The organism is Thiothrix fructosivorans (assembly GCF_017349355.1).
GTDB classification, from domain to species: Bacteria; Pseudomonadota; Gammaproteobacteria; order Thiotrichales; family Thiotrichaceae; genus Thiothrix; species Thiothrix fructosivorans.
Window position 1 is genome coordinate 1713621 of record NZ_JAFMPM010000006.1, and the last position, 57671, is coordinate 1771291.

Annotated in this window: 53 protein-coding genes, 2 tRNA genes and 1 pseudogene (2 of these 56 cut by a window edge); 44 read left to right on the top strand and 12 right to left on the bottom strand. The window is 51.7% G+C overall.

Features of this window, described 5'->3' with window-relative positions; translation table 11 throughout:
• The 6 genes in view from dsrK to J1836_RS11765 are tightly spaced (at most 38 nt apart) and all read left to right on the top strand, a layout consistent with a single transcriptional unit that may run on beyond the window.
• On the top strand, positions 1-996 hold the 3' portion of the coding sequence (gene dsrK / locus J1836_RS11740) for a sulfate reduction electron transfer complex DsrMKJOP subunit DsrK (RefSeq protein WP_207251257.1). It extends 561 nt beyond the left edge of the window; the window shows 996 of its 1557 coding nt (coding positions 562-1557); the start codon falls outside the window, past its left edge; it ends in the stop codon at positions 994-996.
• Between the two features lie 26 nt (positions 997-1022).
• On the top strand, positions 1023-2984 hold the full coding sequence (locus J1836_RS11745; protein ID WP_207251258.1) for an NAD(P)-binding protein: 1962 nt from the start codon (positions 1023-1025) through the stop codon (positions 2982-2984).
• Positions 2985-3022: 38 nt separating this feature from the next.
• Entirely contained in the window at positions 3023-3541 is a 519-nt protein-coding gene (locus J1836_RS11750) for a hypothetical protein (RefSeq protein ID WP_207251259.1), read from the top strand.
• Entirely contained in the window at positions 3538-4290 is a 753-nt protein-coding gene (gene dsrO, locus J1836_RS11755; protein WP_207251260.1) for a sulfate reduction electron transfer complex DsrMKJOP subunit DsrO, read from the top strand. Before J1836_RS11750 ends, dsrO begins: the two co-directional genes overlap by 4 nt.
• A 20-nt stretch (positions 4291-4310) precedes the next feature.
• Positions 4311-5519 (top strand): NrfD/PsrC family molybdoenzyme membrane anchor subunit, encoded by a 1209-nt coding sequence (nrfD, locus tag J1836_RS11760; RefSeq protein ID WP_207251261.1) that lies wholly within the window; start codon positions 4311-4313, stop codon positions 5517-5519.
• Between the two features lie 11 nt (positions 5520-5530).
• Positions 5531-6301, top strand: coding sequence for a L,D-transpeptidase family protein (locus J1836_RS11765; RefSeq protein WP_207251262.1), 771 nt, complete (start codon positions 5531-5533; stop codon positions 6299-6301).
• Here the strand turns inward: J1836_RS11765 and J1836_RS11770 are convergent.
• Both J1836_RS11770 and yhbY read right to left on the bottom strand, forming a co-directional pair.
• Complete coding sequence (locus J1836_RS11770) at positions 6278-6970, bottom strand: hypothetical protein (RefSeq protein WP_207251263.1); 693 nt, start codon at positions 6968-6970, stop codon at positions 6278-6280. The two genes, J1836_RS11765 and J1836_RS11770, sit on opposite strands and share 24 nt — an antisense overlap.
• Positions 6971-7273, bottom strand: a complete 303-nt coding sequence (yhbY, locus tag J1836_RS11775; protein WP_207251264.1) for a ribosome assembly RNA-binding protein YhbY — start codon at positions 7271-7273, stop codon at positions 6971-6973.
• Between the two features lie 45 nt (positions 7274-7318).
• Here yhbY and rlmE point away from each other — a divergent pair, with 45 nt between their 5' ends.
• From rlmE to truB, 28 genes and pseudogenes are all read left to right on the top strand, one after another.
• Complete coding sequence (rlmE, locus tag J1836_RS11780) at positions 7319-7939, top strand: 23S rRNA (uridine(2552)-2'-O)-methyltransferase RlmE (RefSeq protein ID WP_207251265.1); 621 nt, start codon at positions 7319-7321, stop codon at positions 7937-7939.
• 54 nt (positions 7940-7993) lie between these two features.
• The gene (gene ftsH / locus J1836_RS11785; protein WP_207251266.1) at positions 7994-9934 is read left to right on the top strand and encodes an ATP-dependent zinc metalloprotease FtsH; all 1941 of its coding nucleotides are present in this window, start codon (positions 7994-7996) and stop codon (positions 9932-9934) included.
• Between the two features lie 69 nt (positions 9935-10003).
• Complete coding sequence (folP, locus tag J1836_RS11790) at positions 10004-10819, top strand: dihydropteroate synthase (protein ID WP_242632804.1); 816 nt, start codon at positions 10004-10006, stop codon at positions 10817-10819.
• A 22-nt stretch (positions 10820-10841) separates the two neighbouring features.
• The gene (gene glmM, locus J1836_RS11795) at positions 10842-12176 is read left to right on the top strand and encodes a phosphoglucosamine mutase (RefSeq protein ID WP_207251267.1); all 1335 of its coding nucleotides are present in this window, start codon (positions 10842-10844) and stop codon (positions 12174-12176) included.
• 76 nt (positions 12177-12252) lie between these two features.
• A complete protein-coding gene (tpiA, locus tag J1836_RS11800; RefSeq protein WP_207251268.1) occupies positions 12253-13005 on the top strand; it encodes a triose-phosphate isomerase in 753 nt (250 codons plus the stop codon).
• A gap of 16 nt (positions 13006-13021) precedes the next feature.
• Positions 13022-13483, top strand: coding sequence for a preprotein translocase subunit SecG (gene secG / locus J1836_RS11805; RefSeq protein ID WP_207251269.1), 462 nt, complete (start codon positions 13022-13024; stop codon positions 13481-13483).
• 24 nt (positions 13484-13507) lie between these two features.
• A tRNA-Leu gene (locus J1836_RS11810) sits at positions 13508-13592 on the top strand.
• Positions 13593-13817: 225 nt separating this feature from the next.
• Positions 13818-14174: an NADH-quinone oxidoreductase subunit A gene (locus J1836_RS11815; RefSeq protein WP_207251270.1), complete on the top strand. Its 357-nt coding sequence runs from the start codon at positions 13818-13820 to the stop codon at positions 14172-14174.
• Positions 14165-14641 (top strand): NuoB/complex I 20 kDa subunit family protein, encoded by a 477-nt coding sequence (locus tag J1836_RS11820; protein ID WP_202717941.1) that lies wholly within the window; start codon positions 14165-14167, stop codon positions 14639-14641. Before J1836_RS11815 ends, J1836_RS11820 begins: the two co-directional genes overlap by 10 nt.
• Before the next feature lie 3 nt (positions 14642-14644).
• Positions 14645-15358: an NADH-quinone oxidoreductase subunit C gene (locus J1836_RS11825; RefSeq protein WP_207251271.1), complete on the top strand. Its 714-nt coding sequence runs from the start codon at positions 14645-14647 to the stop codon at positions 15356-15358.
• Positions 15358-16611 (top strand): NADH-quinone oxidoreductase subunit D, encoded by a 1254-nt coding sequence (locus tag J1836_RS11830; RefSeq protein ID WP_207251272.1) that lies wholly within the window; start codon positions 15358-15360, stop codon positions 16609-16611. Before J1836_RS11825 ends, J1836_RS11830 begins: the two co-directional genes overlap by 1 nt.
• Positions 16611-17132 carry an NADH-quinone oxidoreductase subunit NuoE family protein gene (locus J1836_RS11835; RefSeq protein ID WP_207251273.1) on the top strand — a complete coding sequence of 174 codons (522 nt, stop codon included), beginning with the start codon at positions 16611-16613 and terminating at the stop codon, positions 17130-17132. The genes J1836_RS11830 and J1836_RS11835 overlap by 1 nt, the downstream gene beginning before the upstream one ends.
• A gap of 4 nt (positions 17133-17136) precedes the next feature.
• Positions 17137-18417, top strand: a complete 1281-nt coding sequence (gene nuoF, locus J1836_RS11840) for an NADH-quinone oxidoreductase subunit NuoF (RefSeq protein WP_207251274.1) — start codon at positions 17137-17139, stop codon at positions 18415-18417.
• A gap of 3 nt (positions 18418-18420) precedes the next feature.
• Entirely contained in the window at positions 18421-20718 is a 2298-nt protein-coding gene (nuoG, locus tag J1836_RS11845) for an NADH-quinone oxidoreductase subunit NuoG (protein ID WP_207251275.1), read from the top strand.
• A 4-nt stretch (positions 20719-20722) separates the two neighbouring features.
• A complete protein-coding gene (gene nuoH, locus J1836_RS11850) occupies positions 20723-21793 on the top strand; it encodes an NADH-quinone oxidoreductase subunit NuoH (protein WP_207251276.1) in 1071 nt (356 codons plus the stop codon).
• A 10-nt stretch (positions 21794-21803) separates the two neighbouring features.
• Positions 21804-22295, top strand: coding sequence for an NADH-quinone oxidoreductase subunit NuoI (nuoI, locus tag J1836_RS11855; protein ID WP_207251277.1), 492 nt, complete (start codon positions 21804-21806; stop codon positions 22293-22295).
• 21 nt (positions 22296-22316) lie between these two features.
• Entirely contained in the window at positions 22317-22916 is a 600-nt protein-coding gene (locus J1836_RS11860) for an NADH-quinone oxidoreductase subunit J (protein ID WP_207251278.1), read from the top strand.
• Entirely contained in the window at positions 22913-23218 is a 306-nt protein-coding gene (gene nuoK / locus J1836_RS11865; protein WP_207251279.1) for an NADH-quinone oxidoreductase subunit NuoK, read from the top strand. Before J1836_RS11860 ends, nuoK begins: the two co-directional genes overlap by 4 nt.
• A 3-nt stretch (positions 23219-23221) precedes the next feature.
• A complete protein-coding gene (gene nuoL / locus J1836_RS11870; RefSeq protein WP_207251280.1) occupies positions 23222-25249 on the top strand; it encodes an NADH-quinone oxidoreductase subunit L in 2028 nt (675 codons plus the stop codon).
• 27 nt (positions 25250-25276) lie between these two features.
• Positions 25277-26818, top strand: a pseudogene (locus J1836_RS11875) (NADH-quinone oxidoreductase subunit M).
• Entirely contained in the window at positions 26818-28254 is a 1437-nt protein-coding gene (gene nuoN / locus J1836_RS11880) for an NADH-quinone oxidoreductase subunit NuoN (protein ID WP_207251281.1), read from the top strand. The pseudogene J1836_RS11875 and the gene nuoN overlap by 1 nt, the downstream one beginning before the upstream one ends.
• Positions 28251-28541 (top strand): DUF2818 family protein, encoded by a 291-nt coding sequence (locus J1836_RS11885; RefSeq protein ID WP_207251282.1) that lies wholly within the window; start codon positions 28251-28253, stop codon positions 28539-28541. The genes nuoN and J1836_RS11885 overlap by 4 nt, the downstream gene beginning before the upstream one ends.
• A 65-nt stretch (positions 28542-28606) precedes the next feature.
• Positions 28607-28683: transfer RNA gene (locus J1836_RS11890), tRNA-Met, on the top strand.
• A 65-nt stretch (positions 28684-28748) separates the two neighbouring features.
• Positions 28749-29225 carry a ribosome maturation factor RimP gene (gene rimP / locus J1836_RS11895; RefSeq protein ID WP_207251283.1) on the top strand — a complete coding sequence of 159 codons (477 nt, stop codon included), beginning with the start codon at positions 28749-28751 and terminating at the stop codon, positions 29223-29225.
• Positions 29222-30718 (top strand): transcription termination factor NusA, encoded by a 1497-nt coding sequence (nusA, locus tag J1836_RS11900; protein ID WP_207251284.1) that lies wholly within the window; start codon positions 29222-29224, stop codon positions 30716-30718. Before rimP ends, nusA begins: the two co-directional genes overlap by 4 nt.
• Before the next feature lie 21 nt (positions 30719-30739).
• Positions 30740-33673 (top strand): translation initiation factor IF-2, encoded by a 2934-nt coding sequence (gene infB / locus J1836_RS11905; RefSeq protein ID WP_207251285.1) that lies wholly within the window; start codon positions 30740-30742, stop codon positions 33671-33673.
• Between the two features lie 3 nt (positions 33674-33676).
• Positions 33677-34123 (top strand): 30S ribosome-binding factor RbfA, encoded by a 447-nt coding sequence (gene rbfA / locus J1836_RS11910; RefSeq protein WP_207251286.1) that lies wholly within the window; start codon positions 33677-33679, stop codon positions 34121-34123.
• The gene (truB, locus tag J1836_RS11915) at positions 34120-35037 is read left to right on the top strand and encodes a tRNA pseudouridine(55) synthase TruB (RefSeq protein ID WP_242632805.1); all 918 of its coding nucleotides are present in this window, start codon (positions 34120-34122) and stop codon (positions 35035-35037) included. Before rbfA ends, truB begins: the two co-directional genes overlap by 4 nt.
• Before the next feature lie 14 nt (positions 35038-35051).
• Here the strand turns inward: truB and J1836_RS11920 are convergent, their stop codons facing one another.
• Together J1836_RS11920 and J1836_RS11925 are read right to left on the bottom strand one after the other, a co-directional pair.
• Positions 35052-36500 carry an NAD-dependent succinate-semialdehyde dehydrogenase gene (locus J1836_RS11920; protein ID WP_207251529.1) on the bottom strand — a complete coding sequence of 483 codons (1449 nt, stop codon included), beginning with the start codon at positions 36498-36500 and terminating at the stop codon, positions 35052-35054.
• Positions 36500-38599 (bottom strand): DNA topoisomerase III, encoded by a 2100-nt coding sequence (locus J1836_RS11925; protein ID WP_207251287.1) that lies wholly within the window; start codon positions 38597-38599, stop codon positions 36500-36502. Before J1836_RS11925 ends, J1836_RS11920 begins: the two co-directional genes overlap by 1 nt.
• Before the next feature lie 244 nt (positions 38600-38843).
• On the opposite strand from J1836_RS11925, the gene J1836_RS11930 reads away from it, so the two are divergent.
• The 5 genes from J1836_RS11930 to J1836_RS11950 all read left to right on the top strand — a co-directional run bounded on the left by J1836_RS11930 (position 38844) and on the right by J1836_RS11950 (position 45754).
• On the top strand, positions 38844-39284 hold the full coding sequence (locus J1836_RS11930) for a hypothetical protein (RefSeq protein WP_207251288.1): 441 nt from the start codon (positions 38844-38846) through the stop codon (positions 39282-39284).
• 159 nt (positions 39285-39443) lie between these two features.
• A complete protein-coding gene (locus J1836_RS11935) occupies positions 39444-40679 on the top strand; it encodes an OmpA family protein (RefSeq protein ID WP_207251289.1) in 1236 nt (411 codons plus the stop codon).
• 113 nt (positions 40680-40792) lie between these two features.
• Positions 40793-42415 carry a hypothetical protein gene (locus J1836_RS11940; RefSeq protein WP_207251290.1) on the top strand — a complete coding sequence of 541 codons (1623 nt, stop codon included), beginning with the start codon at positions 40793-40795 and terminating at the stop codon, positions 42413-42415.
• Positions 42416-42605: 190 nt separating this feature from the next.
• Positions 42606-44432: a S8 family serine peptidase gene (locus J1836_RS11945; protein WP_207251291.1), complete on the top strand. Its 1827-nt coding sequence runs from the start codon at positions 42606-42608 to the stop codon at positions 44430-44432.
• Between the two features lie 32 nt (positions 44433-44464).
• Positions 44465-45754 carry a glycoside hydrolase family 26 protein gene (locus tag J1836_RS11950; RefSeq protein WP_207251292.1) on the top strand — a complete coding sequence of 430 codons (1290 nt, stop codon included), beginning with the start codon at positions 44465-44467 and terminating at the stop codon, positions 45752-45754.
• Here the strand turns inward: J1836_RS11950 and J1836_RS11955 are convergent.
• The 3 genes from J1836_RS11955 to J1836_RS11965 all read right to left on the bottom strand — a co-directional run bounded on the left by J1836_RS11955 (position 45734) and on the right by J1836_RS11965 (position 48143).
• A complete protein-coding gene (locus tag J1836_RS11955; protein ID WP_207251293.1) occupies positions 45734-47104 on the bottom strand; it encodes an ATP-binding protein in 1371 nt (456 codons plus the stop codon). The genes J1836_RS11950 and J1836_RS11955 overlap by 21 nt on opposite strands.
• Before the next feature lie 2 nt (positions 47105-47106).
• The gene (locus J1836_RS11960) at positions 47107-47790 is read right to left on the bottom strand and encodes a response regulator transcription factor (protein ID WP_207251294.1); all 684 of its coding nucleotides are present in this window, start codon (positions 47788-47790) and stop codon (positions 47107-47109) included.
• A 65-nt stretch (positions 47791-47855) separates the two neighbouring features.
• Positions 47856-48143: a DUF2934 domain-containing protein gene (locus tag J1836_RS11965; protein WP_207251295.1), complete on the bottom strand. Its 288-nt coding sequence runs from the start codon at positions 48141-48143 to the stop codon at positions 47856-47858.
• 74 nt (positions 48144-48217) lie between these two features.
• Between J1836_RS11965 and J1836_RS11970 the strand changes: the two genes are divergently transcribed.
• Positions 48218-48685 (top strand): hypothetical protein, encoded by a 468-nt coding sequence (locus J1836_RS11970; protein ID WP_207251296.1) that lies wholly within the window; start codon positions 48218-48220, stop codon positions 48683-48685.
• Position 48686: 1 nt separating this feature from the next.
• On the opposite strand, the gene J1836_RS11975 is transcribed toward J1836_RS11970, so the two are convergent.
• Positions 48687-49187 carry a DUF4405 domain-containing protein gene (locus J1836_RS11975; protein WP_207251297.1) on the bottom strand — a complete coding sequence of 167 codons (501 nt, stop codon included), beginning with the start codon at positions 49185-49187 and terminating at the stop codon, positions 48687-48689.
• Between the two features lie 164 nt (positions 49188-49351).
• Between J1836_RS11975 and J1836_RS11980 the strand changes: the two genes are divergently transcribed.
• From J1836_RS11980 to J1836_RS11995, 4 genes are read left to right on the top strand one after another with little or no spacing between them, the layout of a single operon-like run.
• Entirely contained in the window at positions 49352-50713 is a 1362-nt protein-coding gene (locus J1836_RS11980; RefSeq protein ID WP_207251298.1) for an efflux transporter outer membrane subunit, read from the top strand.
• A 9-nt stretch (positions 50714-50722) separates the two neighbouring features.
• On the top strand, positions 50723-52060 hold the full coding sequence (locus J1836_RS11985; RefSeq protein WP_207251299.1) for an efflux RND transporter periplasmic adaptor subunit: 1338 nt from the start codon (positions 50723-50725) through the stop codon (positions 52058-52060).
• On the top strand, positions 52057-52755 hold the full coding sequence (locus tag J1836_RS11990) for an ABC transporter ATP-binding protein (RefSeq protein WP_207251300.1): 699 nt from the start codon (positions 52057-52059) through the stop codon (positions 52753-52755). The genes J1836_RS11985 and J1836_RS11990 overlap by 4 nt, the downstream gene beginning before the upstream one ends.
• On the top strand, positions 52755-53972 hold the full coding sequence (locus tag J1836_RS11995; protein WP_207251301.1) for an ABC transporter permease: 1218 nt from the start codon (positions 52755-52757) through the stop codon (positions 53970-53972). Before J1836_RS11990 ends, J1836_RS11995 begins: the two co-directional genes overlap by 1 nt.
• On the opposite strand, the gene J1836_RS12000 is transcribed toward J1836_RS11995, so the two are convergent.
• The 4 genes in view from J1836_RS12000 to J1836_RS12015 are tightly spaced (at most 32 nt apart) and all read right to left on the bottom strand, a layout consistent with a single transcriptional unit that may run on beyond the window.
• Entirely contained in the window at positions 53958-55007 is a 1050-nt protein-coding gene (locus J1836_RS12000; protein WP_207251302.1) for an ABC transporter ATP-binding protein, read from the bottom strand. The genes J1836_RS11995 and J1836_RS12000 overlap by 15 nt on opposite strands.
• Entirely contained in the window at positions 55007-56602 is a 1596-nt protein-coding gene (locus J1836_RS12005; RefSeq protein ID WP_207251530.1) for an ABC transporter permease, read from the bottom strand. Before J1836_RS12005 ends, J1836_RS12000 begins: the two co-directional genes overlap by 1 nt.
• Before the next feature lie 32 nt (positions 56603-56634).
• On the bottom strand, positions 56635-57645 hold the full coding sequence (locus J1836_RS12010; protein ID WP_242632807.1) for a Fe(3+) ABC transporter substrate-binding protein: 1011 nt from the start codon (positions 57643-57645) through the stop codon (positions 56635-56637).
• Between the two features lie 23 nt (positions 57646-57668).
• Positions 57669-57671 carry the 3' portion of an LbtU family siderophore porin gene (locus J1836_RS12015; RefSeq protein WP_207251304.1) on the bottom strand. It continues 1026 nt past the right edge of the window, so only the last 3 of its 1029 coding nucleotides appear in the window; its start codon lies off the right edge, out of view; its stop codon occupies positions 57669-57671.

Sequence of the window (57671 nt, forward strand, 5' to 3'; positions counted from 1 at the left end):
TGTAACGAGATTATCGGCAAGGTCTTTAAGATCGGTAATAACCTCGGTTTGCCAGGCCCGGCACTGTTCGATACGGTGGAAGGTTTGGAAGAAGACGTTGAGATGGATACCGGCATTAAAGTCCGTTTCCCGCTCGATGAAGACGGCGCGGAAGTGTTGTTGGTAACGCCATCAGCAGACTTCTTTGCTGAACCGCATATCGACGGCTTAATTGGTTACGCGAAAGTGTTCCACGAAACCGGCGTGACGTGGACGATGAGTACCATCGCGTCAGAAGCGGGTAACTTCGGCATGTTCATCGGTTCTTATGAAACCATGCGCCGGGTTTCTTTGCGGGTTCGTGAAGCCGCGATCAAGCATAAGGTTAAGCGTATTGTGTTCGGGGAATGCGGTCACGCATGGCGCGTGGCGTACAGCTTCCTGAATACCTTGGCTGGGCCGTTTGATTTCTTGGATCAGCGTTACCCGATTCCACAGCACATTCTGGAATTTACGTGGAGTCATATCCAAGCCGGTAACTTGCAAATCGACAAGACCGAAAATGACGACAAAGTGTTGACCTTCCACGACTCGTGCAACGTGGCGCGTGGTAGCCGGATGGGTGATTACCCCGGTGGTCAGTTCGACATTCCACGTAACGTCATTCGTGCGGTGTGTAACAACTTTGTGGATATGCCAGCCGATACCATCCATGACGCGACCTTCTGTTGCGGTGGCGGTGGCGGTTTGTTGACCGATGACTTGATGGAAATTCGCGTGAAAGGCATTCAGCCGCGTGCGGAAGCCCTTAAGCACGTCACTACGCACAATGGTGTGACGCACATGGCAGCGATTTGCGCGATTTGCAAATCACAGTTTACGAAAGTGTTGCCGTACTACGGTTTCACGATGGATCAAATTGTTAGTGTTCACCAGTTGGTGAGTAACGCGCTTGTCCTGCAACGGCAAGTGTCCGTGCAGGCACGTCCCGACGACGAAGACGGCGACGAAGACTAATTACGACATTTATTGAGGAGATAGGCATGGCAACCGCAGCTCACGACAGCAAGCTTTCAGGTCAAGGTCACACGTACCGTCGTTTTAAAGACGGTGATCACGAGTGGGGTAATATGCACGACAGTATTTTCGTGCAGGATACTAGCCACAAGTGCCCTACCTATATTCACAAAACGCCACCTTGCCAAGGTAGCTGCCCATCGGGTGAAGACATCCGTGGTTGGTTGCAAATCGTGCGTGGCATTGAGAAGCCACCTGTTGGTATGACCATGCAGGAATATGCTTTCCGCCGTTCCACCAACGCTAACCCGTTCCCATCCATGATGGGTCGTGTTTGCCCAGCACCTTGCCAAACAGGCTGTAACCGTAACGATGTTGACGATTTCGTCGGCATTAACTCGGTTGAACAGTACATCGGTGACAGCGCGATTGCGGCTGGTTTCAAATTTGAAGCACCGGCTGAATTGAGTGGCAAGAAAGTCGCTATCGTCGGTGGTGGTCCTGCGGGTATGGCGGCTGCGTACCAGTTGCGTCGCATGGGTCATGCTTCTACCGTGTATGAACAACACCCTGAATTGGGCGGCATGATGCGCTACGGTATTCCGGGCTATCGCGTACCGCGTGACAAGCTGGGTGCAGAAATGCAACGTATCATCGACATGGGTGACATCACCATCAAGTGCAACACCACTGTCGGCAAAGATGTAACCATTGAAACACTGGAAAGCGATTTCGACGCAATCCTGTGGACGGTTGGTTGCTGGAATGGTCGTGGCTTGTTCGTTGACAAATTTGCTGAAACGCCAAACTGCGTGTCTGCGGTTGACTTCCTCGAAGCCTATAACAAGGGCACGATGAAATACACTGCGCCTCGCGTGGTGTGCGTGGGTGGTGGTGATACCTCCATCGACGTGGTTTCCGTATCACGCCGTATCGGTACACTGGCGAACTACGCTGAAAATGCGGAAGATGCTGCGACTGGCAAATTGGTTCACGGTGAAGTCGGTGAGAAAGCTGCTCCTGCCGTTACCCTGACCACCTTGTTCCCGCTGGATCAAATGACCGCTGCGGAACACGAAGTACAGGACGCACTGAAAGAAGGCGTTACCATCCTGACAGAAGTGATGCCAACTGAAATCGTTTTCGGTGCGGATGGTCGTGCGATTGGTCTGAAAGTGGTTGAGTGCGTGATGAAAGGCAATATGCCTGTCGCGAAAGAAGGCGGCAAAGAAACCATCATCGAAGCCGACATCATTGTTTCTGCGATCGGTCAGTTCGGTAAACTGGACGGTATCGAAGCCCTGAACAACGGTCGTAACCAAATCAATGCCGACGCGTTGTATCAAGTACCGGGTAAGCCTGGTCACTTCGCCGCTGGTGACGCGGTACGTCCGCATTTGCTGACGACTGCGATTGGTCAAGCATCGATTGCGTCTGAAACCATCAATCAGTACTTGCGTGCGGAAGAGCTGAAAAAGCGTCCTAAAGTCGATAAGCACCACTTCGACCTGATGGAAAAACTGCATGAAGCCGGTTTAGACCCAGCAGGTTATGAAGACAGCCGTGCGGAAGACATGCGTGGTACAGACGGTGCGAAATACGCTGTCCACAACTACGATGACCGTTCTAAAAACGTGATTGTGCCTTCCAAAGATTTGTTCTTGGGGCACTTCAATACCGTAGCACGTAACCTGCGTACTGAAGACGTGCCAACGGCTGAAGAAGTACTGGGTCACTTTGCAGAGCGCATGAACCCACTGGCAGAAGCCGATGCGGTTAACGAAGCCAAGCGTTGCATGAGCTGCGGTATGTGCTTCGAATGCGACAACTGCGTTATTTACTGCCCGCAAACTGCCGTTTACCGCGTGCCTAAGAAACAGGCGACACTGGGTCGTTATGTTGCAACCGATTACTCCAAATGTATCGGCTGCCATATCTGCGCAGACGTTTGCCCAACTGGGTACATCGAAATGGGTCTGGGCGAATAAGCGTCCTTTCCATGAGTGCAGGCTCGACAGGAATCAGCATGACTAGCAAGTTTTCAAGCGTATTTCTGGCAGCAACGTTGGCTTTTGCCACGCTGTTGGCAGGTTGTAGCAAAGCCCCTACGGAGGCTGACCTCAACCTTGCCACAGCAAAAGCAAAGGCTGATCAGTGTGTTGAACCAGAAAGTGTTATCCGTACCAAACACATGGATCTGCTCATGCATCAGCGTGACGCGACCATGATTGAAGGTATCCGTACCAAACAGCACAGTCTGAAAGAGTGCATTAATTGCCACGTTTCCACGACTAAGCAAGACGGTACGCCTTTGCATTACGGTGACAAGGAACATTTTTGTACCACCTGCCATGCGGCGGTGGGGCAGAAAATTGACTGCTTCCAATGTCATGCTGACCGTCCGCAAACGGACGACCCTAATTATCAGCACACAGTTGGTAGCACCGCAGGTCATCACTTTACGCAGGGTGTAACGGCGGCAGCAGCACCGACAGCGGCTGAAGTTCAAATGGTGACGCAACCACAACAAGGAGCTGCGAAATGAATCAGAACCGTGTTGATGAATACCGTCGCAATTTTATGACAACCTTGGGTGGTGTTGCGGCAGTTGCTGCGGTTGTCCCCAGTTTTGTCTTGCAAACCGCACACGCCGCTGGCGAAGTTGCCGCAAAACCCGTTGATCAAGCTGTTACTAATGCCAAGCGTTGGGGCATGTTGATTGACGTGACCAAACTCACCGATGGTGGTGCAGGCATGGTTGCTGCGTGCAAAAAAGAACACGGTTGGGGCGATGAAGCCCATTCCGCCGACACCCAAAAAGCGCATTGGGCGCGAGTGGTGAAAGTCACGGATAAATTGACCCAAAACAGTTTCAGCTTGCCGGTCATGTGCCAGCATTGCGAAAACCCGCCGTGCGTCGATGTTTGCCCGACAGGTGCATCCATGAAACGGGCGGATGGGATTGTGCAAGTCAACAAGCACATCTGTATCGGTTGCCGTTATTGCATGATGGCTTGCCCGTACAAAGCGCGTAGCTTTGTGCATGAAGCCTTGCAAGATCAAAAGCCTCATTCCCCACGGGGCATGGGTACGGTGGAATCCTGCAATATGTGTGTTCACCGCATTGACGCAGGCAAGTTGCCTGCGTGTGTGGAAGCCGCACCGGATGCTGTGATTTTCGGCGATTTGAATGACCCGAACAGCGCAGTCAGCCAAGCGATGAAAACCATCGGTGGCAAGCAAATCCGTGCCGATCTCGGTTTGAACACTGGCGTGCGTTACCACGGCATCTAACGGAAAGGACGTAAACAGCAATGGCTAGTCAAGCAATCATTTTCCGCGAAACCAAAGACAGCAAGGGTTTTTATATCCTGCTGGCGGTTTTGGGTGCATTCCTCGCGCTGGGTGCGCTGGCGTTTTTCCACGCTGAACATCATGGGCATCATGTTACTGGCATGACTAACCAAGTTGTTTGGGGGCTGCCACACGTTTTTGCGATTGGTTTGATCGTCGCAGCATCGGGTGCATTGAACGTTGGTTCAATCGGTACGGTATTCGGCAAGAAAATCTATCAACCAATGGGGCGTTTGTCGGCATTGCTGGCGATTTCGTTGCTGGTCGGTGGTTTGATCGTGCTGGTGTTGGACTTGGGGCATCCTGATCGTTTGATCGTTGCCATGACCACCTATAACTTTAAGTCGATCTTCGCGTGGAACATCATTCTGTATAACGGTTTCTTGGCGTTATCAGCGGTGTATATCTGGACAATGATGGATCGTAAGGTCAAGAAGTTTTACAAGTTGGCAGGGGTTGCGGCATTTACATGGCGTTTGATCCTGACCACTGGTACGGGTTCAATCTTCGGTTTCTTGGTGGCGCGTGATTTCTATAACTCTGCGGTGATGGCTCCGTTGTTTATCGTGATGTCCTTTGCAATGGGTTTGGCGGTTTTCATTCTGGTGCTGCACTTCGCGTATACATGGACAGGTCGTCCGTTGGGTGATGTGGTGATGAATCGCTTGCGTTACTTGTTGGCAGTGTTCATCGGTGGTGTATTGTTGCTGGAAGGTGCGCGTCATTTCACCGGTTTGTACATTGCACAGAAAGCGGGTGTGGAAAACTTCATTCTGTTCGACGGCGGTATCTACACGCAGTTGTTCTGGGTCGGTCAGATCATGTTGGGTAGTTTGCTGCCTTTGTCGCTGATTTTCTGCCGCAAGTTGGCGAATAATCGCGTAGCGTTATTGCTTGCGGCGCTGTTTACTATCGTCGGTGGCTTTGCGCAACTGTATGTGATTTTGATTGGTGGGCAAGCGTATCCATTGGTTTTATTCCCCGGTGCTGAAGTTTCCAGTGATTTCTTTGACGGTGTGATTAATGCGTATGAGCCAAGTATCTGGGAGTTGATGCTGGGTCTGGGTGGTGTAGCACTTACGTTGTTCATGGTGACGATTGGCGTGAAAGTATTGCGCTTCCTGCCGGATTCCTTGTCGGATGCGGTGGCTGATCCGCACAGCAAGTAATGGTTGTGTGCTTGAATCTTAAGAAAACCGGCCTCGTGCCGGTTTTCCTGTTATGGCTCTTTTATTTAACGGCTTGTTCGCCGTCGTTAGAGCAGCAGCTTGATCACCTGAAACTGCCTGCCGCGACCACGCAGCTTTTGCTGGTGACGACGCTTGATTGGGAGACTTCGACCGCTTCCCTGCAAAGGCTGGAAAAGCGTGATAGGCATTGGCGGCTTGTTGGCGATAGTATTCCGGTTAGGGTGGGGCGTAACGGTCTCGGTTGGGGTGTCGGTCTGCATGTCGATGGTCTTTTGGGTGTGCAAAAAATAGAGGGTGATGGTAAAGCCCCAGCGGGTGTTTTTCCGCTCGGTACGGTGTTTGGTTACGCTGATAGCCCGCCACTTGGGGTGAAAATGCCGTATCGGGCGGCTGGTGAGCGTGACTATTTCATTGATGCGGTGGATTCGCCCGATTACAACCGCTGGCGCAGTATCCCGCTGATGCAGACCAATGACCCCAAGCAATACTGGCATTCGTTCGAGCGGATGCTTCGTGACGACCACCAGTACGAACTTGGCATGATTGTCGGGCACAACTTATTCCCCACCACAGTGGGGCGGGGGAGTGCTATTTTTCTGCATGTTTGGTTGAATGCTGAAACCGCGACATCAGGCTGTACGGCAATGGCAAAAGCAGATTTATTGAGCGTTTTGAAATGGTTAAAACCAACCGCTAACCCGCTGTTGCTACAAGCTCCAGCGGATCAGGTAGCAGGTTTACGCTTTCCAGAAGCTCAATAAGCTATTGGTTTGTTCGAGTAAGTAATTTTTGCGCCAGTGATCTTGCCCCACCGTTTTTAGCAGTTGTTCCAATTGCCGTAGACAGGCGCTCTGCCGCTTTTTATCGCGTTGCGCCCAGTCTTTAAGCAAGGAGAGCAATGAGTTGTCGAGATCAAGGTCGAGATAAATGGGTTTGGCATATTCTTGCAAAATGCGTTCAAACACCGCTTGCTGACGTTCTACGGGTAATACGCTGTAACATTCCCATAACGTGGTGCAAGAGGTACGCATCAAGGTGTAGATGTGCTCGTCAGGGTCTTCCATTCGGTCTGCTAAAGTAGGCAGATCGCTGATGACGGCTAGGCATAAGTCAGTGGTTTCGCGTGTGGGTGTGGTTGCCTTGCGGGCGACCCCTAACATTTTACGGATGGCATCGGTTAGGTGTTGGGCGCTAGCCGCATGAATATAGCCCTCAGCATTGGCGTGGCGTTGCATCATATCCGTCAGCATTTGCCGGTACTTGGGTTCGGCAGGTTCATCGCTACCGAGCAAGTCCGCAAAGCAAATCAGCAGGGTATCGCGGAAATCGGCATCCTGTAGCGCTTTTTCCAGCACAAAAGCGTGCAGTTGCTGGTGAGAAAGCTGCTGAAGAATATATTCGATTTGCCCTTGACGTGTGGTGGGTTTCAATCAGAACGCCTGTTCTTTGAGAATATCGGGGCGGTCTGTATTGCGGCGATACAGGACAGCCACATTGCCGACGCGTTGAATTAACTGAGATTGGCTGTATTGGATAATTTGTTCAATCATTTCATCGCGCAAATCACGATCGCCAACGCTCAATTTGATTTTAATCAGTTGGTGATGTTCCAGTGCAATCGTGATCTCTTCCAGTACAGTCGGTTTTAGCCCATGCTGACCGATCAGGACAACAGGATTCAGGGCATGTGCACGGCTACGCAGTCGCTTTTTCTGTGTTTCAATCAATTCCATGATACGCTTCCTAAATTGATGAAGTGTAATGAGTGAAACGTTAGCATGGCAAGAAGCAAAAGCAGTCAAAAGTGGCTGAGCGAGCATTTTAGTGATGAATATGTGAAAAAAGCGCAAACAGATGGTTATCGTTCGCGTGCAGTTTATAAGTTGCAGGAAATTCAGGAGCGTGATCGCATTCTGCAACAGGGCATGAAAGTAGTCGATTTGGGTGCAGCTCCCGGTGGTTGGAGTCAGTATGCAACCAAACTTATCGGCTCGAAAGGGCGTATTGTAGCAAGTGATATTTTGCCCTTAGACCCGTTGCCATTTGTGGAATTTGTGTTGGGTGATTTCCGCGAGGAAACGGTATTAGCCGAGATCTTGAATTTACTCGGCGGTGAAAAAGCAGATCTTGTTATTTCGGATATGGCCCCCAATATGAGTGGTGTTGATGCTGTCGACCAACCCCGTGCCGTTTATCTGTGTGAGCTTGCATTGGACATGGCGCGACAGGTACTTAAGCCGGGTGGCGCATTTCTTGTGAAGCTTTTCCAAGGCGCAGGGTCTGAAGCGTATATTCGCGAGGTGCGCAACAGTTTTAACACCGTAAAAATACGAAAACCGGCTGCATCAAGACCGCGTAGTCGGGAGGTTTATGTATTAGCACAAGGTTTTGTGTTGTAATATCATCATGAGGTGTTACGACCGTATGACACTGGTTGATAGTGGAGAAGTCACTTGAACGATTTAACTAAAAATTTGCTGATTTGGGCTGTGATTGCATTCGTCTTGATTGCAGTGTTCAGCAAATTCAGTGTGCCAGCGCAACCCACCGCAGCGTTGCCGTATTCGGATTTTCTCACGAATGTCCATAATGGCGCGGTGAAAGAAGTGGATATTAAAGGGCAGAAGATTATTGGTGTGGATAGCAACAATAGTCGGTTTGTTACGTATAGCCCACCAAATGATGCCAAGCTGGTCGATGATCTGGTGTCTAACAAGGTGAAGTTCCAAGCATCGCCGCCGGAAGAGCGCGGGATTATTTGGGATATTATCATTAGCTGGGTACCTTTCCTGCTGATCATTGGGCTGTGGATCTACATCATGCGCCAAATGCAGGGCGGTGGTGGTGGTCGTGGAGCCATGTCGTTTGGCAAAAGCCGCGCTCGCATGATGACCGAAGATCAGGTGAAGGTGAACTTCAATGATGTGGCGGGTTGCGATGAAGCCAAGGAAGAAGTGGGCGAACTCGTCGAATTCTTGCGCGATCCGGGCAAATTCCAGAAGCTGGGTGGCAAGATTCCACGTGGCGTGCTGATGGTGGGTTCACCGGGTACAGGTAAAACCCTGCTGGCAAAAGCCATTGCGGGTGAAGCGAAAGTACCCTTCTTCAGTATTTCCGGTTCGGACTTCGTAGAAATGTTTGTGGGGGTGGGTGCATCCCGTGTCCGTGATATGTTTGAACAAGCCAAGAAACACGCCCCTTGCATTATTTTCATCGACGAGATTGATGCGGTGGGTCGTCAGCGTGGTGCAGGTGTGGGCGGTGGTCACGATGAGCGCGAACAAACCCTGAATCAATTGCTGGTGGAAATGGACGGCTTTGAAGGCAACGAAGGTATCATTGTCATTGCTGCGACTAACCGCCCTGACGTATTGGATGCGGCATTATTGCGCCCTGGTCGTTTCGACCGCCAAGTCGTTGTGCCTTTGCCTGATGTACGTGGTCGTGAGCAAATCCTCAAAGTCCACATGCGTAAAGTACCGTTGGGTGATGACGTGAAAGCAACTTTGATTGCACGCGGTACACCCGGTTTCTCTGGCGCTGATTTGGCTAACTTGGTCAACGAAGCAGCCTTGTTTGCGGCACGTTCTAACAAGCGTACTGTCGATATGGCTGAGTTTGAAAAAGCCAAAGACAAGATCATGATGGGTGCTGAGCGCAAGTCAATGGTCATGAAAGACGCGGAAAAGCTGGCAACGGCTTACCACGAAGCGGGTCATGCGATTGTTGGCTTGACTGTTCCTGAACACGATCCCGTTTATAAAGTCAGCATTATTCCGCGTGGTCGTGCTTTGGGCGTGACGATGTTTTTGCCAGAAGAAGACCGTTACAGTAGCAGTAAGAAACGTCTAGAGAGTCAAATTTCTACTCTATACGGTGGTCGTATTGCTGAAGAATTGATCTATGGGTTTGAAGGCGTGACCACGGGAGCTTCCAGCGACATTGAGCGTGCCACCAGCATTGCGCGTAGCATGGTCACGAAATGGGGTTTATCGAGTCGCATGGGGCCGCTGGCTTATTCTGAAGATGAGGGCGAAGTCTTTTTAGGGCGCTCAGTCACACAGCATAAGCATGTGTCGGATGAAACTGCCCATGCGATTGATGGCGAAATCCGTGAAGTCATTGACCGTAATTATAGCCGTGCTAAACAGATACTCACTGATAAAATGAGCATTCTGCACGCTATGGCACAAGCCTTGATGAAATATGAAACGATTGATCGTCCACAGTTAGAAGCATTAATGCGCGGTGAAATTCCACCGCCGCCTGCTGACTGGACTGATGATGATTCATCGTCAGGTGGTCACGGGTCTTCCACCAAAACGCCACCGAGTACGGGGAAGAACAGTGGCTCAGATAATAGTGCGATAGGTGGTGCTGCCAGTTCTCACTGAAGGTACTGAACAATAGTAAAGCATTAAGGCGCGGCGTTAGTTCCGCGCCTTTTCTTTTGGAGTGAGCTGATGGCGTGGCAATACCCTAAATCTACTGTGCAAGTGATGGGCATCTTGAATGTTACTCCCGATTCTTTTTCGGATGGCGGATCATTTCAGGAACAGGATGCTGCCTTGCACCGTGTGGAGAAAATGCTAGCGGAAGGTGTCGATATTATTGATATTGGAGGGGAGTCGACGCGACCCGGTGCGCAGGCCGTGTCGGAGCAAGCCGAATTGGAGCGCGTCGTGCCAGTGATTGAGGCTATTCGCGCCCGTTTTGCTGTGCCACTCTCCATTGATACCAGCAAGCCAGCAGTGATGCAGGCAGCCATCACCGCTGGTGCAGATTTAGTGAATGATGTGTGTGCTTTGCAAGCAGAGGGTGCTTTAAATGTGTGTGCGTCATTAGATGTGCCGATTTGCTTAATGCACATGCAAGGGCAACCGCGCACCATGCAGCAAGCCCCGCAGTATCACGATGTGGTGCAAGACGTTAGCCAGTTTTTTGCAGCACGTATCGCGGCTTGTGAGGCGGCAGGTATTGTGCGTTCACGCTTAATTCTTGACCCCGGCTTCGGATTCGGTAAAACTTTACAGCATAATATTGATCTATTGCGACGCTTAGATGAATTTTCCGTGTTAGGTTTGCCTATACTGGTCGGGCTGTCACGTAAATCCATGATTGGCGCCGTATTAGATCATCGCCCTGTTGAAGGGCGTTTGCACGGTAGTGTGGCTGGCGCTGTCATTGCTGCAATGAACGGTGCAAGTATTGTCAGAGTACATGACGTTGGGGCAACAGTCGATGCGATCAAATTGGTCAATGCTGTTGCGAATCAATAAAATAGTGAGGTTTTAAGGGCTAATGGCAAGAAAATATTTCGGTACAGATGGTATTCGCGGCAAGATCGGTCGTTACCCCATGACACCTGATTTTGTGTTGAAACTGGGTTGGGCAGCAGGCAAGGTGCTGGCGAGTAACGGGCATCCGTTGGTGTTGATTGGGAAAGACACGCGTATTTCTGGCTATATGTTGGAATCTGCGCTGCAAGCGGGTTTAGTGGCGGCGGGGGTGAATATCCGTTTGCTAGGACCGATGCCAACGCCTGCCGTGGCTTATTTGACACGGGCGTTCCGCGCGTCTGCCGGTATCGTGATCAGTGCTTCCCATAACCCTTACGATGACAACGGCGTGAAGTTTTTCTCCGGTGATGGCACGAAATTGCCTGATGAGGTCGAGGAAGAAATCGAGCGTTGGCTGGATATGGACTTCAAAACGGTTTCGTCCGACGAGCTGGGTAAAGTGGAACGAGCGAAAGATGCCGCAGGGCGTTACATCGAGTTTTGTAAACGCGCCTTGCCCAACACCGTTTCGCTGAAGGGGCTGCGTATCGTAGTTGATTGCGCGAATGGGGCGACCTACCACGTTGCCCCGGATGTATTCAGCGAATTAGGCGCAGAAGTGATTGCGATCGGCAATAAACCGGATGGCATCAATATCAACGAAGCGTGTGGCGCAACCCATGTGGATGCGTTATGCGAAGCGGTATTGCGTTACCGTGCTGACGTAGGGATTGCGTTGGATGGCGATGGTGATCGCCTGATCATGGTGGATGAACGCGGCGATAGCGTGGATGGCGATGAAATACTGGCAATTATTGCGCATCATCGTCATAGCGAAGGCAAGTTGCAGGGTGGCGTAGTCGGCACGTTAATGAGCAATCTTGGCTTGGAAAAATCCATTCAAAAGCTAGATGTGCCGTTCTATCGTGCTAAAGTCGGCGACCGTTACGTGATCGAGCAAATGAGCCAGCACGGTTGTGATTTGGGTGGTGAGTCATCCGGTCATATTATTGTGCGTAATTTCATTACGACTGGTGATGGCATTATTGCGGCGTTGCAAGTGTTACGTGCTATGCGCATGACGACTCAGCCGTTGCACGAGCTGAAAAACGTCATGACCAAGTATCCGCAAACCTTGATCAATGTCCCGACTAAGCAAAAAATTAATCTGAATGAATCGGTCGCGATTCAATTGGCGGTGCATCAAGTGGAACAGCAACTCGGCAACCGTGGACGTGTTTTATTAAGAGCCTCCGGTACTGAGCCGCTGATCCGCGTGATGGTCGAGGGTGAAGATGCGCAGGAAACCGCTGTTTTGGCAGAAGAAATTGCCAGCGCAGTGCGTGCTGCGGCTTGACCTGCCCAGAATGAAGATTGATTTCCAAGGATTATGCAGGTAATCTTTCGCCCTTGCTTGAAAGAGAGGTGGAGTTATGCGTCAAAAATTGGTTGCAGGTAACTGGAAACTAAATGGTTCAAAGACGAGTATCGAGTCTTTGATGGGTGGTATTTTGGCAGGGCTGAAAAGCATGGATAATGTGGCAGTGGCGGTTTGTCCTCCTTATGTCTACATTCCCATGACGCAAGGACTGGTGGCTGGAAGTCCTATTGGTTTGGGTTCTCAGGATATTGCGGATCAAGACGCAGGTGCTTTTACTGGCGAAGTCTCGGGTGCGATGCTGAAAGAGTTCGGCTGTACTTACGCGATTGTGGGTCACTCTGAGCGCCGTGCAATTTACGGCGAACAGGATGCCGATACGGCGCGTAAGTTTGCGGCGGCACGTAAGCAGGGTATCAAGCCTATTTTGTGTGTGGGTGAAACGCTGGATGAGCGTGAAGCAGGCATTACCGAGGCGGTGGTTGCTCGCCAATTAGATGCAGTGATTGCGTTGGAAGGTGTGGAAGCACTGACCGATGGCGTGATTGCTTACGAACCTGTTTGGGCGATTGGTACGGGTAAAACCGCTAGCCCCCAGCAAGCGCAAGATGTTCATGCGTTTATTCGGGGCAAACTGGCAGCACTGAATGAAGCAGTGGCTGCAAAAGTACAAATTTTATATGGTGGCAGCGTCAAAGGCGCGAATGCTGCTGAATTGTTTGCAATGCCGGATATTGACGGTGGCTTGATCGGTGGTGCAGCATTGGATGCACAAGAGTTCTTAGCCATTTGTAGAGCCGGAAATTAAGGTTAATAAAAACGCTATGTTATACAATGTCTTGTTGATCGTGTTGATCGTTGTTTCTGTTGCCATGATTGTGTTGATTTTAATGCAACAGGGTAAAGGTGCGGATGCGGGGGCTGCGTTTGGTAGCGGCGCGTCAGGGACGGTGTTTGGCTCGCAAGGTTCAGCCAATTTCCTAAGCCGTACCACGGGGATTCTGGCGACAATGTTCTTCTTGGTGGCATTGGCATTAGCGTTTCTTGCATCCGGTCGTACCATTGAATCCGGTAGCATTATGGGTTCAGCAGCACCTGCTGCGACGAAAACGGAAGTAACGCCTCCAGTCGCCGTACCCACTAGTGATGTGCCACCTGCACCCGTAGCGGCTGGTAACGCTGCCAGTGATGTTCCGCCCGCACCAGCGGCAAAAACAGAAGAGAAACCGGCGGTTGATGAGAAAAACCCAATAGAGAGTGAAAAACCCGTGCAAGAAAAGAAATAGTAGGGTATCATTCGCGCCTGCTTTGCCGACGTGGTGGAATTGGTAGACACGCTATCTTGAGGGGGTAGTGGCGCAAGCTGTACCGGTTCGAGTCCGGTCGTCGGTACCATATAGAAAAAGCCTATCATCGTAAGATGATGGGCTTTTTGCTTTTCAGCCTAATTCTTGCTAAAACCTGACAATACCCACTTTGGGGAATTAATCTGTGATTCATGCACCGTTATATTCGACTGCATAACGAAATAGTGGTACAAACAATGTGTGTTTGGAATCACTCATCACAGACAGCCGAGTGGTTTGGAGAGAACACTACGGTTTGCACCAGGAGTTTAGTATGCTAGGAGAATACCTACCCATTCTCGTTTTTCTGGCAGTCGGTTTTGGCTTAGCAGTGGTATTGCTAAGCTTGGGGTTGCTTGCAGGCCCACGCCGACCGGACGCAGAAAAAGATTCGCCGTTTGAGTGCGGCTTCCCCGCGTTTGAAGATTCTCGTATCAAGTTTGATGTGCGCTATTATTTGGTAGCGATCCTCTTCATCATCTTCGATCTTGAAATTGCCTTTCTGTTCCCTTGGGCGGTGGTGCTCGACACCATTGGCGTGCCCGGCATTGTTGCAATGGGCATTTTCCTGACTATCCTCATAGTTGGTTTTATCTACGAGTGGAAGAAAGGGGCATTGGAATGGGAGTAGAAGGAATTCTCGAAAAAGGCTTCGTGACCACGACAGCCGATGCGCTGATCAACTGGGCGCGTACCGGCTCGTTGTGGCCGATGACCTTTGGTCTGGCGTGCTGTGCGGTCGAAATGATGCACGCAGGGGCTTCACGTTACGATTTAGACCGTTTCGGTATTGTATTCCGCCCAAGCCCGCGCCAATCCGACGTGATGATCGTGGCGGGCACGCTAACCAACAAAATGGCACCGGCTTTGCGTAAGGTCTATGATCAAATGGCAGAGCCGCGCTGGGTTATTTCGATGGGGTCTTGCGCGAATGGCGGTGGCTACTATCATTATTCCTATGCGGTGGTGCGTGGTTGTGACCGTATCGTACCTGTCGATATTTACGTGCCCGGTTGCCCTCCCACTGCGGAAGCCCTGCTGTATGGAATTATCCAGTTGCAGAACAAGATTCGTCGAACTAACACGATAGCGCGGTAATTCATGGCTGTATCACTCGAATTCATCAAGGATTATCTCCAAGAGGAGCTTGGTGACAAATTGTCATCAGCAGTGCTTGCGGTAGGGGAGCTGACGCTGGATGTGCCAGCCAGCCAGTGGTTGGAAGTCTGCCGTTTTTTGCGACACGATGACATGCTGGATTGCGCCCAGTTGACTGATCTGTGTGGCGTGGATTACCTCACTTATGGCGATGCGGAATGGGATGTTACCACCGCTTCCCGTAGTGGCTTCAGTCGTGCGGTACAGGCAGGTGAAGCTGATCCGTTTGATTTTGGTGAGCAAGACGGTGAATCTGCGTTTGCTGGTAAGCGTTTTGCAGTGGTGATTCATTTGTTGTCGGTGAGTCGCAATATACGCATTCGGGTACGCACGCGCTGTGATGATAACGATTTTCCAGTTATCCCCTCATTGGTTGAAGTGTGGAGTTCTGCGAATTGGTATGAACGTGAAGCCTTTGATTTGTTTGGGATCATGTTTGCTGGGCATCCTGATTTGCGCCGTATTTTGACCGATTATGGCTTCGTTGGGCATCCCTTCCGTAAAGATTTCCCACTGATTGGGCATGTGGAAATGCGTTATGACGCCGCACAAAAGCGCGTGATTTATGAGCCAGTGTCCATTGAAGCACGAATATTGGTGCCACGCACGATCCGTGCTGACCAGCATTTTTTCCCTGCCGTGGAGCGTGAAGACTAATGCCTGAAATTCGCAATTTTACGCTGAACTTTGGTCCGGCTCACCCCGCAGCGCATGGTGTGTTGCGTCTGGTGCTGGAAATGGATGGGGAAACCATCGTTCGTGCTGACCCGCACATTGGCTTGTTGCACCGTGGCACGGAAAAGCTGGCAGAGAGCAAACCGTATAACCAAAGCATCGGTTACATGGATCGTCTTGATTATGTGTCGATGATGTGCAACGAACACGGTTACGTGCTGGCGATTGAGAAGCTGCTGGGGATTACCCCGCCAGAACGTGCGCTCTACATTCGCACCATGTTCGACGAAATCACCCGTATTCTCAATCACTTGCTGTGGATTGGCGCACACGCGCTGGACGTGGGGGCAATGACCATGTTCCTGTACGCCTTCCGTGAACGCGAAGACTTAATGGATGCGTATGAAGCCGTATCTGGCGCACGTTTGCACGCGACATATTACCGTCCAGGCGGCGTTTACCGCGATTTGCCGGATGTGATGCCGCAATTCCTGCCGAACCGTTTCCGCACCGAAGCCGAAGCTAAGCGTTTAAACGCGAACCGTGGTGGCTCGTTGCTGGACTTCTTGGAAGATTTCACTAACCGCTTCCCCGGTTATGTGGATGAATACGAAACGCTGCTGACCGACAACCGCATCTGGAAACAGCGTCTTGTCGGTATCGGTGTTGTGTCGCCGGAACGCGCTCTGCAACTAGGGTTTAGTGGTGCAATGCTGCGCGGTTCGGGTGTGGAATGGGATTTGCGTAAGAAGCAACCGTATGCGGCTTACGACAAGATGGACTTCGATATTCCCGTGGGTGTGCAGGGCGATAGCTACGACCGCTATTTGGTGAGGGTCGAAGAAATGCGCCAATCCAACCGCATTATTCAGCAGTGCATCCAATGGTTGCGCGTTAATCCCGGAGCGGTGATGTTGGAAGACAGCAAAGTTGCTCCACCCAAACGCGGTGAGATGAAGCAGGACATGGAGGCTTTGATCCAACACTTCAAGTTGATGACCGAAGGCTATTGCTTGCCAGAAGGTGAGGCGTATGCCGCTGTTGAACACCCTAAAGGTGAATTTGGCTGCTATATTGTGTCAGACGGTGCGAACAAGCCATACCGTTTGAAAGTGCGTGCGCCGGGGTTTGCGCATTTGTCCGCGCTGGATGAGATGACCAAAGGTCATATGCTGGCGGATGTGGTGGCGATTATCGGTACACAAGATATTGTTTTCGGGGAGGTTGACCGTTGATGACTGAACATCCTATTACGATGCTCAAGCGTAAAAGCGACTTGCTCAACCACCACGAGCGTGCAGAGATTGATAGTTGGCTGGCGCGTTATCCGGCGGATAAAAAGCAATCGGCATTGCTGGCAGCGTTACGCGCTGTGATGCACGAAGACCATTATTTATCCCGCGAAAAAATGGATGCGGTGGCTGACTATCTCGGTCTGCCCGAAATTGCCGTGTATGAAGTGGCTAGCTTTTATTCCATGTACGAAATGGATGCCAAAGCGGCGGCAAAATACAGCATTTCGATTTGTACCAATGTCTCCTGCATGTTGTGTGGTTCTGACGGTATTCTGGAACACATCGAAAGCAAACTTGGTATCAAATTGGGCGAATCCACACCAGATGGCAAGTTCTTCCTCAAAGTCGAAGAGGAATGCCTCGCCGCGTGCAGCAGTGCGCCGATGATGCAAGTCAATCATGTATATCACACCCATCTCACCTCTGAAAAAGTGGATGAGATTTTGGACGGACTGGAGTAAGCGTATGGCAAATCAAGTCTGTTTTATTACAACCCAATTTGGCGACCAAGCCCACACGCTGGAAAGCTACTTAAAAGTCGGTGGCTATCAAGCATGGCGTAAAATCCTTGCCGAAAAAACCCCAGCCGTTGAAGTGATTGAAGAAATCAAAGATTCCGGTTTGCGCGGACGCGGTGGTGCAGGCTTCCCTACTGGTATGAAGTGGAGTTTTATGCCACGCGATATGCCGGGGCAAAAATACATCGTCTGCAACTCGGACGAATCTGAGCCGGGTACGTGCAAAGATCGTGACATTTTGCGTTTTAACCCGCACGCATTGGTCGAGGGCATGGCGATTGCGGGATATAGCATTGGAGCAACCGTCGGCTACAATTATATGCGTGGCGAATTCATGGATGAGCCGTTCATCCATTTCGAGCAAGCGGTGAAAGAAGCCTACGAACTCGGTTTGCTGGGCAAAAATATTCAAGGGTCGGGTGTTGATTTCGACCTGTATGGCACACTCGGTGCAGGGGCGTATGTGTGCGGTGAAGAGACCGCGCTGCTGGAGTCGTTGGAAGGCAAAAAAGGTCAGCCGCGTTTCAAGCCACCCTTTCCCGCGAGTTTCGGGCTATACGGTCGCCCGACCACGATTAATAACACCGAAACACTGTCGTCGATTCCGGTCATTATGCGCAATGGTGGTAAGTGGTTCGCGGATCTTGGGGTCAAAAATGCGGGTGGCGAAAAGTTATTTTCCATGTCCGGGCATTTAAATAAACCGGGTAATTTTGAGATTCCAATGGGGACACCGTTTCCCGAATTGCTGGCAATGGCGGGCGGTGTGCGTAATGGACACAAGCTCAAAGCGGTGATTCCGGGTGGCTCTTCCGTCCCCGTGTTGCCGGGTGAGTTGATGATGGGGTTGACGATGGATTACGACACCATCGCTAAAGCAGGCTCTTACCTCGGTTCGGGCGCGGTCATTGTGATGGATGAGACCACCGATATGGTCAAAGTATTGCAACGCATTTCACGCTTTTATTTCTCCGAATCCTGTGGTCAATGTACGCCTTGCCGTGAAGGTACGGGTTGGTTGTACCGCATGTTGACCCGTATCGTAGAAGGCAAAGGCAAACTGGAAGACGTGACGCGGTTGGAAGAGATTTCCCACAATATCGAAGGTCGTTCCATTTGTGCGCTCGGTGAAGCTGCCGCAATGCCCGTGTGGAGTTTCGTGAAGCATTTCCGTGCAGAATTTGAATACTACGTCGAGCACGGACGCAGCATGGTGGGGCGAGGATAAATCATGGCAGAAGAATTCGTCACAATTGAAATTAATGACCAGCCAGTTCAGGCTCGCAAAGGTGCGATGCTGATTGAAGTGGCTGATAAACACGGGGTGGTTATTCCGCGTTTCTGTTACCACAAAAAGCTGTCGGTCGCGGCAAACTGCCGGATGTGCTTGGTGGAAATGGAGAAATCTTTCAAAGTTGTCCCTGCATGTGCAACCCCCGTTAATGCGGGGATGAAATTCTGGACGCGCTCCGAAAAGGCTAAAAATGCCCAGAAAGCCATCATGGAATTCCTGCTGATCAATCACCCGCTGGATTGCCCAATTTGCGATCAGGGTGGTGAGTGCGAATTGCAGGATGTGTCGGTCGGTTATGGCAGCACCAAATCGCAATACGCCGAAATCAAGCGTGTCGTGCAAGATAAAGACATTGGGGCGCTGATTGAAACGGAAATGACCCGCTGTATTCAATGTACCCGCTGTGTACGTTTCGGTGATGAAATCGCTGGGATGCGTGAAATGGGTGGGGTAGGGCGTGGCGACCGTTTGGAAATTGGCACGTATATTGAGAAAACGCTCAAGTCCGAACTCTCCGGTAATGTCATCGACCTTTGCCCAGTAGGCGCATTAACGGCAAAACCTTCCCGTTACAAAGCACGCGCTTGGGAATTACAGGCACACGATGCCATTGCTCCGCACGATTGCGTTGGTTCTCACCTTCAGGTGCATACCTTCCGCAAGGAAGTGGTGCGTGCAGTGCCGCGTGAAAACGATGCTATTAATGAATGTTGGATTTCTGACCGCGACCGTTTCAGTTACCAAGGTATTGCCAGTGCTGACCGGCTTACCAAGCCGATGCTTAAGCGTGATGGACATTGGTACGAAGCCAGTTGGCAACAAGCCTTAGAGGCGACGGCAGAAATTTTACGGGCGGCTGATCCGGCACGCACGGGCGCATTGGCAAATGCGACATCTACTGTGGAAGAGTTGTATTTGTTCCAGCGCTTGATGCGTGGTTTGAATATCCGCAACATTGATCACCGTTTACGTCAGACGGATTTCAGTGATCAGAATGCTGCGCCAATTTGCCCATCATTGGGAATGCCTATTGCACAATTGGAACAGCAAAACGCTGTTTTTCTGATCGGCTCTAACGTGCGCCAAGAGCAGCCGTTACTGAATCACCGCCTTCGTAAAGCGGTACTCAAGGGTGCGCAAGTGATGGCGTTGAACCCGCGTGCATTTACTTTCAACTATACCGTGACACAACAAGCCGTTGCGCCAGTGGAGATGTTGCAAGCCCTGCAAGCGATTGTTAATGATCCCGACAATGGCGTGATGGCGACGCTGAAACAGGCAGAACATGCCACGGTTTTACTGGGCAATGTTGCCAATCAGCATCCTGATTTTGCCGCATTACGTGCCTTAGCTTACCGTATTGCGCAACAAACGGGTGCTACCTTCGGTTATTTGGTGGAAAGTGCTAACTCAGTGGGTGCATGGGTGGCAGGTGTTGTGCCACACCGCTTGTCTGCTGGGCGTGAACTGAAGCAGCCGGGTGTGCCTGTCGGCGAATTTCTGAATGAAAATACCCGCACGTTTGTGTTGCTGAACACCGAATTGGCAGATTTTGGCAATCCGCAGCAGGCGGTGCAGGCGTTGACGGCGGCGCAAAATGTGATCGTGATTGCGCCATTCGCTGATGAGACTACTCGCCAGTATGCTACGGTGTTGCTGCCCGGTTCAACGTTTGCGGAAACCTCTGGCACATTCTGCAATGTGGCAGGTCAGTGGCAATCTTTCAAAGGAACGACTGAGCCACCGGGTGAAGCGCGTCCCACTTGGAAAGTATTGCGTGTTCTCGGTAATAGTGTCGGTGTGCCTGAATTTGACTGGGTGGCGACTGAAGAAATCGTTGCTGAGTTGCACTTGGAATTGGATGGCGTCGAGACGTGCAGTAATGCGTACAGCGCAGAGGGTAAGGATGTATTGCATAAGCCCTTTTCTGCTGACGGTTTCCAACGTATTGGTGACGTAGAAATGTATCGTGTTGACCCGCTGGTACGTCGTGCCAAAGCCCTGCAAGCCATGATGCCAACAGCAGAGGTGCATTTGAATCCGCAGGATGCCGCTAGCATGGGTATTGCGGCGGGTGATGCGGTGAAAGTGTCGCAAGGTGCTGCTGCTGTCACGCTGCCAGCACAACTGGATGAGGGTATTCCCGTCGGTTGTGTGGGTGTGCAGTCCGGTCTTGAGGTATCCAATGTATTGGGTGCAGCTTTTGGTTCGCTTCAGATAGCAAAGGCAGGGTAGGGGAATGATGGAAATACTCGCAAATTTCTTCGGCGCATTCCTCCCAGTGTGGATGGTCACGTTGCTGCTCATTCTGATCAAAGTCGTAGCGATTGTGTTGCCACTGATCCTGCTGGTAGCGTATGCGACTTACGCCGAACGCAAAATCATCGGTTTCATGCAGGTGCGCGTAGGGCCAAATCGGGTCGGTTTCAAAGGCTTGTTACAGCCGTTTGCGGATATGTTCAAGCTGATTTTCAAGGAAATTGTTGTTCCTGCGAAATCCAACCGCTTCTTGTTTTTGATTGCGCCATTGTTGGCAATGGGGCCTGCGTTTGCGGCTTGGGCGGTGATTCCGTTCAGTGATGGCATGGTTCTGGCGGATGTGAATGCTGGGCTATTGTTCTTGCTGGCACTGACTTCCTTGGGGATTTACGGGGTCATTATTGCGGGTTGGGCATCGAATTCTAAGTATGCGCAATTGAGTGCAATGCGCCTTGGGGCGCAGATGGTGTCGTATGAAATTGCGATGGGATTCGCGCTGGTTGGGGTGCTGATGGCATCGGGCAGTTTGAATCTGGGCGATATTGTGCGGGCGCAATCGGGTAGCGTGTTTAGCTGGTTTGTGTGGCCGTTGTTTGGTTTGTTCGTGGTGTATTTTATTTCCGGTGTGGCAGAAACCAACCGTGCGCCGTTTGACGTGGCGGAAGGTGAATCTGAGATCGTAGCGGGTTTCCATGTGGAATATTCCGGCATGGCATTCTCGATTTTCTTCCTCGCGGAATACGCCAATATGTGGCTGATTGCCGCGCTGACTTCATTGCTGTTTTTGGGTGGGTGGTTGTCACCGTTCCAAGGGCTGACGTTTTTGACGGATACGCCGGTGATCGGGCTGTTCTTTGGGGATGGTATTCACTGGTTATTGCTGAAGGCATCGTTCTTCATGCTGCTGTTCTTTTGGTTTCGCGCCACGTTCCCGCGTTACCGTTATGACCAAATCATGCGCTTGGGGTGGAAGATTCTGATCCCAGTGACACTGGTGTGGATTTTTGCGGAAGGTCTGGCGATTGCGCTGGGCTGGAAACCGTGGCTGTAAGGAGGCTGATATGAGTTTCAATTGGAAACATTATTTCAAGACATTCAGCCTGCAAGAGTTGCTGCAAGGCATGGGCGTGACGGGAAAATATTTCTTCGAGCGCAAAATCACTATCCAATATCCAGAAGAGAAAACGCCGATTTCCAACCGTTTTCGTGGGCATCACGCACTGCGGCGTTACCCGAATGGTGAAGAACGTTGCATTGCCTGCAAGCTGTGCGAAGCGGTTTGCCCTGCACTGGCAATCACGATTGATTTAGAAGAGCGTCCCGACGGCACACGCCGTACCACGCGCTACGACATAGACATGTTTAAGTGCATTTACTGCGGTTTCTGTGAAGAAGCCTGTCCGGTGGATGCGATTGTGGAAACGAATATTTTCGAGTATCACTTTGAAAATCGTGGTGAAAATATTCAGACCAAAGAGAAACTGCTGGCAATTGGCGATAAGCACGAAGCTGAAATCGCTCAAATGAAAGCAGCCGATGCAGCGTACCGTTAAGGCTTGGGAGATAGTGCAAGCATGATATTCGAGCAGATTATCTTTTACCTGTTTTCCGCCGTATTAATCGCAGCGGCGGTGGGTATGGTGACGGTGCGTAACCCCGTGTATGCGGCGTTGTGCTTGATTCTGAGCTTTTTCACCAGTGCCGCATTGTGGTTGCTGTTGGAGGCGGAATTCCTTGGACTGGTACTGGTGTTAGTGTACGTTGGGGCGGTGATGGTGCTGTTCCTCTTCGTTATTATGATGCTGGATTTGAACACAGACCCGTTGAAAGAAGGTTTTGCGAAGTACGCGCCGGTCGGTTTCGGGGTTGCTGCGGTGATTGCAGTAGAAATGATCATGGTGTTGCAGAGTGCACCCTTCCAGATTGCTGCGCCGACAGTGCCAGCGCCGGAAAACAATACCGAAGCTTTGGGTATGATCTTGTATACCGACTATGTGTACCCGTTTGAAATCGCTGCGGTGATTTTGGTGGTGGCGATTATGGCGGCGATTGTGCTGACCTTGCGGCGTCGCCCTGATTCGCGCAAACAAGACATTAGCCAACAGGTGCAGGTGAAACGTGCAGACCGGGTACGTCTGGTGAAGATGAAATCTGAAACGAAGGAGCAAGCATGATCCCTTTGTCGCATTTCCTGATCGTGGCAGCAGTGCTGTTTGCGATCAGCATCGCTGGCATGATTATCAACCGTAAGAATGTGCTGATTCTATTGATGTGTGTCGAGATGATGTTGCTGGCGGTGAACCTGAACTTCGTGGCGTTTTCCCATTACTTGGGGGATATGGCGGGGCAGGTGTTTGTATTCTTTATCCTGACGGTGGCCGCAGCAGAAGCGGCGATTGGTCTCGCGATTTTGGTGGTTTTGTTCCGTAATCGGCGCACGATCAATGTCGAACAACTTGATGCAATGAGGGGGTAAGCGATGGAAGCGATCTATTTAGCGATTCCGCTTGCGCCGTTGTTCGGGGCGATTGCAGCGGGGCTGTTTGGGAAAAAGATTGGGCGTGCCGGTGCGCATTGGGTCACGATTTTGGGCGTGGCGGTGGCGTTTTTGCTGTCGGTTTATGTTGCTTATGATGTGATGGGCAATGGCAATACGTATAACGGCACGGTATATACGTGGGCAATGATTGCGGACATTCGTTTTGAAGTCGGCTTTATGCTCGATAACCTCAGTACTATGATGCTGCTGGTGGTGACGTTTGTTTCGTTGATGGTGCATATCTATACCGTTGGCTACATGGCGGAAGATCCTGGTTATCAACGATTCTTCAGCTATATTTCCTTGTTTACGTTCTCGATGCTGATGCTGGTTATGAGCAACAACTTTTTGCAGTTGTTCTTTGGCTGGGAAGCGGTGGGTTTGGTCTCGTACTTGTTGATTGGTTTCTGGTTTAAAAAGGAAACCGCCATTTTTGCCAATATGAAGGCGTTTTTGGTGAACCGTGTCGGTGACTTTGGATTTTTGCTGGGTATTGCCGCAATTCTGATGTATTGCGGGACGTTGGATTATGTCCAGACATTTTCTAATATGAATGGCATCTCCGGTGGTGGTATGCCGATTATTTCAGATATTGAGTGGCATGTTCCCACCGTTATTGCGATTTTATTATTCATTGGGGCAATGGGTAAATCGGCACAAGTACCTTTACATGTTTGGTTGCCAGATTCAATGGAAGGGCCTACCCCGATTTCAGCACTGATCCATGCTGCGACGATGGTAACAGCAGGCATTTTCATGGTGGCGCGTATGTCACCGATTTTTGAATTGTCTGAAACCGCCCTGAACTTTATTTTAATCATTGGTGCAACGACCGCGTTCTTTATGGGCTTGATCGGTATTGTGCAGAATGACATTAAGCGTGTCGTGGCGTATTCCACGCTGTCGCAGCTCGGCTATATGACGGTGGCATTGGGTGCGTCGGCGTATTCAGCAGGTGTTTTCCATTTGATGACGCACGCATTCTTTAAGGCGTTGCTGTTCTTGGCGGCGGGTTCAGTCATTATGGCGATGCACCATGAGCAAGACATTCGCAAGATGGGCGGCTTGAAGAAGTACATGCCTATCACGTATTGGACTTCCTTAATCGGCTCGTTGGCATTGATTGGTTTCCCCGGTTTTTCTGGATTCTTCTCTAAAGATTTAATTATTGAAGCGGTACATGAATCCCATTTGTGGGCGTCAGGGTATGCGTATACCTTGGTGTTATTGGGTGTGTTTGTGACGGCATTCTACAGTTTCCGCATGTTCTTCTTGGTATTTCACGGGAAGGAACGTTTTGATTCACACGGTCATGATGATGACGGACACGGTCATGATGCGCATCATGGGCATGGCGGTAAGCCGCACGAGTCGCCGTGGGTGGTGACTGTGCCATTGATGATGTTGGCGATTCCATCGGTATTGGCAGGCTACTTGCTTGACCCAATGGTTGTGGGCGATTTCTTCAACAAAGCTATTTTTGTGAACGATGCTGCTCACAATGTTGAGCGGAGTTTTGGTACGGTGCTGTTACATACGGGTATTGAGGAAATCAGTGCTGGGTATCATGGCGTAGTGGGCTTCATTTTACACGGTTTGATGGCGCCACCGTTTTGGTTGGCGATGTCGGGTTTGGGGCTGGCTTGGTACATTTACCTCAAAGATGATGCGCTGGCGCGTTGGGCGTATGACAAGTTCCGCTGGTTACATACTTTGTTAGATCAGAAATATTACGTGGATGATTTTAATCAGCGGGTATTTGCCAAAGGTTCTATTGGTATAGGTAACGCGCTGTGGTCAGTGGGTGAGCGCTTGATGATTGATGGCTTTATTGTGAATGGTACTGCCAAAGCGGTGGGGTGGTTCTCTGGTTTAGCGCGTCAGGTGCAAACCGGATACTTATACCATTATGCCTTTTCGATGGTGGCAGGCATCCTGTTGATGCTTACTTGGTTTTTGTTCTTCTAGGCCCGTTGGTTTTAGCTAGGAATGCACATGCTTGATTTGCCAATACTAAGTTTTTTAATCTGGCTGCCGATTGTCGGTGGGATGGGTGTCCTGATTGTCGGGGATCGTTCGGGCGCGAAGCAATTTGCGTTAGGGTGTCGCGTTACTGACGTTCTTGATCAGCTTGCCGTTGTATAGCGGCTTTGACTCGACGACGCCTGCCATGCAGTTTGTCGAGTTGATCCCTTGGGTTGAGGCGTTCAATATCAATTACCATCTGGGGATTGATGGTATTTCGATGCCGTTGATTCTGCTGACACCTTTATTACGGTGATCGTGGTGATTGCGGGGTGGGAGGTGATTACCTACCGTGTCTCGCAATACATGGCGGCTTTCTTGATCATGGGTGGGATTGTGAATGGCGTGTTTGCAGCATTGGATGCGATGCTGTTCTACATTTTATTCGAGGCAATGTTGATTCCCTTGTTCTTGATTATCGGTATCTGGGGTGGGGCGCGGCGTGTTTATGCGACCATTAAGTTCTTCCTGTATACCTTCTTCGGCTCAGTCTTCTTGCTGATTAGTTTGATCTACCTGTATCAGCTAGGGGGGAGTTTTGCGGTCGCTGATTTGCACAAATTACCGATTGAGAAAACTCCACAAATCCTTATTTTCTTATCGTTTTTGCTGGCGTTTGGGGTGAAAGTGCCCATGTGGCCAGTGCATACGTGGTTGCCGGATGCTCACGTGGAAGCCCCGACAGGCGGTTCGGTGGTGCTGGCGGCGATTACCTTGAAGGTAGGGGGCTATGCTTTCTTGCGGTTTGCCCTACCTATCGTGCCGGATGCTGCTGCACAATTGGATTGGTTGGTCATTTTGATGTCGCTGACTGCGGTGGTGTATATCGGTTTTGTTGCCTTGGTGCAGCAGGATATGAAAAAGCTGGTGGCTTATTCCTCGATTGCGCATATGGGGTTTGTCACCTTGGCATTTTTCATGGTGTACAGTATGGCAACCGCTCTAAAAGACCCAGCGGCAATGGGGAGTGCAGTATTAGCACTTCAGGGCGGTATGGTACAGATGGTGTCGCATGGCTTTATTTCTGGTGCGATGTTCTTGTGCATCGGCGTGTTGTATGACCGGATGCACACTCGCGATATTAATGCTTACGGCGGGGTGGCGAATCGGATGCCAACGTTTGCGGCATTGTATGTCTTGTTTGCAATGGCGAACACGGGTTTGCCGGGGACATCAGGATTTGTTGGGGAATTCATGGTTATTTTGGCAAGTTTTAGAGCTAGTCCGTGGATTGCCTTTACGGCAGCAACGACATTGATTGTCGGCGCAGCTTATACTCTGTGGTTGGTGAAGCGCGTGCTCTTCGGTGACGTTAAAAATGCGGAAGTGGCGGAGTTGCACGATATTGGGCGGCGTGAGTTTTGGATGCTGTCAATCTTGGCAGCGGCAGTGCTCTTGCTCGGCTTATGGCCTCAACCCTTAACGGATGTGATGGAAGTGTCAATTGAAAATCTGTTAGCTCATGCCTTGCAGAGCAAATTGTGCATCGGCTTTGCGGGAGGGTGCTTGTAATGAATATTGCCATTGCGATGCCAGAGATTTTTCTGCTGAGTACCATTTGCTTGATTCTGTTGATTGATGTGTTTTTGCGCGAAGACTGTCGGATGGTTTCGTACCTTTTGACTCAAGTAGCGGTGCTGGCAACCGCGTTGCTGGCTTACGGGGCGATGGACGGTAATAAGACTACAGGTCTGAATGGCATGTATGTCAGTGATGACTTGGCAGGTGTTTTGAAAATCAGCATTTTGCTGCTGACTTTCGGTGTGTTTGTCTATGCGCGTAAGTACCTGAAAGATCAAAATATCTGGCAAAGTGAGTTTTTCTTGTTGGCACTGTTTGCTGTATTGGGGATGCTGATCATGGTTTCCGCCAATCATTTGCTGGTGGTCTACCTCGGTTTGGAATTGTTGGCATTGTCGATGTATGCCTTGGTGGCGTTTAATCGCGATGATGGACGCTCATCTGAAGCGGCGATGAAATATTTTGTGCTCGGCGCGGTGGCCTCAGGCTTATTGCTGTACGGTATTTCTATCCTGTATGGCTTAAGCGGCAAGTTGGAGCTGACCGAAGTATTGGCTTACGTTAGTGCGCAAAATGTGTTGGAAAATATTCCTTTGTTGTTTGCGCTGGTGTTCATCGTCGCAGGGATCTCCTTCAAATTTGGGGCAGTGCCGTTTCACATGTGGGTACCGGATGTGTATCAAGGTGCGCCGACTGCCGTGACGATGTTTTTGGGCAGTGTGCCGAAAGTTGCCGCCTTAGCCATGTTGTTGCGTGTACTCGCAGAATCCATGGGCACAGCACAAGCGGGCTGGGCACAGTTGCTGTTGGTATTCGGGTTATTATCCGTGTTTCTCGGTAATTTTGTGGCGATTGCACAACTTAACCTGAAACGCATGTTGGCTTATTCGACGATTGCGCACATGGGGTTTATTTTGTTGGGCGCAATGACTGGTACGACAGACGGGTACAGCGCAGCACTGTTTTACACCATTACGTATGCGATGATGGCAGCAGGCGGCTTTGCTATCCTGATTTTGTTGGGTAGGGAAGGGTTTGAAGCGGAAACGCTGGATGATTTGAAAGGCTTGAATGAGCGTAACCCGTGGTATGCGTTTGTTATGATGGTCTTTTTGTTTTCGATGGCAGGTATTCCACCTACCGTGGGTTTCTATGCCAAGTTGTCGATCATTCAAGCGGTCATGCAAGCGGGTTACTTGTGGCCTGCCGTGTTTATGGTGTTGATGTCGGTGATTGGGGCGTATTACTACCTGCGTGCGATCAAGATGATGTATTTCGATAAACCCGAGCAAGACGCACCCATTAAGGCAGATCTGGATTTTACGGTGTTGATTAGTGTAAATGGCGTGCTCATGGTGCTATTGGGATTATTCCCTAGTGCTTTGATGGGTATTTGTTCGGCAGCAATGGTGACTAGTCATTTATGAGTTTATCGGTATTTCAGTGGGGGTTTATTGCCCTCGCCCTGCTATTAGCGAACCTGCCATGGTTGAGCCAACGGTGTTTCTTGATCTTGCAATGTGACACGAAGTCGATGTGGTTGCGTTTGCTGGAATGGTTTGTGTTGTATTTTGTTGTAGGCGGTATCGCGTTGTTATTGGAACAGCGTGCGATGGGATCTATCCATCCACAAGACTGGGAATTCTATGCAGTGACCTTGGCATTGTTCATGGTATTCGCTTTTCCGGGGTTCATTTACCGTCATGTCCGTTAATTTCACGTTTTGTTTCGATAAAGCTTGCAAGGCTCAAACCTTTGCTTTATAGTTCGTCCCTCTGATGCGGGGTGGAGCAGTCTGGCAGCTCGTCGGGCTCATAACCCGAAGGTCGCAGGTTCAAATCCTGCCCCCGCTACCAAATACAAGAAGGCCCCTTAAGGGCCTTTTTTATTATGTGCTACCCAGGAAGGTACTAAAGACGTAATGCAAGAAAGACTTGATACGCTGATCACCACCACCGTCACTGGTCTCGGTTATGATTTATGGGGATATGAGTATCGCCCTCAAACAGAAAGCGCGTTACTACGTGTTTTTATCGATTCAGACCAAGGCATTACCGTAGACGATTGTGGACGTGTCAGTAATCAGTTGGGTGCATCGCTCGACGTAGACGACCTGATTCCTGTAGCCTATATTCTTGAAGTGTCTTCACCGGGTATTGACCGGGTATTATTCATTCCTGCGCACTATGCTCTTTATGTGGGCAAACACATTAAAGTGCGCACTCGCCTCCCCGTGGAAAAACGCCGTAACTTCGTTGGTAAGTTACAAGCGGTTAACGATGCTCACATCGTGATGGAGGTGGAAGGTACTGTATATGAAATTCCCTACGAAATTATTGATCGTGGGCGAGTCGTTTTGGACATTCGACCTCAGCGCAAGGGCGGTAAACACGCATGAATAAAGAAATTCTCTACGTTGTCGATGCAGTTTCCAATGAAAAAAATGTCAGCAAGGAATTAATTTTCCAAGCAGTGGAAACCGCATTAGCAATGGCTACCCGTAAGCGTTACGGCATGGGTATGGATGCGCGTGTCTCCGTTAATCGTCAAACCGGCGATTATGAGACATACCGTCGTTGGAAGGTCGTCGATGATGAAGACCCTGAATTTGAAAGCCCAGAACGTCAAATTCTGGAGAGCTACGCCACTGCGCGTGGTTTGACTGTGGCGATTGGTGATTACGTCGAGGAGTCCATCCCCTCTGTTGATTTTGGACGGATTGCGGCGCAAACGGCTAAGCAAGTTATCGTTGCCAAGGTGCGTGAAGCGGAGCGTGAAAAGGTCGTTTCTGCTTACCGCGACCGTGTGGGTCATTTGATCATGGGCGTGGTGAAACGTGCTGACCGCAAAGGTATCGTGTTGGATCTCGGTGAAAATGCCGAAGCATTCATCCCCCGTGAAGAAATGGTGCCCGGTGAAATGTTGCACGTCGGTGCACGGGTGCGCGGTTACTTGAAAGAAATCTATCAAGACATGCGTGGTCCGCAAATCATTGTGAGCCGCTCCGATGTCAACTTCCTCATTGAGTTGATGAAGTTGGAAGTGCCTGAAGTTAGTCAGGAAATGATTGATATTATGGGTGCTGCCCGTGATGCCGGTTCACGCGCTAAAGTTGCCGTTCGTGCCAACTTGCCTAACATTGATCCGATTGGTGCTTGCGTGGGGATGCGTGGTTCGCGTATTCAGACCGTAACCAACGAATTGGGCGGCAAAGAGCGTGTTGATATCGTATTATGGAACGAAGACATTGCCACTTACGTGATGAACGCGATGGCACCCGCCGAAGTGCTTTCCATCGTTGTTGACGAGGAAAGTAAGAGCATGGACATCGGCGTTGACGGTGAGAAACTCTCACAAGCCATCGGTCGTGGCGGTCAGAATGTGCGCCTTGCCAGCGAGTTGACTGGCTGGACACTCAATGTGATGAGCGTTGAAGAAGCTGAAGCTAAAACACAGGCAGAACAACAATCCTTAGTCAGTTTGTTCATGGAAAAACTGGATGTGGATGAAGAAGTTGCGGTGATTTTGGTCGAAGAGGGCTTTACCAATTTAGAAGAAGTCGCTTACGTCCCCATTGAAGAATTCATGGCGATTGAAGGCTTCGACGAAACGATTATTAATGAATTGCGTGACCGCGCCCAAACGGCGTTGCTGTCTCAAGCGATTTCTCAGGATACCCGCTTGCCAGCGGCAGATCTCCTGCATATGGAGGGCATGGATGATACCTTGGCCTTCAAGTTGGCAACACAAGGCATTTGCACGATGGAAGATTTAGCCGAGCAATCTGTGGACGAACTCATGGAATTGGCTGGTATTGATGAGGCTCGTGCAGCCAGTTTGATCATGAAAGCTCGTGAACCGTGGTTCGCGGACGATAAAGCAGAAGCGTAATTCTGCGGGAGTAAGGAATAAATGTCGGACATAGCAGTCAAAAAACTTGCCGAGATGATCAATGCCCCCGTTGAAGTTCTGCTCAAGCAGTTACAGGATGCAGGTATTCAGGTTAGCGGCCCCGATGCGTGGATTACGGATGCACAAAAGTTCACGTTGTTAGCACATATTCGCCAAGGCACAACCACGACGACGAATAGCGGAAATAAAATTACGTTGAAACGTCGTTCTACCAGTGAAATGACCGTCGGTGCAGGTGGGCCACGCGGTAAAACGGTGAGTGTCGAAGTCAGACACAAAAAAACGTTTGCAACGGGTGGGCAATCCCATGAACCGAGTCATGACGCTGCGCCTGCATCCCCAGTGGCGGCGGCTGGTGCGCGTGTTAGTCGTACCGAGGAATTAGCGCGTCAGTTATCGGCTGAGCGTCAAGCGCGTGAAGCAGCTATCCATAAAACGGAACAGGATCGTCGTCAGCTTGAAGCTAAGCGTATGGAGCAGCGTCAGCCTGCTGAAATCGTTAAAGAAGTGGTTGCCGAACCACCGCAGCAACCTGCCCCTATCGCCCAACCCGTAGTTGAGCCTATTGTCGTTCCCGTTGCCGAAAAAGTTGTGGTAAAAGAGCCTATGGTTGCGCCGCCGCCTGCGCTAGTCAAACCCGTTGCTGCCGTTGTTGCAGCGTCCGTTGTTACGGTTGCACCCGTTGCACCTGTAGTAGCTACCCCAGCAGTTGCCAGCAATGCGATTACGCCCAACGACAATCTCAGTGCTAGAGAGCAGCGCGATGTAGTGGTAGCCGCTGCGCGTGAAGAAGCGGCTTCTGCTTTAAAACGTCGACCGTCTAAATTAAAGCCTAAGCCATCACTTGCACCACGCGAAGTCGTTGATACGCGTGAAGTCGTTGAAACCGTTGAGCCAGAAGTTGAAAAAGTTGTTGTCGTCGCCAGCACTGTAGTGGAAAAATATAGCGAAGCTACACCGTCAGATGACAAGAAAAGCGACAAAAAACCTGCCAAGAGCAAAGTCACCGGGCGTGGTGGTCGTGAAGAATTGCATGTTCCGAGCAGCGGTGGTAATCGTTCTGGTAAAGGTAAAGGCAAAAGCGGTGGTCGCCGTGATGCGTTCAAGCCCGATTCGCGCCAGCAAAACAACAATAACGCTAAGCATGGTTTTGAGAAACCGACAGCACCCGTGGTCAAGGAAATCGAAATTCCCACTACCATCGTCGTTTCCGACTTAGCGCAAAAGTTGGCGATTCGTGCCACTGACATTATCAAAGCGATGATGAAAATGGGCATGATGATGACCATTAACCAAGCCATCGACCAAGATACCGCGATTCTGGTGACAGAAGAGCTGGGTCACAAAGCTAAGCCGATGCAGGAAATGGATGATGCTGCTTTGCTGGCAGTGATGATGGGACAGGATGTGACCGAGTATGCTGTCAAGCCCCGTCCACCCGTTGTGACGATCATGGGTCACGTTGACCACGGTAAAACCTCCTTGCTCGACTATATTCGCAAAACCCGTGTGGCAGCAGGGGAAGCGGGCGGGATTACTCAGCATATCGGTGCTTATCACGTTGATACGGATCACGGCACGGTCACGTTCCTCGATACACCGGGACACGCTGCGTTTACCCAGATGCGCCAACGTGGTGCACGTGTTACCGACATTATTATCTTGATCGTCGCGGCTGACGATGGCGTGATGCCGCAAACCAAAGAAGCCATCAAGCACGCGAAAGCGGCGGGTGTGCCGATGGTGGTTGCCATCAACAAGATCGACAAGCAAGGCGCTGACCCTGATAAAGTATTGAGCGAACTTTCTCAGTATGAAGTCAATACCGAAGCGTGGGGCGGTGATGTTCCGGTCGTACAAATTTCTGCGAAAACCGGTCAGGGTATTGATGCTTTGCTGGAAACCTTATTATTAGTCGCAGAAGTACAAGAACTGACCGCCGCCGTGGATTCGCCAGCGACGGGTCATGTGATCGAAGCCAGTATTGAAAAAGGGCGTGGTGCAGTCGCCACTGTTTTGGTACGTTCTGGTACATTGCGGCGCGGCGACTTGCTGTTATGTGGTGCAGAATATGGTCGTGTGCGTGCCATGTTTGACGAAAACGGTCGCCCCGTGAAAGAAGCTGGGCCGTCGATTCCAGTTGCCGTGCTCGGTTTGTCCGCCGCCCCAGAAGCTGGTGATGAAGTGGTCGTGTTGAACGATGAACGTAAAGCGCGTGAAATTGCGGAATTACGCCGTGAAAAGCAGCGTGATACCCGTTTTGCGGCGCAGCATGTCAGCAAGTCCGAAGATTTCTTCACCCAAGTGAAGGCAAGCGAACGTGCGCAAGTGAATGTACTGATCAAAGCCGATGTACAAGGTAGTGTGGAAGCCTTGCGTAGCGAATTGCTCAGTTTGTCTACGGATGAAGTGGAAGTTCGCATTGTCGCTGCGGGTGTCGGCGGTATTAGTGCCAGTGACGTTGACCATGCCTCGGCTTCAAAAGCCACCATGATTGCATTCAATGTGCGTACCGATGCGACCGCCCGTAAAACGGCAGCCGATAATGGCGTTACCATTCGTTACTACAGCATTATTTACGAAGTTATTGATGATATTAAGTCCGTCATGAGTGGCTTGTTGTCGCCGGAAGTGCGCGAAGTCTTCGTTGGTTTGGCAGAAGTACGCGAAGTCTTCCGTTCCTCCGAACTGGGTCAAGTGGCGGGTTGCTTGGTGGTCGATGGTGCAATGCGCCGTAGCCTGCCGATTCGCGTCTTGCGTGACAATGTGGTGATTTTCAACGGTGAGTTGGAATCCTTACGTCGTCACCGTGATGACGTGAAAGAAGTTCACATGGGGACAGAGTGCGGTATTGCGGTCAAAGACTACAATGACGTGCGCAAGGGCGATAGCATCGAATGTTATGAAAAGATTGAAGTGGCAAGGAAGATCTAAGCGATGCCCCAACATTCACGCCCTCAAGGCTTCGCCCGTGCCGATCGGGTTGGCGAGCAAATCCGCCGTGATGTAGCCATGCTGATTCGCGATCGGGTGAAGGATCCGCGCGTTGGTATGATTACGGTGCTGGATGTAGAAGTCTCCAAAGACTTCGCCCATGCCAAGATTTGGTTCGATGCGCTGCAAGCCGATCAAGGTCTGGAAGCGCAAGAAGCCCTGAATCACGCTGCCGGTTTCCTGCGCCGTGAACTGGGGCATTTGCTGAAATTGCGCATGACTCCGGCATTGCACTTCTTCTACGACGATACCCAATCACGCGGTAATGCGCTGTCGGCGCTGATTAGCAAAGCGATTGCATCTGACCGTCACGCCGATGAAGAAGAAGCTGAAGAAGTCGATAATGTTGATGAGGGTGCTGCTAGCCCTAAAGGCGCGGCTGAATCTTGAGCCGTCGCCGCTTTCGTAAACTCGACGGTATTTTGTTGCTGGATAAAGGTTTAGGCGCATCCAGCAATAAAGTGTTGCAAGATGCACGTTTCCTATTCCTCGCCGAAAAAGCGGGGCATACGGGCAGTCTTGATCCGCTTGCGTCGGGCATGTTACCCGTTTGTTTTGGCGAAGCCACCAAGGTTTCTGCCTTCCTGCTCGATTCCGATAAGCGTTATATCACCACTGCAACACTGGGGTATGTGAGCACCACTGGCGATGCTGAAGGTGAAAAGTTCAATCCGCGCCCGATTCCAGCGTTTAGCGATGCTGATTTGGAAGCGGTATTAACGCAATTTCGCGGCAATATCAGTCAAATTCCACCGATGTATTCCGCGTTGAAAAAAGATGGGCAACCGCTCTATAAACTGGCGCGTCAAGGTATCGAAGTGGAACGCGCTGCCCGTGACCTCACCATCCATTCCCTGACCGTTTTAGCACGTACCAACAATACGCTCACGCTGGACGTGGTGTGTAGCAAAGGCACGTATATCCGCACATTAGTTGAAGACATTGGCGAACAGCTCGGCTGTGGCGCGTATGTTTCCATGCTGCGGCGCGAATCGGTCGAGCCATTTGGCGCATTCCGCATGTACACGCTGGATGAGTTACGCGCTTTGGCGGAACAAGGTCTGGAAGCGCTGGATGCGGTGTTATTGCCTTTGGATAGCGCGTTGCCGCATTTGCCCTCTATTACTGTCGAAGAAGCGATCATTATCCGCTTGCGCCAAGGGCAAAAGGTACGCACTGACCACGACGATGCTGAATTGCTGCGTATTTACAGCGAATTTGGCGAATTCATTGGCTTGTGTGAGTCGCTGCGCGGGGTACTGATTCCTCGGCGGCTGCTGGCATATACCAGCACCCACTTGTAAGGTTATTGCAGACCTCAAAGCCCCATGTGCAGGTATTTCACTTCCAGATATTCCTCAATGCCGTATTTCGAGCCTTCCCGCCCTAAGCCTGAGCTTTTCTGACCGCCAAATGGCGCGACTTCGGTAGAAATTGCCCCGCTATTAATGCCTACCATGCCATATTCTAAGGCTTCAGAAACGCGCCAAACGCGCCCAATATCACGCGAATACAGGTAAGCTGCAAGGCCATATTCGGTGTCATTCGCCATCTGAATTGCTTCCTCTTCCGTTTCAAACTTGAATAACGGCGCAACAGGGCCGAAGATTTCCTCTTTTGCCACACGCATACTCGGCAATACATTGGTTAATACGGTTGGCGTGTAGAACGTGCCGCCTAATTCATGTCGCCGTCCGCCACCTACAATTTTTGCACCACATTGCACCGCATCTGCTACCAATGCTTCGACTTTGCAGAGAGCTGCTTCATCAATTAAAGGGCCTTGCGTTACGTCGGTTTCTGTTCCGTGTCCAACCTTGAGCTTGGCAACAGCCTGCGCGAGCTTTTCGGCAAATGCGTCGTAGACACTGGCTTGTACTAAAAAGCGATTGGTACAGACGCAAGTTTGCCCGGCATTCCGGTATTTAGAGGCGACTGCACCGGCTACCGCTGCATCGAGATCGGCATCGTCAAACACGATAAACGGCGCATTGCCACCCAGTTCCAACGAGAGTTTTTTCAGGGTTGGGGCGCATTGCTGCATCAATAAGCGACCCACAGCGGTCGAGCCAGTGAAACTGAGTTTGCGCACTTTATCACTGGCGGTTAACTCGCCACCAATCACTTGCGGCTCACCCGTGATCACGCTGAAAATACCCGCTGGAATGCCCGCTTGTTCCGCCAGCACTGCCAAAGCAAGCGCTGACAATGGCGTTTGTTCCGCCGGTTTGACGACCATTGCACAACCTGCCGCTAATGCTGGAGCGGCTTTTCGGGTAATCATGGCGGCAGGAAAATTCCACGGTGTAATCGCCGCGCATACCCCAACGGGTTCTTTGATGACCACAATCCGGCTATTGGGAAAAGGTGAGGGAATGACATCGCCGTAAGTGCGCTTACCTTCTTCCGCAAACCATTGGATGAAGGCGGCGGCATACGCAATTTCACCGCGTGCTTCTGCCAGCGGTTTGCCTTGTTCAGCGGTCATGAGTTGCGCCAAATCTTCCTGATTGTCCAGCATGAGCTGATACCAAACCTGTAAGATTTTAGAGCGTTCGGCAGCAGTTCGTTTGCGCCATGCACGTTGCGCCAGCACAGCGCCGTCAATCGCAGCGCGGGTTTGCACGGCACTGCAACGTGGAACGGTGGCAATAATTGCGCCCGTTGCAGGGTTGGTGACGGTTAGGGTGCTGCCATCTTCCGCCGCGACCCATGCACCGTTTAGGTAAGCGTGTGAGCGGAGTAGGGCAGGATTCTTTAAAAGCATCATGTTGCATTACCTCGGCGAATATTCACAATGGTTGTACAGGTGGGATAGCCGCTGCATCCCCAAAAAACGCCGTATTTTCCGGCGCGTTTCACCATCGCTTTGCCGCAAGCGGGGCAGGTTTTACGCTCTGGTGGCGCGTCATCAACAGCAATGGGTACGGCAGCAGGAACAGTAGCCATTTTTTTCGGTTGAAAGTCAGCTAAAGCGGCGGGGTTAATACCCGTGCCCGCTTTGGCGCGTTCTAGCACTTTGAGCAGCCAAGTTTGCTGTTTTTCCATGAACTGTTCCAGCGACATTTCACCATTGGCAACGGCTTCGAGGGCTTGTTCCCACGCGGCGGTGAGGGCTGGGTCTTTGACAGCATTCGGTAACATGCTAATCAGTGCCATGCCTTTGGGCGTTGCCCGCAGTTGTTTCTTTTTGCCTTCGCGTTCGAGCAGTTTGCGGGTTAGCAGCGTTTCGATGATCGCGGCACGGGTGGCTTCCGTACCAATGCCAGCATTTTCTTTGAGGATGGCTTTGAGTTTGGGATTTTCGACCGCTTTGGCAACGCTTTTCATGGCTTGAATCAACGTGCCTTCGGTGTAAGGCGCGGGCGGTTTGGTCTGGCGTTGCACGAGTTCGGTCGTGTCGATAAGTACGCTATCGCCCACGGTGAGTTTGGGTAATGCTTGCGTTTCTTCAGGCGTTTTGGCGTTTTTTTCTGGCGTGTCAGCCGTTGGAATCGGGGTATTATCGCCCGGTTCTTGGTAAGCCACTTTCCAGCCCATGACCCGATCGACGCGCCCTGAGGTACGAAAGATATACCCTTGGCAATCGAGTTCGATCACGCTTTGGTCGTATTCGTAGGCAGGGAAAAATTGTGCCAGATAGCGTTTACGAATTAGGTCGTAGATGTAAAATTCAGCCTCCGACAAGCGTTCAATGCTGCCTTGTGCGGCAGTGGGAATAATGCCGTGATGAGCCGTGATTTTTTTATCATCCCACGCTTTGCTTTTGCGCTTGGGGTCAGCTTGTGCCACTAAGGGCGCTAAGTTGCGGTCGATGTGCGTTAGTGCACTGAATACGTTGGCAGCATCGGCATGTTGTGAAACGGGTAAGTAGCCGCAATCGGTACGTGGGTAGGTGGTCAGTTTGTGGGTTTCGTATAAGGCTTGTGCCACGTCCAGCACTTGCTTGGCACTCATTCCCCAGCGGCGTGAGGCTTCGACTTGCAAGCCGGAAAGTTCGTAGGGCAATGGTGCATTCTGGCGTTTGCGTTCGGTATCGCAGCGTAGCACCGTCGCGTTTTGTCCTTGGCAAGTGCTGGCAACGTGTTGCGCTAGCGCGTTGTCGATGCACCGCCCTTCGCTGTCCACACCCTCTTTGCCTTTGGGGGCAACCCAGTTGGCTTTGAACGATTGCGGTGTTTCGGGAGGTAAACATGCTGCGATGACATCCCAGTAATCCACTGGCACAAAGTGTTTAATCTGTTCATCGCGGTCAGCCACCAAGCGTAAAGTAGGGGTTTGCACGCGCCCCACGCTCAATGCGCCACCGTTTGCACCGAGTTTCCCACTGTATTGCGCTGCCAAAGTGTAAGCACGGCTCAAGTTCATGCCGACTAGCCAGTCAGCGCGGCTACGGGCGATACCTGCTTGATACAGTTTTTCGGTGGCAGTACCCGGTTTGAGTTGCCCTAAGGCTTTGCGGATGCTGGCATCATCGAGTGCGGACAGCCATAAGCGTGAAATTTGCCCGTGGTAACGGCACAGTTCCATCACTTCGCGGGCAATCATTTCGCCTTCGCGATCCGCATCGGTAGCAATCACCACGTGTTGTGCTTTTGCCAGCAGGGCTTTGATTACTTTGAATTGTTTTGCGCCGGATTTTTTCACATCCAGTTGCCACTCTTGAGGCAGGATGGGCAGGGAAGCAAAATTCCAGCGTTTATATTGTTCACCATAGGCTTCGGGTTCGGCTTGTTCGAGCAAATGCCCAAAGCACCAAGTGACGGTGATGCCCTGACCTTGCAGGTAGCCGTCGCCGCGCCCATTCGCCCCTAACACGCGGGCAATATCGCGTGCTTGGCTGGGTTTTTCACATAAATAAAGCATGATGCTCGTCATTCTGATCTGTCATCGCCAGCATCATAGGCATTTCTACGCCAAGCGGCAAATCTTATGATTAAACAGGTCTTTTATTTTGCGGGTGTGCCTGTTATTCTTCGAGTTAATCTGCTCTACGCCTGTAGGATTAGCAGATTAACCACGTCTAATAATAGTAAAAGCTGTATGCAGCTAGTATCTTTGTTCAATAAGATTTCGTGATTTTGGTTGAACGTGTCAGTTGAGGATATAAATGAGTAAAAAACCTTCCACCGGAAGTTTCGATATTATTCTGGATATGGAACATATCGGCAGTCGGGATAATCTGTGTCTGTCGTTTGGCGCAGGTTTGTTTAGAAAGCTAGGCTGGGGTTCGGGCGATTGGCTATCCTTCGACACCAGTGAAACGGGAAAAATTGCGTTTAAGCAAGTAGACGAGCCATCTGAAACCACGTTTAATATCAGAAAACTTAAATTGCAGTCGGGTTTTTATAAAGTCTGCTTTTATTCACCGTTATATGTTTTTCCCAAAGCGGTGGAGTTATCCAAGGAAAAAGCCTTATTTAATGCAACGACTTGGACATTGACCTTATTGATTCCTGATGAATATCGGTTTGTTGAGCCAGTTATCATCGAACCGATCAAACGTTGCTTAACCATTGATGATATTGCTGCCGCCTTTAGTAAATTATAAGAGTCAATGTGGATCAACACTGAGCCTTCGCAAAACCCTAAACCGACCGATCAGCGGGAAAAATTATCCGTCTAATAAGCATTTTTAAAACTTAATTGGTAATTAATGCTACTACACTAGATGTTGGATATTTTACAACGATAACCAAAGGATCGTGTTATGGATAAAAAACGCTCGTGCTGTTGCGGTGAATTGCCTGCCATGTGGTGGTGGTTGCTGACATTTCTGGGGTTGCCCCTGCTATTTTTCCTGATGACGGCTGCGCGTCAGGGTGTGGTTGAAAAAGATTTAACGACTCGTAGTTCAGCGGCATTAAAAGCAGCGGGCCTGGATTGGGCAACGGTGAACCTTGAGCAGCGTGGGCGTGATGTGCAGCTTCAAGGCATGGCAGCTTCCGCTCCAGCGCGTGATGCTGCGCTCAAAACCGTACAAAATGTTTATGGTGTGCGCGAGGTGCAAAACCTCATCGAAGTTGCTGCCGCTCCTGCGCAAGAAGAACCTATTCAAGTCGCTGCGCCTGTCGCCAGCACTGAGCCTGTACAAGCATCCGCACCTACTCCGTTGAAAGCGCCCGACTTTTCACTGCAAATGGTGGAAGGCAAGATTGTGCTGCAAGGTGTGATGGGTTCTCAGCAAGAAATTGCTGCTGCCGTAAAAGCCGTGCAGGGCGCTTATGGCACAATGCAAATCGACAATCAAATGCAACTGGCTGATGGTGTTGCGCCCGCTGATTGGTTGAACAGTGTGGCGGGTTTGCTGCCTGCGTTGCAGGGTTTGGAAAATGCTAGCCTGAAAGTTTCCGCCGCCGGTAATAGCATCGGTGGGGATTTGCCATCCGACGCGGACAAAGCCGGATTGTTGGCAAAAGCCCAACAAGTTTTGGGTGCAGGTATTGCGGATCAATTAGCGGTCAAAGCGCCTGTTGCGCCCGAACCAACGCCTATGCCTACACCCGTAGCAGCCGCGCCTACCAAAGTAGAACCAGCCGTCGCCTCTACACCGGAACAGCAAGCGGTAACGAATTGCCAGCAGCAATTGAACGATGCCATGACCGGCAAAACGGTTCTGTTTGAAACCAATCGGTCTGTTATCAAGAAAGATAGCCTTGCGTTGTTGGATTCGCTCGCCAGTATTATTTCCAGTTGTCAGTCAAGCATTGCAGGACGCGGCATTCAAGTAAGTGGACATACCGATAATGTGGGTAACGATACTTACAACCAGAAATTGAGTCAGCAACGTGCTGGTGTGGTGAAAGATTACCTCGTCAAAAAGGGCATTGAGGGTGGTTTGATTACGAGTGTTGGTTTGGGTGAAAGCAAACCGATTGCCTCGAACGATGATGAGGCAGGTCGTTCGCAGAACCGCAGAATTACCTTTGACATCAACCCTCAGTAAAGGAGAACGTTATGATGTATTTATTTTCAGAATTGTTCATGTGGCTCTTGCTGACGTTTATCTTCGGCTTGTTGATGGGTTGGTTTTCACGTTCCGGTAAAGAGGATTAAATCATGACGATGTTTCTGTTACAGGCATTGCTGTGGCTGTTAGTGGCCTTTTTGCTGGGATACGGTATTGGTCGTTTCCTGAAATCACTGTTCTGCCGTCCTACGGTGGTGGATGAGCCAGTGGTGTTGCATCGGCACCGTCCGCTGGATGTGCCTAGACCTAATGCGGATCTGCCTAAGGTGAATATACCAGCGTCAGCGACCGTATTAGGTGGTGTTGCCGCTGCGGCGGGCGCGGTTGCTGTTGCGCGTGATGTGTTCACGGCTAAAGTCGATGCGCCGGATGTTTCGTTGAAGCTGCCGGAAGTTGATGTTCCAGATGTTACGCTGAAAGTGCCAGAGGTCGACTTGCCGGATGTTTCCTTGAAACTGCCAGCAGTTGATGTGCCAGATATAGCGATTGATCTTCCAAAGGTCAACGTTGATGTGCCGTCGTTCGAGCTGAAAGCACCGACACTGGATTTCAGCGGCATTGACCCGCACAAGCCAATCCTCAATCCGCCGGATATGGACATTGATCTCCCTGAGTTCGACGTCGATGTGCCGGATGTTGCGTTGAAATTGCCAGAAGTTTCCTTGAAACTACCCGCAGTTGATTTGCCAGATATGGCGATGGATCTTCCAAAGGTCAACGTTGATGTGCCGTCGTTCGAGCTGAAAGCACCGACACTGGATTTCAGCGGCATTGACCCGCACAAGCCAATCCTCAATCCGCCGGATATGGACATTGATCTCCCTGAGTTCGACGTTGATGTGCCGGATGTTGCGTTGAAATTGCCAGAAGTTTCCTTGAAACTACCCGCAGTCGATTTGCCAGATATGGCGATGGATCTTCCAAAGGTTAACGTTGATGCGCCGTCGTTCGAGCTGAAAGCGCCGACACTGGATTTCAGCGGCATTGACCCGCACAAGCCAATCCTCAATCCGCCGGATATGGACATTGATCTCCCTGAGTTCGACGTCGATGTGCCGGATGTGTCTGTGCAAGCGCCGCCAGTTGATATTGAGGATGGGATCAGTTTTCTGGATATGGCGAAAGCGGTAGTCGTTACGGCTGGTGTAGGTTTGAGTGCCAAAGTTGCATCGGCGATGTCATTTGATGACAAGGCTTTACCTGAGGTTGAAGCCAATTTGCCTGATATTGATGCACCGTCGTTCGAGCTGAAAGCACCAACAATTGACTTTAGTGGCATTGACCCGCACAAGCCGATCCTCAATCCGCCGGATATGGACATTGACCTACCCGATGTGTCGCCAGATACGCACTCACTGACGCTTGATTTGCCGGACATCGACGGTGGTGCTGATTGGTTGCTGCTACTCGTGCGGAATGCAAAAGACGCGTTCCGTGGGCACAACCCGCGTGCGGTGACGCGTTTGTGGAGTCATTCCAGCCAGCATGACTGTTCGGTATTGGATGCCTACGATTCACTCACCTTGCAACCCGCCACCTACGACAAACTCGGCTCTAGCCATTGCGGTGCGCCGCGAGCAGGCTTTGTTGCTGTTGGTGGGGATGTGAGCAATATTGAGGTTGGCTCAGGTGTTCTATTCCACTACTGCAATATCGTGGTGTGCCGTGACGCTGACGATAATCACTACTTTATCCGTGTAGTGGTTGCTTAAATCTCATTTCTCCAAACCTGCCCGGTGCTGTTATGCAGTGCCGGGTACGGCTTCTTAACGTTACGCTGAACCCATCACTACCTTTTATCAGTTGGGGATTGTATTTCATCGGTTATCTGTCAATATTGCCTTTATATAAAAAATAATAATTAGCGAACAGGGCATTACAATAAAATTGAGATAAAAACCGATGTTAACCCCTAAACGTCTTCATCTATGTGCATTAGTGTTGGCTATTTCTGCTGCTGTGTCTGCTCAAACCGTAGCGGCGAACGTGCCCGATGCGCCACCCTCTACTAAAAATCCGGTTGCGTTGCCCCCACAAACACAGCCCGATACCGATCAGTTGATTATTCGTTTCCGTGATAATGCAAGCCCTGTCGTTGTCGATAAAGCGTTGTCTCGTCTGCGTACTGAGAAAAGTGAAAAATTTGCTTACGCCAAAACCACGCCTGATAAAGCGGATGTTTTTCGTTTCGAGAAGCGTAAAAAGAAAGCCGATTGGGACAAGTTATCCACTTGGCTGAAGCAGTTACCGGAAGTCGAATACGTCGAGCCGGACTATATTCTGAACCGTATGGCTGTGCCTGCGCCAGTCGTACCGAATGATCCTTATCTGAATTATCAATGGTCATTGTTGGATGCCATCAGTGGTATTCACGCTGATCAAGCATGGGGTTACACCGCTGGTCGGGGTAGCGTCGTGGCTATCGTCGATACCGGTGTCTTGCCGCATGTGGATTTATTGCCGAATCTGTTAGCAGGTTACGACATGATTGCGGATACGGTGACAGGAAATGATGGCAACGGGCGCGACAGTGATGCGACGGATGCAGGTGATTACGTGCTGGCAGGCGAATGTGGCAGCACGACGACCATCAATAGCAGTTGGCATGGTACACACGTAGCAGGCACGATTGCGGCTGCTGGTAACAATGCCGAAGGTGTTGCAGGTGTCGCTTATGCCGCTAAGGCATTGCCGGTACGAGTGTTGGGCAAGTGCGGTGGCTATACCTCTGACATTGCTGCGGGTGTTATTTGGGCGGCAGGCGGCACGGTATCCGGTGCACCTGTGAACCCGAATCCGGCGCGGGTTATTAACCTGAGTTTGGGTGGCGCATCCGCCTGCGGTTCAACCATGCAGAATGCCATCAATACAGCGCGTGGCAAAAATGCCGTGGTCGTGGTGGCGGCAGGCAATAGCAATACCGATGCCAGCCAATTTTCACCCGCCAACTGTGCCGGTGTTGTGACGGTAGCTGCGACCGGCAAAAATGGCGGACGGGCTTACTATTCCAACTACGGCAATGTCGTCGATTTAGCCGCGCCGGGTGGTTCGATGAATACCGGCGCAACAGACGGTATCGTTTCCACCCTAAATACGGGTACGCAAACGGCGCTTGCCGACACTTACAAGTATTATCAAGGCACGAGCATGGCAACGCCCCACGTATCAGGTGTGGTGGCACTCATGCTATCAGCCAATCCCGCCCTGACACCGGATCAGGTGGAAAGTCTGCTGAAGTCGAGTGTGCGAACCTTCCCGCAACCTTGTGCCAGTTGTGGCACGGGTTTGTTGGATGCCGCTGCCGCCGTGCAAGCAGCCGTTAATTTTACCGCGCCCGTTGACCCTTACGCGGTGTTGCTGAGTGATTTGAAGAAAAACCGCGATCTGTGGCGTGCACAAAACCTCTTGAATTACACCTATGTGTTGGAACAGAAAACCGGCACGAGTGCGGCATTGCGTTTAAAGCTGACCGTTAAAGCCGGTGTATTGACGGCAGGCATGAATCTGGCAACCAATAAAGCCTTGTCTTCCAGAGACTTGAAAGCCAAAGGTAAAACGGTTGAGCAGTTGTTTACTCAAGTCGAAACCGCGATTAGTAGCAGGTACACCACGGTCAAAACGACGTATGACACTGCATTCGGCTACCCACTGGATAGTTTCTTGGATAAAAGCACCAGCGTGACTGGTGATGATGTGAGCTTGAAAGCCTCCAGTCTCACCAAGCTATAAGCCACTACTAAACCGTAAGAGAGGGATTTCTCATGAAAAATACTAGGCAGTGGACGCTACTCGGCGTAGCTATCGCTGGGTTTCTCTCAGCGGGTGCGGCACAGTCCGCCACGATGCTGGGGGCGTATATTGACAATGATGGTTGGAATACTGCGCCAATTGATCAATTCAATACCGATGCTGCCAAGTCATTGGCGGTGGTCAATTTGTTTTCCAGCTTTGGGCAAGATTGGGGGAGCTTGAATGTACAGGTATCCAATATTGTGTCACGCAAAGCCACGCCGCTGATTACGTGGATGCCAAGCATATCCAGCCGACCTGATGCTAATTTGCTGGGTGAAATCAGTAGCGGGCAATGGGATGGCTACATCGACGGTTGGATCAATAGCCTGAAACTGTGGCAAGCCTCGTACCCCACTGATCAAAAACCCACGGTGTTATTACGTTTTGCGCACGAATTCAACGGCAACTGGTATCCGTGGAGCAATGACCCCGATGGTTTGAAAACGGCGTGGCGTTACCTACACAACCGTTTTGCGCAAGCCGGTGTGACTGGGGTGGAATGGGTGTGGTGTGCGAATAATGTCAGCGTTGATAATTACAACGACATTACCCGCTATTACCCCGGCAATGATGTAGTGAACTGGACGGCCTTGGATGGCTACAATTGGGGCAGCAATTACAGCTTTACGCAGTGGAAAGGCTTCGCGGAAGTGTTTAGTGCGCCTTACACAACGCTCGTGACGAATTACCCCGATAAGCCCGTATTGCTGGCAGAAGTCGCCTCCGCCGAACCACAGGATCTGCCGAATGCCGACTATGGCATGAGCGGCGATGACAGCGATGCAGGGCAAAGCAAAGCGGTGTGGGTGCAGGATATGTATACCCGCATGTTGGCAGAATACCCCGCGATTCGCGCGGTGACATGGTTTAACACCAATAAGGAATTGAGCTGGGCATTGAATGGCGTGGGCAATACGGGCTTGGCAGCGTACAACACCGCTATCGCTGACAGTCGTTACACGGGAACATTTACCGCGTGGGTTGCCCCGACGACGGTGACTGAACCCACCAAGACCAGAGCGGCTAAAGGTGGCGGCGGCGGTAAACGTTCCACCACCACAACCAGTACCACTTTAATGGCCGCAGAAAGTACTACGTTGGAAGGCATTCAACAGGAGCGTGATTCAGGGCTACAACGTGCTTTAGCGGTGAGTAAAATGCCAGCGGTAGTCGGCACAGCGTTGTTAGCGCGTGAAGCACAAGGTTTCCGCCGTTTGCCACCAGCAGCACGGGCGGTATTACGTGAGGATGTGCGGTAGATGAATTTCCACCCGTAAGCCACCGCTGTTGAGGTTTTTGGCTCGGATCGTCCCGCCGTGACTTTCAATCGCTCGCCGCGCAATCGCCAAGCCCAGCCCGTAACCGTTACGGCTGGCACTGGCGTTACTGCTGCGCTGGAACGGCTCGAAAATACTCCTCAATTCCGCTTCGGGCACGCCCGATCCTTGATCATCCACCGTCAGATGCAGACTAGACGCGGCAGCATCTTGGTGAATAGCCAACGTGACCGCCGTGTTTTCGGGCGTGTGGTGAATGGCGTTGCGCACCACGTTTTCCAAGGCGCGATACAGCAATTCACCATGCCCCTGAATGATCGGATTACCCTCAACATCGCACTGGAACACCACTTGGCGGGACAGCGCATTCGCTTCAAACCGCGCATCATCAATCACGGCATCGGCAAGTTCCAGAATGTCGATGTATTCATCCAACGGTTGCGGCACGCCGGATTCGAGGCGCGAAAGCGTTAGCACTTCACCCACCAGCGTATCCAGACGTCCGGCTTCGTGTTCGATACGGGCAAGGCTGCTGGCAACTTTTTCTGGCTGTTGATGCGCCAGACCGATGCTGGCTTGCAAGCGTGCTAGTGGGGAGCGCAATTCATGCGAAACGTCGTGCAGCAAACGGCGTTGCGATGCCATCAGGATTTGCAGTTTGGTAGCCATATCGTCGAAATCGCGTCCTAAATCAGCAATTTCATCACGCCGCGAACCCATCGTTGAGGTGACGCGCTGGCTCAAATCGCCTTTGGCTGCGGCACGGAAGGCTTTGCGCAAAATGCCAATGGGTTGCGAGAAATACCACGCCAGCAAGAAGCTGGATAAAAAGCTGGCAACAATGCCGGAGACAATCAGGGTTGGGGTAGAAATCCGGTGCGGTGGTGGCAGACGTCGTTCTTGCTGGAATTGCGGGTATTGCCCCGCCAGTGGCGCGAACAACAGGTAACTTTCTGCGCCGGTTTCGACTTGGCGGACGATAGGCAGTTTGAGATCTTTCCCAAGGCTGGCGCGAACCCGTTGGAGGGTATCATCCGACACGGTGCGCTCTAGCAGCTCTTTGCCGTTAGCATCCACGGCGTAAATTTGCAGGTCTTGGGGGGCTTCATCGCGTTGTTCCAGCAACATATTGCGCATCGCCGCTGTGCCGCCATAGAGGAAGGTGTTGGCAGCCGCTTTGACCGCGAGGACGGAACTGGGGCGAATCACCACATCTTTTTCCATGTCCTGCAAATCGCTGTGGTGCAACCAGACCGCAATGCCGGTGACTCCGCCCGCAACCAGCAGGGTGAGCCAAAACGTGAGGAGGATTTTCCAGAACAGTCTGCCCATGTTTATTCCCCGATCAATTGGTAGCCGATGCCGCGCACGGTTTGGATACAGGAACGCCCATCCGGTAAGTTGCCGAGTTTATGGCGGATGCTGCTCATGTGTACGTCGATGCTGCGGTCGTAACGAGTCAATGGTCGCCCTAAACCGTGGCTGGAAAGGTCGGCTTTGCTGACGGGTTGACCGGCTTGGCGAGCGAGAACTTCCAGTAGGTTGAATTCGGTGCTGGTGAGTTCCAAGGCTTGCCCGTGCCATAGGGTTTGGCGTTTTTCGGGGTAAAGGGTGAGTGCGCCGATTTGTAGCGGTTCGTGATCGGTGGTGGTGTCGTTGCTGGTGCGGCGTAGGATGGCGCGGATGCGGGCAACCAATTCACGCGGCATACACGGTTTGGGGACGTAATCGTCCGCGCCGAGTTCCAAACCGATAATGCGGTCGATGTCGTCGCCACGGGCGGTGAGCATGAGTACCGGCATTTTGCTATGGGTACGGATGCGGCTGAGGGCTTCGATGCCGCTCATGCCGGGCATCATCACATCCAATACCACCAGCGCGTAATCGCCGTTGAGGGCTTCGCGCACGGCTGCGTCACCGTTATGCACAGCGGTGATGTCGAAACCTTCGCGTTCCAAATATTCGGTCAGCATGGTGGTGAGTTCGATGTCGTCGTCGACCAGTAATAGCTTGCTCATGATTGTCTTCTGAGTGGTGTAATACCTTGAATCATACGGTGATTGAAATGCAAGGGCAGGGGGTTTTACATTTCTTTACACGGCTTTACACGCCCAGTGCTTAGGCATAAGTTCCGGTATGCTTGCGCCCAATGTTCGTCGGCGCAATTGTCGGGGCAACCTTCGTGCCGCCACAAGTAATACGCGGTTTCGCGGATCAGGGCTTCGATCGGTTCATTGCTGTGGAAATAGTCGCACGTTCCGCTGATAGCATCGTAGGGCAGGGCGGCGAATCTGTCCCGCCCCGGTGTCGGTTGGGTATGCCGATAGCAGTCGGCGCGTAGCGGGCATAAGTCGCCGTAGCAATACAGCATGATTCAATTCCTGATGGGTCAATAGTGCGCAGAGTGTATACTGACGGCGCGATGAGCGTACATGGAGAACAAGAATGACAAAGGTAAAACCGTGGTGCTGGCAAGTTGCCGCGAATGGCAATGGACCTGATTGGTTGCTGCTGGCGCACGTTACCCCCGATAGTGTTGCGGCATTGAAGCAGGAGCTCGTAAACACTAGCCTCGACGGCTACAGCCAGTGTGCCGATACCCCCTATACCTTGATGGATAGCACGAATGCAGATGCTTATCTGGGTAATTTGACGGGCAAAGATCCGCGCAATATTTGGGTATACAACCTTGTCGAAATCCAAGGTGATTTGATCAAAATTGAGAGCGGTTACGGGGGGCGTGGCGATGTTAATAATCAGGTGGAAACCGACTTTTTGCTGCATTTGTTCGCCCTGCCAAACATCACCTTACAATCTTGGCAAGTGTTGGCAGGGGGCGAGGGCTACGATTACGTGGTCAGTGCGGCGGGTACGGATACGGGGAGTTTTAGGGCGTATCTCTCCCCGGATTAAGTTATTTCGCGGCAATCACGCCATTCAACACTTCCACCGGATTGCGCTGATTTTGCTTAGCCACTGCATCCAACGACACCATCGTCGCATCCAGTTTCAAGCCTTGCGCCTGCAATTTCGCCTGCAAATCTTCCAAGGTATTGCCCGTGATACCCGCAAGTTTATCCAGCGGTGCATTCATCAGCACGTTGCTGGCTTGCGCACCCGGTGGCCCCCGACGTTCTTCCTCACCCGGAATCAGCATGGAGGCAACCGTCAATATCGCAAAGAAGCCGATCACCCCAAGCGCTGCTTTTTGCGAAAAATAACGTGCAAACATCTTCCAATTCGTTACCAAGTGCAAGCCTACGCCAATGACCATCGCCCAACTCAGCCATTCGTGAGCCACTTTGCTAATGCCTACATTGATATGGAAAAACATTAAAATGCCGGTAATCGACATCAGCATAAACGCGCCAATCGTCAACGGTGTCGCCCAGCGGCGCAGGGTAGCGGTATCCATGTTTACATCTCCTGTAGTCGTAAAAAACGCTCGATGACGCAATGATCACGGACATTGCCACACGGAAACAGCGGTTTTACATATCTTTACATGGCGTTTACCCACCTTTACCCGCCGCTAGGCCACACTTGTACTATGCAAAAACGCTAAGGATAAAATTCGGCATGATTGTTTATAAACCATTTACCGTGTTCGCCAGTGTGGCAGTCAGCCTGTCGCTGTTCGCCTGCACACCCGCCAGCAATGTGCGCGATGTTGCCGCCAGTACCAGCGCGGCGCACCAATCAGCAGCCAGTAACTTACGCCAACCCGTGCAAGCCGCATGGTGGCAAACCTTCAACGACCCGCTCATGACTGCGCTGATCCAAGAAGCCCTGCAAGCCAGCCCCGACATCAAAACCGCGCAAGCCAGCCTGCGATCAGCCCGCGCCCAACGCGCGATTGCCGGAGCAAGTTTGCTCCCCAGCCTCTCCAGCGGCGCATCCGCCCGCCGCAGCGGTGGCAATGACAGCTACGGCGCAAACCTCGATGCCAGTTGGGAAGCCGACATTTTCGGCGGCAACCGTTTAGCCGATAAAGCCGCCGCCGCCGACTTGCAGGCCACCCAAGCCAGTCTGGAAGATGTCAAAGCCTCACTCGCCGCCGAAGTTGCCAGCAGCTACGTCAACCTGCGGCTGGCACAAGCCCGCCTCGCGGTGTCGCGCCAAAGCCTCGCTTCGCGTGGCGAAACCGTGCGCCTGATCGGTCTGAAACAACAAGCAGGGCTTGCCAGTGACTTAGAAGCCGATCAAGCCAAGCTGAGTTTGGGGCAAACCCAAGCACAAATCCCCGCGTTGGCAAACAGTGTGACCCAATCACAACACGCCCTCGCCATCCTCACTGGCAAAGCACCGGGCGCACTCAACACCCGACTCGCCGCTACCAAACCCATTCCCGCCGCTGGCGGACAACTGCTGAATAACATTCCGGCGAATGCTATCCGTCAACGTCCCGACATTCGAGCCGCCGAATACAAAGTGACCGCTGCCGGATTGCGGGTCGGCGAAGCCAAAGCTAACCGATACCCCAGTTTCAATCTCGGCGGTTCACTCAGCCTTAGCAGCCTAAGTCTGGCGGATTTGCTGGATACTGGCAGCATCGCCCGTTCCCTCGCTGCTTCCATCAGCGCACCTTTATTTGACGGTGGCAGGCTCAAACAGCAAGTCGAAGCCAAAGATGCCGCCCGCGAACAAGCCGTTGCCAGCTACCAAAAAGCAGTGTTAGGGGCGTTACAGGACGTAGCAAACAGCTTTTCCACCCTGCAATCGCTACGTGAACGCCAACCGTTATTGGCGCAAAACGTGGCACTGGCACGCAGCGCCGAACATCTGGCGCAACTCAGCTATGACGCAGGCACTGCTGATTTCCAAAATGTGCTGGACGCGCAACGCAGCGTCTTGAGCGCACAAGAAAGCCAGTTGTCCGCACAAGCAGAACACACTCAGGCAATGATTAGCCTTTACAAAGCCATCGGCGGAGCGTGGTAGGAGAACCTTATGAGCAATCCAATCAATTCAACCAGCAACGATTCCGTCAAAGCGGTATTGGCAGCAGGCGGCAAAAAGCAATCCCAAGGCAGTAAGAGCAAGTGGCTATTAGCATTACTGGTCGCGGGGCTAGTGTCAGGCGGCGCAGGCTATTACTTCATGGGGCAATCGCAAACCAAAAGTCAAGCTAGCTACAAAACCACCCCCGCCAAACTCGGCAACCTCAGCGTCACAGTGACGGCAACGGGCAACTTAAAACCCAAGAATCAAGTCGATATTGGTACGGAACTGTCGGGTACGGTCGATGATGTTTTGGTTGATGCGAACGCCGTGGTGACAAAAGGACAGAAGCTGGCAAGCCTCAACACCACCCAGTTGCAAGATACCATTACCAAAGGCAAAGCCTCGCTGGCATCCGCCCAAGCCAAAGTCAAACAAGCCGCCGCCAGCGTCAAAGAGGCACGGACTAAACTCAACCGTTTGCGCGAATTGTACAACGCATCCGGCGGTAAATTGCCCGCCCAATCCGAGCTGGATACCGCCGAAGCGACGCTGGAACGTTCCCAAGCCGATGCCGAAGTCGCCAAAACCACCGTGACCTCTGCCACTGCCGAATTACGTTCTTCCGAAACCAATCTCGGCAAAGCGACGATCACCTCACCGATTAACGGCGTCGTGCTGACCCGCACCGTCGAACCGGGGCAAACCGTCGCCTCGTCTTTGTCCGCGCCAACTTTGTTCACACTGGCAGAAGATTTGGCACAAATGGAAGTCGAAGTCGGCGTGGATGAAGCCGATGTCGGGCAAGTCAAAGCCGGGCAAAAAGCCGAATTCAGCGTGGACGCATGGCCGGGGCGTAAATACCCCGCTGAAATTACCCGCGTCAGTTTGGGGGCAGATACTTCTGAAAACGTGGTGTCCTACCTCACCGTGCTGGCGGTGCAAAATACCGACCTGACCTTGCGTCCCGGTATGACCGCAACCGCTACCATCAAGACCGAAGCACGGGAAAATGTGTTGTTAGTGCCGAATACTGCTCTGCGCTTTACCCCCGTGGTGGCTGCTACACCTGCTGCGGCTAGTGCCAACAGTAGCTTCATTTCACAATTGATGCCACGTCCGCCGGGTATGGGGACAGCCAAAAAACGCACCAACGGTACGCCACCCGTCGCCAACCTCGATGGAATGCAAAAAATCTGGGTACTGGACAATAACGCGCCCGTAGCAGTCGAAGTCAAAATCGGCATTAGCGATGGCAAGCAAACCGAAATCGTTAGCGGCGACTTGAAAGCGGGAATGGCTGTGATTACCGAAAGCACAGGCGGCACAACAGGTGGCAAGCCATGAGTGCGTTAATCGAATTACGCGGCATCACCAAAATCTACGGGCAAGGGCAGGCGAGTTTCAAGGCGCTTGATGGGGTCGACATGACCATTGAGCAAGGCGATTTTGTCGCCATCATGGGGCCGAGTGGTTCAGGCAAATCCACCGCGATGAATATTCTGGGCTGTTTGGATGTTCCCAGCGGCGGCGAATACTTGTTCCGTGATGTGCATGTGGAACAGTTGTCGCGCAATGAACGCGCCCTGTTACGGCGGCATTATCTGGGCTTCGTGTTCCAAGGTTTCAACCTGTTGGCGCGGACTTCCGCACAGGAAAATGTGGAATTACCGCTGCTGTATCGGGGCGAATCCACCGAAGCGCGGCATACCGCTGCCCAAGCGGCTTTGAAACAGGTGGGGTTGGAAGGTTGGGGGCATCATACTCCGGCGGAACTTTCTGGCGGGCAGCAGCAACGGGTAGCGATTGCACGGGCGCTGGTCACTAACCCGACTATTTTGCTGGCGGATGAGCCGACCGGCAACCTCGACACCAAAACCAGTAATGAAATCATGGCATTGCTCACTGATCTGAACGAAAACAAGGGCATTACCGTGCTAATGGTGACGCACGAACCGGATATGGCGGAATACGCCAAACGCATCATTCACTTCGTTGACGGCAATATCGACAGCGACGTGCGCAAACGGGAGATCACCTAATGTTATGGAGCAGCTTTTTACTCGCCCTGCGCGAAATCCGCCGCAATTTATTGCGCTCCTTCCTGACTATTTTGGGGATTGTGATTGGTGTATCCGCCGTCATCACAATGGTGACGCTGGGCAATGGCGCAACCCAAGCGGTGAAAAATCAGGTTTCCAGCCTTGGTAGCAACTTGCTGCAAATCCGTAACGGGCAACGCATGATGGGGCCACCGGGTGGCGGCGGGGGCGGCGGTTCGCCACCGTTTTCATTGGAAGATGTCGCCGCTATCCGTAACCAAATCACCGGGCTGGCAGCCGTTGCGCCGGAGGTGAGCAAGAGCGCGACGGTCGTTTCTATGTCAAACAACTGGTCAACCAGCGTCACAGGTTCGAGCAACGATTTCTTCATTGCCGGAAGCTGGAAACTAGCGGCAGGGCGCACCTTTAGCGAGGCAGAAGAAAAGGCGGGGCAAACCGTGTGTTTGATCGGCGAAACTATTCGCCGTGAATTGTTCGGCACGCAACAACCCGTGGGCGAGAGCTTGCGGGTGAATAACTTTTCCTGCGAAATCATCGGCATTTTGGTATCCAAGGGGCAAGCGTCGATGGGGCGTGATCAGGATGATACCGTCATTATGCCGATCAAAGCGGTGCAACGGCGTTTGACGGGTAATCAGAACGTGTCCAGCATCCAAGTGTCGGTTGCGGATGAAAACGATATTACCAGCGTCAAAGAGCAATTGACCAACCTGATGCGCGAACGCCGCAGGTTGGGGGATGACAAGGACGACAATTTTAACGTGCAGGATACCCGCCAGATTGCTGAAGCCTTGTCCGGCACGACGCAAGTGATGACTACTTTGCTGGCAGCGGTGGCTTCGGTCAGTTTGCTGGTCGGCGGGATCGGCATTATGAATATTATGCTGGTGTCCGTGACCGAACGTACCCGCGAGATCGGCATCCGGCTGGCGATTGGGGCATTGGAGCGCGAAGTGTTACTGCAATTTTTGATCGAAGCGGTGGTACTGGCGTCCCTTGGCGGCTTGGTTGGGATTGGGTTGGCAACGCTGGCATCCATCGGTTTGTCGCAGGTGATGAATGTGCCGTATACCTTCAACGTGGGCATTAATTTGCTGTCGTTTGTATTTTCGGCAGGGATTGGCGTGTTGTTTGGGTACATGCCTGCGAAACGGGCGGCACGGCTAGACCCGATTGATGCGTTACGGCACGAGTGAAGCGAAGACCACCAAGTGCTGCATATCCAACGTGAAACCCACGGTATCCCCCGCCTCATACGCTTGATGGCTGGGGGCAAGTGCCAGCAATTGGCTACCATCTTCCAGCCCCAGCACATACAAATATTCCGCGCCACGGAATACCCGCGACACCACTTTGGCTTTGCGCGGTGCATCAGCAACCAGTTTCAGGTCATCCGGGCGAATCAGCACATCCACGGCAGCATCCGGCTGGCATTCCGCCGGTATCACGCCTTTGACCGCGCCCAATAAAGTCGAAACAGTGTCGTGATTCAATACTGTCCCCGCAATCAGCGCACCTTGCCCAATAAACCCTGCCACAAACTGATTCACCGGCTTGTGATACAAGTTGTAACCCGTGTCCCATTGCTGCAAACGCCCGCTTTGTAACACACCGATTTCATCTGCCATCGCAAATGCTTCGTGCTGGTCGTGCGTGACTAGAATGGCGGTCATGCCTTCGCGCTTGAGAATATCGCGCACTTCCCGCGCCAGCATTTCGCGCAATTCCACGTCTTGGCTACCGAATGGCTCATCCAGCAACAGCAAACGCGGTTGCGGCGCAAGGGCGCGTGCCAACGCAATCCGCTGTTGCTGACCGCCTGACAATTCGTGCGGGTAACGCTTTTCGTAACCGGGCAAATTCACCAGTTCCAGCAATTCCGCCACGCGCCGCGCCTTGTCCTTGCCCGACTGCTTGCGAATCCCGAAGGTAATATTGTCAGCAATGCTCAGGTGCGGAAACAGCGCGTAATCCTGAAACACCATGCCGATATTGCGTTTTTCCGGCGGCAACTGCACATCGGGTGCACTGATCACCTGATCTTTGAGCGTAATCCTGCCACGGGTGACAGGCTCGAAACCAGCAATAGCCCGCAGCAAGGTCGTCTTGCCGCAGCCACTTGGCCCTAGCAAACAACCGATTTGCCCGTCTTCCACCGTCAGATTGACATCATGTACCACTGCATTACTGCCGTATTCGATGTGAATGTTTTGCAGGACTAACTTGCTCATCAATGTTCCCCAGCCCGCGATTTGCTAATCGAACGGCTCAATAAAATCACCGGAATAATCCCCGCTGCCACAATCATCAGCGACGGCAAACCCGCATCCGCCAGCCGTTCATCCGAAGCCAATTCATACGCCCGCACTGCCAGCGTATTGAAATTGAACGGGCGCAAAATCAGCGTGGCAGGCAATTCTTTCAGCACATCCACAAACACCAGCAAAATCGCGGTGAGTAACGAGCCTTTCATCAAGGGCAAATGCAGCCGCTGCAACACGCCCAACGGACTCAAGCCCAGCGAACGCCCCGCATTATCCAGCGTCGGTTTGATCTTACCCAAACCCGCTTCCACCGTTTGCAGCGACACCGCCAAAAAGCGCACATTGTAGGCAAACAACAGCGTAAACAGCGTGCCACTCAGCAATAAGCCCACATTGCTGTCGAAAAACTGCTTGCTCAGGTGGTTGAGTTGCGTATCCGCCCACGCAAACGGAATCAGCACCCCAATCGCAATCACCGTCCCCGGAATCGCATATCCCATTGCCGCAATCCGCGAAGCAATATTCACCAGCGGATCATTATTCAGCCGTTTGCCATAACCCAAAATCAACGCCAGCAACAGCGCAAACACCGCAGCCAAACTTGCCAGCATCAAGCTGTGCCACACCAGATTAATGAAATCACTATCCAGCCCCTTGCTGGCAACCTTAATGCTCCAATGCAGCAATTGTCCTACCGGAATCACAAACCCCAGCAACAAGGGCAGGGCACACACCAACACCGCAGCCACTGCTGTCCAGCCACGCAAACGGAATTTCGGAATGCGCGAATACTTGCTGGAGGTATGGTGATACCGCGCTCGACTGCGCGACCAACGTTCCAACAGGATCAGCATGAACACAAAGCCCATCAGCAACGCCGCTAATTGCGAAGCTGCCGCGTGATCGCCCAGCCCAAACCAAGTACGGAAAATACCCGTGGTAAAGGTCGAAACGCCGAAATATTGCACCGTGCCAAAATCCGCCAGCGTTTCCATCAAGGCCAGCGACAAACCGGTAATAATGGCAGGCCGTGCCAACGGCAACGCCACCCGAAAGAAACTTTGCCACTGGTTTGACCCCAATGTACGGCTCACTTCCAGCACGCAAATTGACTGTTCCAGAAACGCCGCACGCGCCAACAAATACACATACGGGAACAGCACCAGCGACAACATGGTGATTGCGCCACCAAGGGAGCGCACATTCGGGAAGTAATAATCGCCATACCCCCAGCCCGTCAGCTCGCGCAACAAGGTTTGCACCGGCCCCGAAAAATCCAGCATCCCGGTGTAGGTGTAGGCAATAATGTAGGCAGGCATCGCCATCGGCAATAGCAATGCCCATTCAAACAGCCGTCGCCCCGGAAACTCGCACATGCTGTTCAACCATGCCGCCGGAAGCCCCAGCAGCAATACGCCAAACCCCACACCCAACACTAGCCACAGCGTATTCAGCAAATAATCGGTGAGGACTGTTTCACGCAAATGCTGCCAAACTTCAGGCGCAGGCACGAACACGTAGCCGAACACCGCGAGGATCGGCAAAGCAGTAAGCAATGCCATGCCCAACAGCACAGCACGCCAGAGCAGGGGTTTTATTTCCACCCAGCTTTATCCATGATTTTGACTGCTTCGGCATTGTGTTTGCCGAGTTCGGACAAGTTCAGGCTATCGGCTTTGAATTCGCCCCAACCTTTGAGCATTGCACTGGGCGCAATACCGGCTTTCACGGGGTATTCCTGATTGGCTTCGGCGTACCATTTTTGTGATTCATCGTTGACCAAGAATTCCATCAGTTTGACGGCGTTATCCTTGTTTTTGGCGGTTTTGGTGACAGCCGCCCCGCTGATATTAATGTGTGTGCCACGGTCGGATTGGTTAGGCCAGAAGATTGCCATTTTTTCCGCTGCGGCTTTGTCTTCCGCCTCTTCACTCGTCAGCATTTGCCCGTAGTAGTAGGTGTTGGCAAGCGCAATGTCGCACTGTCCAGCCGCTGCCGCCTTGATTTGGTCACGGTCGCCGCCTTCGGGTGGACGCGCAAAGTTTTTCACTAAACCTTCCGCCCACTCCTGCGCTTTTTCCGCGCCGTTCACCGCGATCATCGAACCAAGCATCGACTGGTTGTAGATATTGTCGGAAGAACGCACGCAGATACGCCCTTTCCATTTCGGATCAGCCAAATCTTCGTAGGTGGACAGTTCTTCCGGCTTCACTTTGTCTTTCACGTAAAAGATTGGGCGAGCGCGGGAGGTCAACCCAAACCATTGATTGGCGGGGTCACGCAGGTTTTCAGGGATGTCTTTTTTTAGTGTTTCGGATTCGACGGGTTGGGTCAGTTGCATCTCGACCGCACGGTAGAGACGACCAGCATCCGCAGTCATGAGCAAATCAGCAGGTGTGTTTTCACCTTCGAGCTTGAGGCGTTCCAATAGCGCGTCGTCTTTGCCTGTCACGAGGTTGACTTTAACGCCGGTTTGTTCGGTGAATTTGTCGAACAGCGGCTTGATCAGTTGTTCCTTGCGAGCGGAATAGACGTTGACTTCGCCATCTGCCAGCACGGGGGCGGCAATGCTGGTGATGACCAGCGCGAGTAATAGTTTGTTCATGCTCATATCCTCAGCAGTCAAGATTA

Bases quoted from the DNA above. Each gene is read 5' to 3' on its own strand.
- J1836_RS11745 (WP_207251258.1), top strand. From the start codon at position 1,023: ATGGCAACCGCAGCTCACGACAGCAAGCTTTCAGGTCAAGGTCACACG.
- J1836_RS11750 (WP_207251259.1), top strand. From the start codon at position 3,023: ATGACTAGCAAGTTTTCAAGCGTATTTCTGGCAGCAACGTTGGCTTTT.
- dsrO (WP_207251260.1), top strand. From the start codon at position 3,538: ATGAATCAGAACCGTGTTGATGAATACCGTCGCAATTTTATGACAACC.
- nrfD (WP_207251261.1), top strand. From the start codon at position 4,311: ATGGCTAGTCAAGCAATCATTTTCCGCGAAACCAAAGACAGCAAGGGT.
- yhbY (WP_207251264.1), bottom strand. From the start codon at position 7,273: ATGGAATTGATTGAAACACAGAAAAAGCGACTGCGTAGCCGTGCACAT.
- rlmE (WP_207251265.1), top strand. From the start codon at position 7,319: ATGGCAAGAAGCAAAAGCAGTCAAAAGTGGCTGAGCGAGCATTTTAGT.
- folP (WP_242632804.1), top strand. From the start codon at position 10,004: ATGGCGTGGCAATACCCTAAATCTACTGTGCAAGTGATGGGCATCTTG.
- glmM (WP_207251267.1), top strand. From the start codon at position 10,842: ATGGCAAGAAAATATTTCGGTACAGATGGTATTCGCGGCAAGATCGGT.
- tpiA (WP_207251268.1), top strand. From the start codon at position 12,253: ATGCGTCAAAAATTGGTTGCAGGTAACTGGAAACTAAATGGTTCAAAG.
- secG (WP_207251269.1), top strand. From the start codon at position 13,022: ATGTTATACAATGTCTTGTTGATCGTGTTGATCGTTGTTTCTGTTGCC.
- J1836_RS11815 (WP_207251270.1), top strand. From the start codon at position 13,818: ATGCTAGGAGAATACCTACCCATTCTCGTTTTTCTGGCAGTCGGTTTT.
- J1836_RS11820 (WP_202717941.1), top strand. From the start codon at position 14,165: ATGGGAGTAGAAGGAATTCTCGAAAAAGGCTTCGTGACCACGACAGCC.
- J1836_RS11825 (WP_207251271.1), top strand. From the start codon at position 14,645: ATGGCTGTATCACTCGAATTCATCAAGGATTATCTCCAAGAGGAGCTT.
- J1836_RS11830 (WP_207251272.1), top strand. From the start codon at position 15,358: ATGCCTGAAATTCGCAATTTTACGCTGAACTTTGGTCCGGCTCACCCC.
- J1836_RS11835 (WP_207251273.1), top strand. From the start codon at position 16,611: ATGACTGAACATCCTATTACGATGCTCAAGCGTAAAAGCGACTTGCTC.
- nuoF (WP_207251274.1), top strand. From the start codon at position 17,137: ATGGCAAATCAAGTCTGTTTTATTACAACCCAATTTGGCGACCAAGCC.
- nuoG (WP_207251275.1), top strand. From the start codon at position 18,421: ATGGCAGAAGAATTCGTCACAATTGAAATTAATGACCAGCCAGTTCAG.
- nuoH (WP_207251276.1), top strand. From the start codon at position 20,723: ATGATGGAAATACTCGCAAATTTCTTCGGCGCATTCCTCCCAGTGTGG.
- nuoI (WP_207251277.1), top strand. From the start codon at position 21,804: ATGAGTTTCAATTGGAAACATTATTTCAAGACATTCAGCCTGCAAGAG.
- J1836_RS11860 (WP_207251278.1), top strand. From the start codon at position 22,317: ATGATATTCGAGCAGATTATCTTTTACCTGTTTTCCGCCGTATTAATC.
- nuoK (WP_207251279.1), top strand. From the start codon at position 22,913: ATGATCCCTTTGTCGCATTTCCTGATCGTGGCAGCAGTGCTGTTTGCG.
- nuoL (WP_207251280.1), top strand. From the start codon at position 23,222: ATGGAAGCGATCTATTTAGCGATTCCGCTTGCGCCGTTGTTCGGGGCG.
- nuoN (WP_207251281.1), top strand. From the start codon at position 26,818: ATGAATATTGCCATTGCGATGCCAGAGATTTTTCTGCTGAGTACCATT.
- J1836_RS11885 (WP_207251282.1), top strand. From the start codon at position 28,251: ATGAGTTTATCGGTATTTCAGTGGGGGTTTATTGCCCTCGCCCTGCTA.
- rimP (WP_207251283.1), top strand. From the start codon at position 28,749: ATGCAAGAAAGACTTGATACGCTGATCACCACCACCGTCACTGGTCTC.
- nusA (WP_207251284.1), top strand. From the start codon at position 29,222: ATGAATAAAGAAATTCTCTACGTTGTCGATGCAGTTTCCAATGAAAAA.
- infB (WP_207251285.1), top strand. From the start codon at position 30,740: ATGTCGGACATAGCAGTCAAAAAACTTGCCGAGATGATCAATGCCCCC.
- rbfA (WP_207251286.1), top strand. From the start codon at position 33,677: ATGCCCCAACATTCACGCCCTCAAGGCTTCGCCCGTGCCGATCGGGTT.
- J1836_RS11920 (WP_207251529.1), bottom strand. From the start codon at position 36,500: ATGCTTTTAAAGAATCCTGCCCTACTCCGCTCACACGCTTACCTAAAC.
- J1836_RS11925 (WP_207251287.1), bottom strand. From the start codon at position 38,599: ATGCTTTATTTATGTGAAAAACCCAGCCAAGCACGCGATATTGCCCGC.
- J1836_RS11930 (WP_207251288.1), top strand. From the start codon at position 38,844: ATGAGTAAAAAACCTTCCACCGGAAGTTTCGATATTATTCTGGATATG.
- J1836_RS11935 (WP_207251289.1), top strand. From the start codon at position 39,444: ATGGATAAAAAACGCTCGTGCTGTTGCGGTGAATTGCCTGCCATGTGG.
- J1836_RS11940 (WP_207251290.1), top strand. From the start codon at position 40,793: ATGACGATGTTTCTGTTACAGGCATTGCTGTGGCTGTTAGTGGCCTTT.
- J1836_RS11945 (WP_207251291.1), top strand. From the start codon at position 42,606: ATGTTAACCCCTAAACGTCTTCATCTATGTGCATTAGTGTTGGCTATT.
- J1836_RS11950 (WP_207251292.1), top strand. From the start codon at position 44,465: ATGAAAAATACTAGGCAGTGGACGCTACTCGGCGTAGCTATCGCTGGG.
- J1836_RS11955 (WP_207251293.1), bottom strand. From the start codon at position 47,104: ATGGGCAGACTGTTCTGGAAAATCCTCCTCACGTTTTGGCTCACCCTG.
- J1836_RS11960 (WP_207251294.1), bottom strand. From the start codon at position 47,790: ATGAGCAAGCTATTACTGGTCGACGACGACATCGAACTCACCACCATG.
- J1836_RS11965 (WP_207251295.1), bottom strand. From the start codon at position 48,143: ATGCTGTATTGCTACGGCGACTTATGCCCGCTACGCGCCGACTGCTAT.
- J1836_RS11970 (WP_207251296.1), top strand. From the start codon at position 48,218: ATGACAAAGGTAAAACCGTGGTGCTGGCAAGTTGCCGCGAATGGCAAT.
- J1836_RS11975 (WP_207251297.1), bottom strand. From the start codon at position 49,187: ATGGATACCGCTACCCTGCGCCGCTGGGCGACACCGTTGACGATTGGC.
- J1836_RS11980 (WP_207251298.1), top strand. From the start codon at position 49,352: ATGATTGTTTATAAACCATTTACCGTGTTCGCCAGTGTGGCAGTCAGC.
- J1836_RS11985 (WP_207251299.1), top strand. From the start codon at position 50,723: ATGAGCAATCCAATCAATTCAACCAGCAACGATTCCGTCAAAGCGGTA.
- J1836_RS11990 (WP_207251300.1), top strand. From the start codon at position 52,057: ATGAGTGCGTTAATCGAATTACGCGGCATCACCAAAATCTACGGGCAA.
- J1836_RS11995 (WP_207251301.1), top strand. From the start codon at position 52,755: ATGTTATGGAGCAGCTTTTTACTCGCCCTGCGCGAAATCCGCCGCAAT.
- J1836_RS12000 (WP_207251302.1), bottom strand. From the start codon at position 55,007: ATGAGCAAGTTAGTCCTGCAAAACATTCACATCGAATACGGCAGTAAT.
- J1836_RS12005 (WP_207251530.1), bottom strand. From the start codon at position 56,602: ATGGCATTGCTTACTGCTTTGCCGATCCTCGCGGTGTTCGGCTACGTG.
- J1836_RS12010 (WP_242632807.1), bottom strand. From the start codon at position 57,645: ATGAACAAACTATTACTCGCGCTGGTCATCACCAGCATTGCCGCCCCC.